Genomic DNA, 53,761 nt, shown 5'->3' on the forward strand with positions numbered 1-53,761 from the left:
CCACCGGCGAGCGCATGGCGCGGCTCTCGAAGCTCGGCACCATCGACCTGCGCATCGACTACCTGCGCCCCGGACGCGGCACGCGGTTCACCGCCACGGCGGTGCCGCTGCGCGCGGGCAACAAGGTGGCGGTGGTGCGTTCGGAACTGCATGCCGACGACGGCACGCTGGTGGCGGTGGGGACGGGTACCTACCTCTGCGGCTGATCAGCCCCGGCTGAGGCGTGTCAGCAGGCGGTCCAGCGCATTGGCGAAGGCCTGGCGCTCGCGCTCGCCATAGGGGGCCTGGCCGCCGCCCATCTGGCCCTGGTCGCGCAGGTCGGTCATCAGGTTGCGCACTGCCAGGCGCTCGCCCATGTTGCGCTCGTCGAACTCGCGGCCCCGAGGGTCGAGGGCCGCCACACCCTTCTTGATCAGCCGGTCGGCCAGCGGCACATCGCTGCAGATCACCAGGTCGCCCGGCTCGGCCTGCTCCACCAGGTGATCGTCCGCCGCATCCGGCCCGCTGGGCACCACCACCAGGCGCACGCAGGCGAAGGCCGGCTTGACCTGGCTCTGGCCGGCCACCAGCACCACCTCGAAGTGGCGCTTGAGGGCGAACTTGATGACCTGGTCCTTGGCTGCCCGGGGGCAGGCATCGGCATCGATCCACACACGCATGGGCGTCTCCTGCAGGGAAATGGGCGCGCAGTATGCCAGCGGACGGGCTCCGACGCCGACGGGAGACGAATCGTACGCCCCTTCATTGCCACCAGGGCGCCATCACCGCCCGGCCTTTTCGCATATACTGCGCCGGCTCGTCCCGGCACCGTGACGAAGCCCCCTCGCGTGGGGATTGGCAGGACGCCGCCGTACAGCCAGTGCACGCCTGGATCAGCCCTCACCGGCTGGCAGTATCAAGGATTGGAAGAGGCCGTCATGCTCCCCCGTGCACTCACCGCCCTCGCGGTCTGCATTCCCCTCGCGCTCAGCGGCTGCACCGCCTTTCGCAGCTACCAGAGCGAACTCACCGAAACCAGCCAGTACCTCGCCAGCGGCAACGTCGACGGCGCCATCGGCCTGCTCGAAGCCAACAACGACGGCGAGGACAAGGACCTGCTGTATTACCTGGAGAAGGGCGAGCTGCTGCGCTCCCGGGGCGACTTCGCCGGCAGCCAGGCCGCCTGGCGCCAGGCCGACCAGCAGGTGTACCGGTGGGAAGAGGCGGTCAAGGCCGACCCGGGCCGCTACCTGGCCGAGTTCAGCGCCTACCTGATCAACGACAAGATGCGCCGCTACGAGGGCTACGACTACGAGAAGGTCATGCTGACCACGCAGATGGCCCTCAACGACCTGGCCCTCAACGACTTCGACAGCGCCCGCACCGAGATCAAGAAGACCCACGAACGCGAGGCGCTGATCGCCGAACTGCGCGACAAGGAATACCTCGAGCGCGAGGAAGAGGCCGAGCGCCAGGGCGTCACCACCGAGCTGAAGGACCTCAACGGCTACCCGGTGGGCGCCCTCAACGCCCCCGAGGTGCTGGGGCTGAAGAACAGCTACCAGAGCGCCTTCAGCCACTACCTCGCCGGCTTCGTCTACGAAGCCCTCGGCGAGCGCGGCCTGGCCGCCCCCGGCTACCGCAAGGCCGCCGAGCTGCGCCCGGAGACGCCGCTGCTGGAACAGGCCCTGCTGGACCTCGATTCACCGCCACCGGAGGCGGACGAAAGCGAGGTGCTGGTGGTGATCCAGAGTGGCTTCGCCCCGGCCCGTGACTCGGTGCGCATCCCCCTGCCGCTGCCCCTGGATTCGGGCCTGGTGGTCAGCACCGTGTCCTTCCCGATACTGCGGGACGACAACACCACCCGCCCGCCTTCCGACCTGCTGATCGACGGCGAGGCCGCCGAGCTCACCGAGCTGGGCAGCATCCGCGCCATGTCCTACCGCGCCCTGCTGGACGACATGCCCGGGATCATCCTGCGCACCACCGTGCGCGCCGTCTCCCGTGGGGTGGCGCAGAAGCAGCTGAACGACAACGGCAACCCCTGGGCGAGCCTCGCCGTGGGCTTGATGTCGACCCTCACCGAAGGCGCCGACGAGCGCACCTGGCGCACCCTGCCCAACAGCATCCGCGTCGCCCGCCTGCGCCTGAGCCGGGGCGAGCACCGCCTCACCCTGCCCACCGCCCACGGGCTCGCCGAGCTGGATCTGAAGGTGGAACGGCCCTACCAGGTCATCCCCGTCCGCGTGGTGGCCGGCCAGGTCTTCGCCCACGGCGCCGCCACCCGAACCCCAACGCCCGGCGTGCCCGCCGTGGCCAGCACCCACATGCCCTGAGGACACACATGCGCACCTTACTGATCGCCGGGCTCACCCTGGCCCTGCTCACCGGCTGCAGCCACGAAACCGCCTCCAGCAAGCTGGCCCCCATGGGCGAGGTGGAGGACATCGAGGTCGACACCATGCGCGTCGCCCGCGAGAACGGTTTCCTCACCGTCAAGGTGAAGCTGGTCAACACCCACAAGCAGAACCGCACCCTCTACTACCGCTTCGCCTGGCTGGACAAGGACGGCTTCCCGGTCGCCGGCGAGGAAGCCTGGAAGGCCCTGCCCCTCTACGGCTCGCAGACCACCTACCTGCCCGCCATCGCGCCGGTGCCCCAGGCCACCGACTTCCGCCTGGAAATGAACACCCCTGACTGACCCTGAACCCGACCGTCAAGCGAGAGCCCCCATGCGCCTTTTCCGCACCACCTGCATCGCCGCCTTCGTCATCGCCGTTTCCGGCTGCGCCTCCAAGCCCTCGCCGGTGCTCGGCGGCGGCAACATCAGCTACGGCGACAGCAAGGCCGTCGAGCTGATCACCAACGAATTCGGCTCCACCGACCTGCAGATGATCGCCGAGTCCATGACCCGTTCCCTGGCCCAGTCCGGCGTGCTGCGCGGCCGCCCGGTGATCCAGGTCTACGACGTGAAGAACAAGACCAGCGAATACATCGACACCCGCGAGATCACCACCAGCATCAAGACCCAGCTGCTGAAGTCCGGCACCGCCCGCTTCGCCAGCGACAACACCGACATGCAGAGCCAGGTGGACCAGCTCAAGCTGCAGAACCAGAGCGGCCTGTACAAGAACTCCACCGTCGCCAAGACCGGCAACATGGTCGCCGCCAAGTACCGTCTCGAAGGCTCCATCAGCTCCATCGTCAAGCGCAGCAGCGACTACAAGGACGTGTTCTACAAGTTCAGCCTGCAGCTGATCGACGTGGAAAGCGGCCTGGCGGAGTGGATGGACGAGAAGGAAATCCGCAAGACCACGGAGCGCTGACCCATGCGAGCACTGATCGGCCTGTTGGCCGCGGCCCTGGCCTTCGCCAGCCAGGCCGCACCCAAGGTGGCGGTGGCGGACCTGGCCTACGAGCAGCAGGTGAGCCAGTACTTCCGCACCGTCGACTCCAAGGACAACGCCCAGTACGGCCCCTACACCGGGCATTCCTCCAGCAGCTACCACGAGGAAGAGGGCAACTACAGCTACGTCGAGCGCGGTGAGCTGCGCAAGTTCTCCGGGGACATCCGTGGCGAGATCATCAAGCGCGGGCGCTTCCAGCTTGTCCAGGCCCGCCCCTTCAGTGGCGACCCGGAAAGCCAGGCGATCTACGACGTGATCCAGCGTATCCGTGACGGGCAGTTCCCCGGTGCCGACTACGTGCTGTTCGGCACCGTGTCGGATGCGGACTTCCGCCAGGACACCAACGCCCTGGACAACACCGACAGCTACTCCAGCGTGCTGGGCCTGACCCTGGTGGCGGACTTCAGCCTGATCGACACCAAGACCTTCCAGGTGTCCTCGGCCTTCACCGCCATGGGCGAAGCCCAGGACGTGAAGCTGGTGAACGGCCGTGATGCACGCATCAGCCACAACCGTGGCCGCGTGGTGCGCGAGGTGTCGCGCTCGCTGGGCGAAGACGTCGCCCGGCAGATGGAAGAGCAGCTGGGCGGTGGCACCACCACCTTCGACGTCCAGCCCATGCAGCCGGCGCTGCCGCCGGACGAGCCGGCGCGCATCCTGCGCTGACCCGGCGTGACGGGCGGCCCACAGGGGTCGCCCGTCCGACCCCCTCAGACCCGGTAGAACGCCTGGCAGCACTCACGCAGGGCGTTGGAGAGGCTGTCGTCCTCCAGTTCGATCAGGTCCAGTTCCAGCTCATCCGGCAGCATCTGCGCCACCAGCGTCGCCAGGCGCCGACGGCCGCCCAGGTCGGAGCCCGTCACGCCCAGCAGCAGGCGCGGCTCGGGGCCGATGGCGGGGTCGCGCAGGGCGGCCAGGTAGGCCTCGGTCAAGCCCATGTCACGGCAGGCGGCATGCAGCGCACGCTCCAGCGGCGGATGGCTGACGGGGGCGATGGCGAGGTCGGGGGAGTCGCCGTAGACCCCGGCGTGGGTATGGGATGGCGGCATGCCGGTGCTCCGCAAAAGAAGACCGGCAGCCTATTGGCCGGGCGCCGCGCTGTCGCGGCGCCGGGTCACGCTTGGGGCATCGACTGCATCACGCCGGGGCGCGGCGCACGGTGGCCAGCAGGGCGGCAGCGCCGACGAACAGCGCAGCGAAGGTGCGGTTCATGGTGCGCTGCTGGGCCGGGGAGCGCAGCAGGCGCAGCACCTTGGCAGCCAGGCCGGTGTAGCCGGCCATGACGATCAGGTCGACGGTGATCATGGTCGCGCCCATCACCAGGTACTGCGGCAGCAGCGGGGCGTGGGGGTCGATGAACTGCGGCAGCACGGCGAGCATGAAGACGATCGCCTTGGGGTTGCTCACGTTCACCAGGAAGCCGCGCAGCACCATGGTCAGCGGTCGGCCCAGAGGACGCTCGCCGGCACCGGCGTCGAGGTCACTGGGCAGCGCGCGCCACTGGCGGTAGGCCAGGTAGGCGAGGTAGGCCACGCCGAACCACTTGATCAGCCCGAAGGCCATGGCCGAGGTGGCGAGGATGGCGCCCACGCCGGCAGCGACGATGGCGATCTGCAGCGCCAGGCCCAGTTGCAGGCCGATGGCGTTCCAGTAGCCACGCAGGAAGCCGTATTGCAGGCCGGAGGACATGGACGCGATGGCGCCCGCGCCAGGGGACAGGCTGATCACCCAGCAGGCGACCAGAAATGCGAGCCAGGTGTGCAGAGCCATGGCAGGACCTCGGGAATTTCAGGGTTGGGGTCAGGCAGCCTACTCCGCAGCGGGTTCGCTGCACAGCCCCCGGCCGGCGCTCAGCGCCAGCGGCGCACGGCCTTCTGGAAGAACAGGCTGTTGGGCACCTGGATCAGCGCGCCAGCGGCCCCTTCGGTGACGTCCTGCAGGGTGGTGTAGAAGAGGTTGATGGCCACCACGCGGCCCTTCACACCGGGCTTGTCGGCGCTCTCCACCACCTCCACCGTGTCGCCCAGGCGGAACGGCCCGAGGGAGAAGATCAGCACCGCGCAGAACATGTTGGAGAGGACGCTCCAGATGGCGAAGAACGCCACCGCTGCCACGGCGGTGAAGCCGGTGATGGCCGTCCACAGCACCTCGGCCGACACCCCCAGGCGCTCCAGCACCAACATGAAGGCGCTGCCCAGGATCATCCAGCGCAGCAGGCCGCGCAGCGGCAGCAGCAACTCCTGGGGCAGCTGCGGGTAGCGATTGCCCAGGCGGGTGATGCCCCGCGTCACCAGGCGCTGGACCAGCCAGGCGAGGAACAGGATGAGCAGCACCTGTGCGCTGCGGATCAGCGGCTCGCTCCAGGCGGCCAGCAGGTCGAGCTCGTCCATCAGTCGGCGGCCTCCAGTTGGGCCTGCAGCGACTCGAGGTGCTCCAGGGCTTCCAGCCACTGTTCTTCCAGCTCGGCCTCGCGGGCCTTCAGGCGGGCCTGTTCGGCCAGGGCCTCACGCAGCTCGTCCTTGCGCGCCGATTCGTAGAGGCCGGCGTCGCCCAGGCGGGTTTCCACCTCGGCCAGTTGCTCGTGGACCTTGCCCAGGTCCTTCTCCAGCTTCTCGGCCTGCTTCTTGAACGGCGCCAGTTGCTGACGCAGGGCGGCGGCGGCCTGGCGCTGGGCGCGCTTGTCGGTGCCGGCGCCATTGGGGGCCGAGGGAGCGCTGCTGGCCGGCGCCTGGCGGGCACGGTAGTCGACGAGCCAGCGGGCGTAGTCGTCGAGGTCGCCATCGAAGGGCTGGATGCGGCCGTCGGCCACCAGCAGGAACTCGTCGGTGGTGCTCTTGAGCAGATGGCGATCGTGGGAGACCACCAGTACCGCGCCGGCGAACTCCTGCAGGGCCATGGTCAGCGCCAGGCGCATCTCCAGGTCCAGGTGGTTGGTGGGTTCGTCGAGCAGCAGCAGGTTGGGTTTCTGCCAGGCGATCAGCGCCAGGGCCAGGCGCGCCTTCTCGCCACCAGAGAAGTTCAGCACCGGCTCGTCGCAGCGGTCGCCGCGGAAGTCGAAGCCGCCGAGGAAATCGCGCAGGGTCTGCTCGCGCTCGGCCGGGGCGATGCGCTGCAGGTGCAGCAGCGGGCTGGCCTTGGGATCGAGGGAGTCCAGCTGGTGCTGGGCGAAGTAGCCGATGGCGAGGTTCTCGCCCCGGGCCAGGCGTCCGGCGACAGGCGCCAGCTCACCGGAAAGGGTCTTGATCAGGGTGGACTTGCCCGCGCCATTGGGGCCGAGCAGGCCGATGCGCGCACCGGGAACGAGCTGCAGCTTGACCTGCTGCAGCACCACCTTGTCGCCGTAGCCGAGCTGGCCTTCGGACACGTCCAGCAGCGGGCTGGAGATCTTGTCTGCCTCGCGGAAGACGAAATCGAAGGGCGAATCGACGTGGGCGGGCGCCAGTTCCTCCAGGCGCTCCAGGGCCTTGATACGGCTCTGCGCCTGGCGGGCCTTGGTGGCCTGGGCCTTGAAGCGGGCGATGTACTTCTCCATGTGCGCACGCTGGGCCTGCTGCTTCTCGTAGGCCTGTTGCTGCTGCGCCAGGCGATCGGCGCGGGTGCGCTCGAAGGCCGAGTAGCCGCCGCGGTAGAGGGTCAGCTTCTGCTGCTCCAGGTGGGCGACGTTGTCCACCACGGCATCGAGGAAGTCGCGGTCGTGGGAGATCAGCAACAGGGTGCCGGGGTAGCCCTTGAGCCATTCCTCCAGCCAGAGGATGGCGTCGAGGTCCAGGTGGTTGGTGGGCTCGTCGAGCAACAGCAGCTCGGACGGGCACATCAGCGCCTGGGCCAGGTTCAGGCGCATCCGCCAGCCACCGGAGAAGTCGCCGACGCGGCGGTCCATCTGCTCGGCAGTGAAGCCCAGGCCGGCCAGCAGCTTGCGGGCGCGGGCATCGGCGGTGTAGCCGTCGGCGCTGTCCAGCTCGACGTGCAGGCGCGCGATGGCGGTGCCGTCATGGCCGGCCTCGGCGGCGGCCAGTTCGGCCTGCACGCGGCGCAGGTGCACGTCGCCGTCGAGGACGTAGTCCACCGCCAGGCGGTCGAGGGTGTCTACCTCCTGGCGCATGTGGGCGATGCGCCAGTCGGCCGGCACGAAGCAGTCGCCGGCGTCTGGGCCGAGCTCGCCGCGCAGCAGGGCAAAGAGGCTGGATTTGCCGGCACCGTTGGCGCCGATGAGGCCGACCTTCTGGCCGGTGTGCAGGGTCAGTTCGGCGCCTTCGAGCAGGCGCTGGGGACCGCGCTGTAGAGTGAGGTTCTGGAGTCGGATCATAATGGCGGCGGAGTTTATCAGCTTCATTCCGCCACCGCCCGGTACACGCCATGCCCCCCGATCTATGGAATTTCGCCCTGCAACTCTACGCCCGGCCCGGCGTCGAGGCGGCCTGCCTGGCGCTTCAGGAAGAGGGCGCGGACGTCTGCCTGTTGCTGGCAGCCCGTTGGCTGGAGGCGCGCGGCGTCACCTGCACGCCCGAGCGCTGCGACACCCTGCGCAATCTGGCAGAACCCTGGCAGCGAGACGTGGTGATGCCCCTGCGTCGCCTGCGCCAGGACTGGCGAGACGGTGCGCAACAGGATGGGGAACGGGCGGCCCTGCGGCAGCGGTTGAAGGACCTGGAGCTGGACGCGGAGCGGGCATTGCTGGCGCGCCTGGAGCAGGCTGCCGCGCATTGGCCGGCGAGCCAGGACGAGCAGGGTTGCTGGTTGGAGGCCTTGGCGGGGGATGCCGGGAAGGCCTGCGACGCGCTGGATCGACTGCGCGCCGCAGGCCGGATGCCTTAGGCGGACGGCGTCGCCGGAGCGGCGGACTCGGGGGTCGCAGCAGGAGCAGCCGGAGCCGCGGCGGGTGCAGCCGGTGTGGCCGGCTTGGCGGCAGGAGCCTTGGCTACAGCCTTGGGCTTGGCAGCGGGTTTGGCGGCCGGCTTGGCGGCGGGTTTCGCAGCAGCAGGCTTGGCCGCAGCGGGCTTGGCAGCAGCCGGTTTCGCGGCGGTTGCCTTGGCCGGGGCCTTGGCGGCCGGTGCTTTGGCTGCCGCTGGTTTGGCGGCAGGCTTGGCAGCTGCAGCAGCCGGCTTGGCCGGGGCGGCCTTGCTGGCAGCCGGTTTGGCGGCCGGTTTGCTCGCGGCCTTGGCCGGCGCCTTCGCGGCAGGCTTGGCAGCGGGTTTCGCGGCGGCCTTGCTGGCGGCGGGTTTGGCCGCAGCCGGCTTCGCGGCCTTGGCGGGCGCGGCCTTGCTCACGGCGGGCTTGGCAGCCGGTTTGGCGGCAGCAGGTTTGGCAGCGGCCTTGGTGGCCGGCTTGGCCTTGGCTTCACGGGCGGCGAGGGCCTTGTTGGCGGCTTCCTTCACCTTGCCGACGCCCTGGGCCAGCTTGAGGCTTTCCTGGGCATCACGCTTGAGCTCGATGATGTAGGCACGGGTCTCGGCCTGGCGGGCCTTGAGGGCTTCGAGCAGCTCCTCCAGCTCGGCGATGGCGTCTTTCGCCTTGGCCTGGGCCTTGGCCTTGCCGGCCTTGGCGGCGTCCTGCAGCTTGGTGCGGGCGCCGTGGAGTTTCTCCTGGGCCTTGCCGCGCTGCTTCTCCAGTTTGGTCAGCAGTTTCTCGGCATCGACCAACGCCTGGCTGCAGGCGTTCTCGAGGTGTTCGATCAGGCTGTGGGACAGTTGCTGGAGCAGGTGCAGCGGGGTGCTAACGGGCTTCTTCTTGGCCGACATGGCGCGCCTCCGGGCGGTCGATGGTGCGGCCCATACTAGACCCCGATTCAACGCGTCGCTAGCTCCCTGCCGCGCACCGGTTCACGGCGCTGGCATAATCGCAGCCCCTGCCTTCCGGAGTGTTTTCCATGCGCCGTCTCGCCCTGTTGCCCCTGTGCCTGCTGCTGGGTGCCGCGCATGCGGCGGACGACCAGAAGGACCTTGCCTACAGCATGGGCGCGAAGATCGGCGAGCGCCTGCGCGCCGAGGCGCCAGGGCTGCCGCTGGACGAGCTGCTGCGCGGGCTTTCGCGGACCTACAAGGGCGAGAAGCCCGAGTTGGACCCGGCGCGCATGGAGAAGCTCCTGGAACACCACGAAGCGAGCCTGGAGCAGGCCGGCTCAAGCACGAAGCGGGCGCAGACGGCAGAGAAGTATGTCCTGGCCCTGGAGCGGGGCAAGTACGGCGTGAAGGAGTTGCCCGGCGGCATCCTGGTGACCGAGCTGCGCCACGGCAGCGGCCCGAAGCCTTCGGCCAACGGCCAGGTGCGGGTGACCTATCGCGGCCAGCTGGCCGATGGCAGCGTGTTCGACGAGAGCAGCACGCCGCAGTGGTTCCGCCTGGACAGCGTCATCACGGGGTGGCGGGAAGCCTTGCAGCAGATGCCGGTGGGCGCACGCTGGCGGCTGGTGATTCCTTCGGAGAAGGCCTATGGAGCGGAGGGCGCCGGGGATGTGATCCCACCCCATGCGCCCCTGGTGTTCGAGCTGGAGCTGCTCGAAACGAAGTGATCAGGCGAGCTGGGTCGCCTGGTCCTGATGGGCGGTGTGCAGCACCTCGATGAGGCAGTCCTCCAGGTCGAAACGCTCGTGCAGCAGTTGCCCCAGGCGTTTCAGCTCGGTCTTGAAGCAGATCTCGCGGTTCTCGCTGCCGTCGCAGCAGTCGTTGAAGCCGAGCGCGGCCTCGGTGATGGCCTCGATGCGCGGGTAGATCTGCTTGGCCAGTTCCAGGCCGCGCTGATCTCCAAAGGCCCGCGCCTCGTTCATCAGTTGCTCGTAGACCTCGAAGTGGCCGGCCGAGACATAGTCCACCAGCACTTCGCAGAAGCCTTGCAGCGCCTCGGGCGATGGCACTTCGGGGCTGTGGTCCAGGCGGGTGAAGACGCCGATGAGTTCCTGGCGTTCCTGCAACCAGCGGTCGATCAACTGGTGTACGCCACCCCAGCGTTCCTGGGCGTTCTTGCAGCTCTCGAGCATGATGACCTCGCGTCCCTAACCATTGATGCTGTCGTCTGCACCGAGACGGTTTTTTGTCGATCGGGGCATGTGAAGGGAGACGGGACATGGAAGCGGCAGCTTTCCGACGTCACGTGCGGGCCAGAGTATGCCGCTGCCAACGGGCCTTCAAGGCACCCGGCGGGAAAATTTCATACAGGCGTTTGATCGTCGAACCGCGCCATCTCTGGCCCGCTGGGGCCAGGCATGGCGGGAGGGGAAGTCAGGCGCGGCGCAGCAGCTGGAACAGCGAGAAGAGGATGCAACCGGCGAAGGCCAGCAGGCTCCATTCGGGGATGCTCATGCCAAACAGCGTCCAGGTGACCTCGGCGCAATCGGCGGTGCCATGGAGCATCAGCTTGACGATCTCCTGAAACGGCAGCGCCTCCATCATGAACTCCAGGCTCGGCAGGCAGGCCGGCAGCTGGTCGGCCGGAACACCCTGCAGCCAGACCTGGCGCCCGGCGGTGGCGGCACCACCGGCGGCAAACAGCAGCGCCAGCACCGAGTAGACGCGACGGCCCTTGACCTGCGGGTTGTGCAGCGCCGCCGCCAGGCAGGCGATGCCGAACAGAATGATGAAGATGCGCTGGACGATGCACAGCGGGCAGGGCTCCAGCCCCTCCACATGCTCCAGGTAGAGGGCACCGGCCATCACGGCGACGCAGGCGAGGAAGGCGGCGAAGAAAAGCGGACGCGGGCTGGCCAGGCTCATGGCGGCTCCCAGGGAAATGAAAGGCCGTTACGGTAGAGGAAGGGCCTTGGCCTTTCAAGACGACGGGCTAGTCTGCAGCGGGTACCCATCCGGAGAAGAACGCCATGCGTCGGTTGATCCCGCTCCTGCTGCTCGCCCCGCTGCTGGCCGAGGCCCGGCTGCCCCTGGAACAGATCCGGCTGCCGCCGGGTTTTCGCATCGAGGTGCTCAGCGACCAGGTGCCCAATGCACGGGAAATGGCCTGGGGCGCGGACGGCACCCTGTTCGTCGGCAGCAACGCCGCCGGTAATGTCTATGCGGTGGACCCGGGCAACGGTCGCGCACGCATCATCGCCAAGGGCCTACAGATGCCCGTGGGCGTCGCCTTCCACCAGGGCGACCTCTATGTGTCGGCGGTCAGCCGCATCCTCCGCCTGCGCGACATCGAGTCGCGGCTGGACGCGCCACCCAGCCCCGAGCAGGTCGGCCCGGACTTCCCCACGGAGACCCACCACGGCTGGAAGTTCATCGCCTTCGGCCCGGACGGCAAGCTGTACGTGCCGGTGGGCGCGCCCTGCAACGTCTGCGAGCGCGACCCGGACCTGTACGCTGCCCTGCACCGCATGAACCCCGACGGCAGCGGGCTGGAGCTGGTGGCCCGGGGCATCCGCAACACCGTCGGCTTCGACTGGCACCCGAAGACCGGGCAACTGTGGTTCAGCGACAACGGCCGCGACCTGATGGGGGACGACGTGCCGGACTGCGAACTCAACCGGATCAGCACCACCAACCCGCATTTCGGTTTCCCCTACTGTCACGCCGGCACGGTGGCCGACCCGCAATTCGGCGGGCGGGCCTGCAGCGAATTCGTGCCGCCAGTGGCCAGGCTCGGACCCCACGTGGCCCCGCTGGGACTGCGCTTCTACACGGGCACGCAGTTCCCGGCGGCGTACCGAGACAACCTGTTCATCGCCGAGCACGGCTCATGGAACCGCAGCCAGAAGATCGGCTACCGCATCAAGCGCGTGGAACTGAATGGGGACGGCAGCCTGAAACGCCAGAGTGTGTTCGCCGAAGGCTGGCTGCAGGGGCAGCAGGCCTGGGGCCGGCCTGCCGATGTGCTGGTGGCCCCGGACGGGTCGCTGCTGGTGAGCGACGACCAGGCCGGGGCGATCTACCGCATTCGCTACGACGCCGATCAGGCGCGCTGATCGGCGGGTTGCGGCAGGCGGGGCAGGCGCTCCGCCAGGCCCTCCTGGAAAAGCTGGTTGCTGCGTTCCAGCTCGCCCATGTGCGCCAGCAGGCGTGCCAGCTCGCCGCACAGTTCCGGCTCGCGGCCGAAGCTCAGGCCCGTCTCGAAGTAGTCGCGGGCCTTGCCCCACAGGCTGTTCTGCAGGCTCAGGCGGCCCAGGGTGAGGAACAGCACCGGATCGCCCGGCTGCTCCTTGAGGAAGCCCTCGGCGGTCTGCAGCTGGCGCGCCGGGTCAGCCCCGCGCAGGCGGCCGTAGAAACGCACCAGCTCGCGGTCGTAGCCGCGCTTGAGGGCGATGCGCACGGCTTCCTCGGCTTCGGGCTCGGCGCCCAGGTGGCGCAACTGCTCGGCAAAGGCCAGCACCAGGCGCGGTTCGGCACGCTGGGCTGCAGACAGGTGCTGCCAGGCCTGGATCAGGGGGTTGAGGGCGTTCTCGCCCTCGTTCAAACCGGCCTGCCCGGCATGCACCAGGCGCTCGCTCCAGGCATTCAGTTCCAGCTGGGCGATCTCCGACTCCGGCAGGGCCTTGTTCTTGCGCAGCTCCGGAACGAGCCCCACCAAGGCCGCCAGGTCGCCGCGCTGGCGCTGCAGCTGGACCAGCTGGCGCAGCACCTGGTGGTGCTTGGGGTGGTGCTCGTGCATGGCCTTGAGGGTGTCGAGCGCGCCATTCAGGTCGCCACGCTCCTGCTGCAACTCGGCATGGGCCAGGGCGATGGCCAGTTCGGCCTGGGGCTGGCGCTCCAGGGCCCGCTCCAGCAGTTGGTCGCTCTCTTCGTACTGGCCGATGCGGTTGGCCGCGCGGGCCGCGCCCAGGTAGAACATCAGCGGCTGCGGATCCGCCTCGGCGGCGCGGCGCAGGTGACGCAGCGCACGGGCCCAGCGGCCTTCGGCCAGGTCGAGCAGCCCCTGCTCCGAGGCCAGGCGCACACGGCGCCGGGCATTGCGTCGCGACCAGGGGTTGATCACCCCGCCGGAGACGAAGATCAGGCTCAGCACCAGGCGCACGCCCCACACCAGCAGCGCAAGCACGGCCACCAGGGCGAGGAAGGCCCAGAGGCTGGATTCATAGCGGAAGCCCTTGTAGGCGAACAGCACGTAGCCGGGGTGCTGGACCACGGCGACGCCCACCAGGGCGACCGCAGCGGCCACCAGCAGGAGGATCAGGACGATGCGTCTCATTGGCCCTGGCCCTCCGCTGCCGGCGTGTCTTCGAGGTCCTGGCCGGCGGCCGGCTCAGCCTGCGCCGGGGCCTTGGCCTGGCCCTTGGGCTCGGCGATGCGCTGGCCACGGGCGAGGTAGGCCTGGACGGCCTCCAGGGCCGGGGCCAGGTCCGGCGTGCTGACTTCGACCGGCTGCTCGGCGAGCTCGCCAAGGCGGGCCATGAGGGCGCGACTCTCGGGGTTCTCGTCGTTGAACTGGGTGTCCAGCACGTCCCGGGCCTGCTTCAGCGACTGCTGGTAGACCTGGGTCTGGCCGTGCAGCGCCGCCCACTGGGCCTGCTCCAGGGCCAGGGAGAGGGCCAGACGGACCTGGGACAGGCCCTGGCCGCTGAGCAGCGGCTTGATGTTCTGGTCGGCATCGAACTGGATGCGGAAGTAGTGGGAGAGCTTCTCCAGCCATTCACCCCACCAGCTGCCGCCGTCGCCTTCGGCGGCCATGTTGCGCAGCACGCCACCCTTGTCCTCGAAGGCCGGGGCCAGGGGCTGCAGGCTGGCCGCCTGCTCGCGCAGGGCGCCGAGCTGGAGGAACAGGCCGGTGCGGTCCGGCTGCGGGGTGGTGCGCAGGGCTTCGAGGCTGCGGGACAGCTGCTCGCGGGCGCCGAAGGCGGCCGGGTCGTCCTGCTCGCGGAGGATGTCGTCGGCGGCTTCCACCAGGGCCTTGGCACTGGTGATGTCCTGCAGGGCGGAGAGGCGCAGGCTGGCCAGGCGCAGCAGGTGCTCGGCCTCGGCCAGGCGCCAGTCCTTGCGGCTGGCGCCGAGGACGCTTTCCACCCGCTGGCTCAGGCGCTGCTGGTCGTTCTGCAGGTTGGCCAGCAGGCGGCGACGCTCGTCCAGCTCCTCGGGGGTCGGCAGGCGGTCGATGCGCTCGGCCAGGCGCTTGTCGCTCTGCTCCAGGCTCTGGGCGCGCCCCTGGGCGTCCTGCACCAGGCTTTGCTGCTGCTGGTCACGGGCCTCGATGGTGTGCAGTTGCCAGAGGCTCCAGCCGCCGACGCCGGCACCGGCGGCGCCGATGAGCAGGGCGAGAAGGGCAAGGCCGTTGCCTCGCGCGGCGGGCTTGCCGGTGGGGGGCACGACGGCCTCGGAAGCCGGGGATTGCTGCTCGGGTTTCACCAGGTCTGCTTCGCTCACGTATCCATCCTTTGCATCAGGGGGCCGGGGCTGGTTGGTTCTCCAGTGCCGCCAAAAGAGCCGCGGCGCTGGCACCGCGGCAATCCACAACATCAAGCGCCCCGGCGTCCCGGGCCGACTGGGCCACTCGGGGGCTGGGAACGAACAAGGGTAGACGGGCCAGGTGCGGCCAGGCGTCGGCCGCCAGCTCCAGCAAGTGCTGGAGGCCCTGCCCACTGCTGACCACCAGGCCGTTCAGGCGTTCCGCCTGGATGAGGCGCGTCAGGGCGCCTTCCGGGTAGGCCGGCAAACGGCGGCGGTAGAGTTCCAGATAGTCCACCGAGGCGCCTTGGCCGCGCAAACGCTCGCCCAGGAATTCTCGGCCACCCTCGCCACGCATGATCAACACACGGGGTGCCGGGCCGGCGAGCACCTCGGTGAAACGGGGCAGGGCCAGCAGGGCTTCGCTGTCGTCGCCGTCGGTTGGCCAATGCACGTCGAGCCCACGCTCGGCCAGCACCTGGCCGGTGGCGGCGCCGACGCTGAACCACACCGGGCCGGCAGGCGGCTGCGGCCAATGGCGGTCCATGCGGGCCAACCCGAAGCGCGCGGCCGGCTTGCTGACCACGACGATGGCGTTGTAGCGGTCGAGATGGAGCAGGGGCTGGCACTGCCCGGGGGCTTCGTCCAGCGGTTCGATCTCCAGCAGCGGGAGGCAGGCGCTGTGCACGCCCCGGTCGGCCAGCAGGGCGGCCAGGGCTTCACTGTCGTCGCGAGGACGGGTGATCAGCAGGCGCCAGCCTGTCACGGATGGCCTGCCTCGCCATAGACCGCCTTGAGGATGGTTTCCGCGCCCTGGCCGAGCAGGTCTTCGGCCACGCGCACGCCCAGTTGCTCGGCCTCATCCGACGGCGCGCGGGACTCGGCATGCAGCAGCTGGCCGCCATCGGGCTGGCCCACCAGGCCGCGCAGCCAGAGCTGGTCGCCCTCGAGCACGGCGTAGCAGGCGATGGGCACCTGGCAACCGCCATTGAGGCGCTTGTTGAGGGCGCGCTCGGCGTTCACCCGTACGGCGGTGTCGCGGTGGTGCAGCGGGGCGAGCAGGGCGTGCACTTCGGCATCGGCAGTGCGGCACTCGATGCCCACGGCACCCTGGCCGCCAGCGGGCAGGCTGTCGTCGACGCTGATGGAGGAGCGGATGCGGTCCTCGAAGCCCAGGCGGATCAGGCCGGCGGCAGCAAGGATGATGGCGTCGTACTCGCCGGCATCCAGCTTGGCCAGGCGGGTGTTGACGTTGCCGCGCAGGAAGTGGATGCGCAGGTCCGGGCGACGGGCCAGCAGCTGGGCCTGGCGGCGCAGGCTGGAGGTGCCGACGATGCTGCCGGCGGGCAGGGCATCGAGGCTGTCGAAACGGTTGGAGACGAAGGCGTCGCGGGGGTCTTCGCGCTCGCAGATGCAGAACAGGCCCAGGCCCTCGGGGAAGTCCATCGGCACGTCCTTCATGGAGTGCACGGCGATGTCGGCCTCGTTCTCCAGCAGGGCGGTTTCCAGTTCCTTCACGAACAGGCCCTTGCCGCCGATCTTCGCCAGCGGCGCATCGAGCAGCTTGTCGCCCCGGCTGACCATGGGCACCAGGCTGACGCGCAGGCCGGGATGGGCCTGTTCCAGGGCGGACTTGACGTATTCGGCCTGCCACAGGGCCAGGGCACTCTTGCGGGTGGCAATGCGGATTTCGCGGGGCATGTAGGAATTCCGGAAGCGAGACTGCCCGGCATGATAACAGGCCACGCACGACCGGCGCGCGAGGCAAGACTCGCGCGCCGGCGGCGGTTGGTCAGAGGTTGTGCATCAGCTTGCGCACACCCGCCACATGGCGACGGCTGACGGTAAGCGCATCGCCATTGAGCCCCTTGAGGTAGAGCTGGAAGTGCCCGAGCGGGGTGCGCTGGAGCCGCTCGATGCGCTCGCGGGCCACCAGGGCGTTGCGGTGGATGCGCACGAAGCGGTCGCCGAACTCGTCCTCCAGCGCCTTGAGCGGCTCGTCCAGCAGCACCTCACCCTGCTCGTGGCGCAGGGTCACGTACTTGTGGTCGGCAATGAAGTAGATCACCTGGTCCAGTGGGATCAGCTCGATGCCCTTGCGAGTCCGCGCGCTGATGTGGGAGCGCGGCCCCACGCCACTTTCCGCAGCCGGGCGGGTGAGGGCAGCCAGTTGCACCCGATTGGGCCGTTCGGCCTTCTTCAGTGCATCGGCCAGGGCCTCGGGCCGGACGGGTTTGACCAGGTAGCCCACGGCGCTGACCTGGAAGGCATCCAGGGCGAACTCGTCATGGGCGGTGCAGAAGATCACGGCCGGCGGTGCCTCTTTCTCGCACAGTCGCGCGGCGACCTGCAGGCCATCGAGCCCGGGCATGCGGATGTCGAGCAACACGACATCCGGCTTCAGGCTGTCGATCAGGGTGAGAGCCTCCTCGCCATTGGTGGCGGCGGGCTCCAGGACTCGGTAGCCATCGAGCTCTCCGACCAGGCGGCTGAGGCGCTCTCGGGCAAGTGGTTCGTCATCGACGATCAGGACATTCATATTGCTCGGGCTTCCTGCGTGAGTCTCGCACAAGGATAGCGTAGACAGGTGAAGTGGCGACCGTCACGGCGCTCCACGCTGAGACTGGCTCCGGGGCCGAAAAGTGCCGTGAGTCGGGCATCAATGTTGGTCAGTGCCTGATGGGTTCCGCGCGAAGGCCGGTTTTCCGCCCCTTCATCGAAGGGATTGCTCACGCGGAGCAGGAACACCCCATCCTGGTACTCGGCTTCGACCCGCACCAGCCCACCCTCGATCCGCGGCTGGATGCCATAGATCAGGGCATTTTCCAGCAGCGGCTGCAGTGTGAGTTGCGGAATCGGCAAATCATCAGGCACATCGTCAACCTGCCACTCCAACTGTAGCCGTTCTCCGAGACGATATTGCTCGATCGAGAGATAGCGCCTGGCCAGTTCCATCTCATCGCTCCAGCGCACCAGGGTGCCGGGCTTGGCCAGGCTGGCACGGAACAGGTCGGAGAGGTCCAGCACCGCCTGTTCCGCCTTCACCGGGTCGATGGCGACCAGGCTGGCGATGCTGTTGAGGCTGTTGAAGAGGAAGTGCGGGCGGATGCGCGCCTGCAGGGATTCGATGCGCGCCTTCAGTTCGGCCTGCTGCTGACGCCGCCACTGGCTCTGCAGGTAGAAGTAGCGCAGCACCAGGGTCGACATGATCAGGCTGATGAGCCCGTGGCGCAGGTAGAGGTTCACTTCCCCGGCCCTTGGCAGCGGCCCGCCGAGTTCGTAGTAGTCCGCCACGGCGGTGCAGGCCAGGGTCAGCCCCACCACGAGGAGCGAGCAGGCGATACCGGCGGTGGCCGGGCTCAGCCGGGCGAGGAATGGCCGCAGGCGGCACAGCAACGCCGCCGACAGCAGGACGATCCACTGCACGAACAACGAGGTCAGCGCCAGGCGGATCCAGTTGAAGTCCGGCACCAGCGGTTCGGCAAGCACCAGCACCAGCACCAGCAGCTCCGCCAGCAGCACCAGGCCGAGCAGGGCCTCCGGCTGGCAGAGCTCCGGCAGGAAGAAGTCGTCGTCGGGGGCGGCTGTGCGGCCCTGGGCAGGGGATCGTGGCATCCGGGCAGTGTTACCGGGCGGCGCATGGCCAGCAAGCCGGCACACACTCGCCGGGCGAAATCGATCACCGAAACGCCGACACGACTGCAAATCTGTGAAGCACCCGACACTCCCCGGCCGGTCGGCCGCGCCATCGGGGCACGCCGGTTTTGCCGGCAAGGCTGCTATCATCGCCCCCCATCACGGCCCTCGGCCTTCCTTCACCGCCAGCTATCGAGCCCAGTCATGAGCACCGACAAGACCAACCAGTCCTGGGGCGGCCGCTTCAGCGAGCCCGTCGACGCCTTCGTCGCCCGCTTCACCGCCTCCGTCGACTTCGACAAGCGCCTCTACCGCCACGACATCATGGGCTCCATCGCCCACGCCACCATGCTGGCCGAGGCCGGCGTGCTGACCGTCGAAGAGCGCGATGCCATCGAGCAGGGCCTGAAGGAAATCCAGGCCGAGATCGAAGCCGGCACCTTCGAGTGGCGCGTCGACCTGGAAGACGTGCACATGAACATCGAGGCCCGGCTGACCGACCGCATCGGCATCACCGGCAAGAAGCTGCACACCGGCCGCTCGCGCAACGACCAGGTGGCTACCGACATCCGCCTGTGGCTGCGTGACGAGATCGACCTGATCCTCGCCGAACTGACCCGCCTGCAAGAGGGCCTGCTGGGCCTGGCGGAAGCCGAGGCGGACACCATCATGCCCGGCTTCACCCACCTGCAGACCGCCCAGCCGGTTACCTTCGGCCACCACCTGCTGGCCTGGTTCGAGATGCTCAGCCGCGACCACGAGCGCCTGGTGGACTGCCGCAAGCGGGTCAACCGCATGCCCCTCGGCAGCGCCGCCCTGGCTGGCACCACCTACCCGATCCAGCGCGAAGTCACCTGCCGCCTGCTGGGCTTCGAAGCCATCTCCGGCAACTCCCTGGACGGCGTCTCCGACCGTGACTTCGCCATCGAATTCTGCGCCGCCGCCTCCCTGGCGATGATGCACCTGTCGCGCTTCTCCGAAGAGCTGGTGCTCTGGACCAGCGCCCAGTTCCAGTTCATCGACCTGCCCGACCGCTTCTGCACCGGCTCCTCGATCATGCCGCAGAAGAAGAACCCCGACGTGCCCGAACTGGTGCGCGGCAAGTCCGGTCGCGTGTTCGGCCACCTGGCCGGCCTGCTGACCCTGATGAAGGGCCAGCCGCTGGCCTACAACAAGGACAACCAGGAGGACAAGGAGCCGCTGTTCGACGCCGCCGACACCCTGCGCGACTCGCTCCGCGCCTTCGCCGACATGGTCCCGGCCATCAAGCCCAAGCGTGAGGTCATGCGCGAAGCGGCCCGTCGCGGTTTCTCCACCGCCACCGACCTGGCCGACTACCTGGTGCGCAAGGGCCTGCCCTTCCGTGACTGCCACGAGATCGTCGGCCATGCCGTGAAGTACGGCGTCGAGTCCGGCAAGGACCTGGCCGAGATGAGCCTCGACGAACTGCGCCGCTTCAGTGACCAGATCGGCGACGACGTGTTCGCCGTGCTGACCCTGGAAGGCTCGGTCAACGCCCGCGACCACATCGGCGGCACCGCCCCGAACCAGGTCCGCGCCGCCGTTGCCCGTGGCCGCCAGCTGCTGGCCAGCCGCTGAGGCAACGGGACACGAAAACGCCGGCATCAGCCGGCGTTTTCATTTCCAGCCCAGAACACTCAGCCCTGGGTCCGCGCCTTGATCATTGCCAGGAACGCCGGCATGTCCTGCGCCTTGTCCTCGGCGATGCGCTGCACGTGGGGGTTCTGCGCCAGTTGCTGAAGCAGCGCGCGGGCGGCGGGCAGTTCGGCCAGGAAGTCGACGCCCATCACCTTGCGGCCCACCTCGTAAGCGAGGTCGACGCTGTAGAGGAAATACAGGTCCGCCAGGGTCAGCGTTTCGCCCGCCACGAAGGGCGCGAAGCGAGCATGACGCCCCAGCGTCGCGAAACCGGCGGTCAGCTCGACACGGGCCTTCTCGCGAATGGCCTCGGGCACCGCAACACCGAAGAACGCCTGCATGTGGCAGGTGCGTGCCGGCAGCTCGATGTACAGCTCGATTTCCCGGCACAGGGCGCGGACCACCGCACGGGCATACAGGTCGCCAGGCAGCAGCGGGTGCTCGGGGAAGCGTTCTTCCAGGTAGTCGAGGATGGCGCTGGTCTCGTTGATGAAACCGTGCTCGGTCTCCAGTACCGGCACCTTGCCGCGTGGGCTGCAGGCGAGGAAGGCCGGCTCCTGGCTGGCGTGAACCTTCACTTCCTCGAAGGGCAGGCCTTTTTCCAGCAGGGCCAGCTTGACCATGTTGTAGTAGTTGCTGACGCAGAATCCGTGGAGCTTGAGCATGGGGCCTCCTGGGCCAGTGCGTGGACCGGCCAGTTATAGCCGTGGCATCGGTGGCCTGCCAGTTGCATCGATCCGGTGAATGGACGGCGGCGACCTGCCGGCCGCCGTGGCACACTGCGCATCCGAACCGAACAGGAACCCGCCATGAGCGAACACGACGACAGCGAAGAAGCCTTCGCCGAGGAAACCCTGATCCAGGCCGTGGAGAACCAGATCGAGGCCGGCGAGCCCGCTGCAGCAAAGGCCACCTTCAACAAGCTGACCCTGGTGGGCTACGAGCGCGAGGAATGCCTGCAGATGATGGCTCTGGTGCTGGCCTGCGCCATCCAGCGCCTGGAGGCCGACCAGCCTTTCGACATGGCCTGGTATGAAAGCGCATTGCGGGCCCTGCCGGACCTGCCGGAAGAAGCACAGGATTGATCCAGGCCACGGCTTGCGCGGGCTGCCGCCGCTAGCATCACGCCCTCATCCCCCACAGGAGCCCCTGCATGGCCAAGCGTTCGGCGTGCCCGTTCCGGGGTCTTCTTCGCCTGGGCCTGCTCCTGTTGCTTGTGGCTGGCGGCCACGTGGCAAAGGCAGAGCCGCTGCAAGTGGGCGCCGAGGATGACTGGTACCCCTACACCGCCTGGCGGGACGGGCGCATCCAGGGCATGTCCGCCGACATCGTGCGGGCTGCATTCGCCGCCGTGGGCGAGGACGTGGAGCTGGTGCCCTATCCCTACGCACGCTGCATGCAACTGGCCCAGTCCGGACGCCTGGCCGCGTGCTTCAACACCGCGCCCAATGCCGAGATCGAGCGTGACTACCTGCTGCCCCGGCACCCGCTGTTCCGCGACGACATCCTCCTCTGGGCCCCCAGCTACCGCGCCACGCCGGTGACCGACCTCGGCCAGCTCGCCGGTCGGCGGGTCGCCGTGACGGTGGGCTACGAGTACGGCGAAACCTTCGACCGCCTGGCCGACGTGGTGCGCGTGACGGTGCGCAAGGACATCAGCGGTTTCCTGATGCTGCAGCACGACCGCGTCGACTACGTAGCCGCCTACCGCGGCACCACCGAGGCGCTGGTACGCGACAATCCCGAGCTGCGCGGGTTGTTCACCGCTGTCGCCACCCTGCACCAACCCGAGCTTTATCTGTCCTTCTCGCGCCAGCATCCAGGGGCGCCGGCCCTGTTGCAGCGCTTCGACGAGGGCATGGCGATCATCCAGGGCAACGGCCGCTACCGCGCGATTCTGTCGCAGTGGGGCGTGGGCGGCTGAATCCGCATCTACACTCTCTGGGAGCCGGCCCGTCCGAAGGCCGGTACAGGACGACCAGGAGCCCCACATGACGTCGTACACCCCCGAATTGATCGCCGAGCTGGAACTGCTGACCCTGTTCAACCTGGACAACACCCAGGAAGGCCTCAAGGTCCACAACAACGCCGCCCCCAGTCTGATCGAAGCCGCCTTGCGCCTGCACCACAAGGGCCTGCTGACCCAGCCCGACGGCGGCTACCTCACCAGCCTCGGCCTGGACGCAGCCGAACACGCACAAGGCCTGCTGACCATCCTCACGACCGCACCCGCCCTTTCGAACTGACCCCGCGACGTCTCGCCCCGCACCGCCCCTGCCCGCCGGCATCGCCGGCTGGTAGGCTGTGCGCATTCTTCCGGCAGACGCTTCGATGACCCGCACCCAGGAAATCCGCCCCGACATCGACGACGGCATCGACCGCAAGGTCCTGACCCAGCTGCGCGCGCGCTTCCTGAAGGTCAACGCCGGTCGGCTCGAACGCGCCCTGCTCGGTCTTTCCAGCCGCCAGCAGATGGTGCTGCGCCTGCTGCCCCTGCTGTTCCACGTCAACCACCCGCTGTTGCCGGGCTACGTCTCGGGGCAGACCCCTGCCGGGGTCTGCGGCTACGAGCCGGACGACGACGTGCTCGCCGAAGCCCAGCGCCTGACCCGCTCGTTCGCCTACAAGGGCCGCCGCGGTTCGGCGCCGACACCGATCCAGGGCCTGTTCCTGATGGGCAGCCTGGGCACCGTGGCCCAGGCCGAGCAGAGCGACATGGACCTGTGGGTGTGCCACGACCCGGAACTGCCGGCACCGGCCATCGCCGAGCTGCGCCGCAAGTGCGACCTGCTTGAAGCCTGGGCCGCGACCCTGGGCGCCGAGGCACACTTCTTCCTGATCGACCCCCAGCGCTTCGTGGTGGGCGACCGCGAGACCCACCTCACCTCCGACGACTGCGGCACCACCCAGCACTACCTGCTGCTGGACGAGTTCTACCGCACCGCCATCTGGCTCGGCGGGCGCACGCCGCTGTGGTGGCTGGTGCCGGTGTACGAGGAAGGGCGCTACGCCGACTACACCGCCAAGCTGCTGTCGCGCCGCTTCATCCGTGCCGAGGAAGTGCTGGACCTGGGGCACCTGTCGCACATCCCCGTGGGCGAGTTCGTCGGCGCCGGTATGTGGCAGCTGTTCAAGGGCATCGAGTCGCCCTACAAGTCGGTGCTCAAGCTGCTGCTGACCGAGGTCTACGCCAGCGAGCACCCGAAAGTGCAGTGCCTGTCGCTGCGCTTCAAGCAGGCGGTGTACGCCAACCACCTGGACCTGGACGAGCTCGACCCGTACATCGTGATCTACCGCCGGCTGGAGGAATACCTGCTGGCCCGGGGCGAGCGCGAGCGCCTGGAGCTGATCCGCCGCTGCCTCTACCTGAAGATCGACAAGAAGCTCAGCCGCCCGCCACGCAACCGCGCCAAGAGCTGGCAACGCCTGCTGTTCGAGCGCCTGACCCGTGAGTGGCGGTGGGATGACCGTCAACTGGCGCTGCTCGACAGCCGCAGCCAATGGAAAGTGCGCCAGGTGGGCACCGAGCGCCGGGCGCTGGTCAACGAGCTGACCTACAGCTACCGCTTCCTCTCCGAATTCGCCCGCGCCCAGCACGCCATCAGCTCGCTCAACAGCCGCGACCTGGGCGTGCTCGGCCGTCGCCTGTACGCCGCCTTCGAACGCAAGGCGGGCAAGGTGGAGTTCATCAACCCCGGCATCGCCCCGGATCTGGCCGAGGACACCCTCACCCTGGCCCAGAGCCCGAGCCCCGAGCGCGAAGGCGAGACCCTCTGGGCGCTCTACCCGGGCAGCCTCAACGCCCTCGAATGGCGCGACTTCGCCCCGATCAAGCGGGCCCGTGAACTGGTTGAGCTGCTGGCCTGGTGTCACCGCAACGGAGTGATCGACGCCTCAACGCGCCTATCCCTGCACCCGGGCGACAGCGACCTCACCGAGTACGAGCTGTCCAACCTTGTCAGCAGCCTGCAACAGGGCTTCCCGCTGCCGCTGCCGATGGTGGACGAGGCCGCGCTGCTGCGGCCGAGCGTGCCGCGCCAGGTGCTGCTGCTGGTGAACGTGGGCATCGATCCGCTGAAGCAGCACAGCCAGATGAACCTGCACATGACCACCGAGCGCACCGATTCGCTCGGCTACGCCGGCTCGCGGGAGAACCTGGTGCTGACCCTCGACCAGGTGACCCTGAACAGCTGGAACGAGCTGCTGGTGACCCGCTACGACGGGCCCTACGCCCCGCTGGACTGCCTGCGCGAATTCCTCAACAGCGTGGACCCCGCTGCGCCACCGGACCTGCGGGTGCGCTGCTTCTGCCGCAACCGCGCGCAACCCATCGCCCAGCGGGTGGAGGATCTGTTCCTCGACACCCTCGCCCTGCTCGGCAACGGCCAGGTGACCCGCTACCTGCTGCAGGTGCAGCAGCAGTACCACGTGCTGGAACTGCTGCCGGGCCAAGTAGCCCACACCGCGCTGCCGGACATGCCGGCGCTGCTGGAACACCTGGGCGAGGACCTGCCGGCCTACAGCCCGTTGCAGCTGGATCGCTACGCCCTGGAGAACGAGGACCTGGCGCTGATCCTGCCGCTGGGGCGCCCGGGCTGCATCCAGGTGTTCTACCGCCAGGACGGCGAGACGGCGGAGCTCACGGTGCTCGACGAGCACAACGCCGTGTGGCGCCAGCGCCTGCCCTTCCGCGATCCGCAAAGTCTGCTGACGCCGCTGCAGCGCTTCCTGCAGTCGGTGCTCTACCGGCGCAACGCGCTGCTGCCGCTGGACCAACCGGCCCCGCAGAGCGGTCTTGAGGTTCTTTATTACGAGGTGCTGCCGTCGCCGCCCTTGCGCGCGCAGCAGGTGGAACGGCGGGTTGCGCCGCAGTCACCGGTGAGCCACCCGTTCTACGACGTGCAGGCGATCGTCGAGCCGCTGGACACGAACCGCGTCCACATCACGCTCTACTGCAACCACCGGGAGTTTTCCGAACTGGAATACGGCGGCGAGCTGTTCGCCGCCGTGGCGCGCCACATCCTCGCCCAGCGCAGCACCGCCGAGCGCTACCCCTGCTACATCACCGACCTGGACCTGTCGCGGGTCCTCGGCGAGGGGCATGCGCAGACGGTGCACTACCTGCGCTACAAGGCGGAGCTGGAACGGGAACTGAATCGGGCGCTGGGCCTGGCCTGACGCCAGGCCCGGAAGGGCTCAACGGTCGTATTCGCCCGCAGCCTCGGGCTGGTACTCCACAGCCAGGAGCGTCAGCTTGAGGGTCTTGCCGCCGGGCACCGGCCAGTCGATGTCCTGCCCCACGGAGAGGCCGAGCAGCGCACTGCCCACCGGCGCCAGCACCGACACCTTGCCTTCGCCACCGGCGTCCTGGGGGTAGACCAGGGTCAGGTGGTAGTCCTTGCCACTGGCATCCTCGCGGCAATGCACGCGGGAATTCATGGTCACCACGCCCGGCGGCACCTCGTCGTGGCCCACCACCTGGGCGCGGGCGAGCTCCCGCTCCAGCGCCTCGGCGCCGGGGCCGAACTCCTCCAGTTCATCGAGCAGACGCTCCAGTCGCTGAAGGTCGAGGCGGGTGATGATGATCGAGGGTTGAGTGGTCATGGCAAATCCGATACTCCGGTTCCTAGGCTCGAAAAAGCGAAAACCCCGCCCGAAGGCGGGGTTTCCAGATGCTGTTCAGGCCGTACGCCATGGCGACGGCCCGACCGACACTACGTCACCACGGAGGCTCTTGGCAAGACCATCCGGTCATGGCCGTCGCGCCGCGAGGCGCTGGGCAGCGTCGCGGCAAATCTGCCGGCGACGGTCGTCGCTGGCTTCCCCCCACTGCAGAATCTCACTCAGGCTGCGCCCGCATCCGATGCAGATATCGGCGTCGTCCAGGCAGCAACGGCGCACGCAGGGTGACGCGGGCCGAGGCTCGGGCGGCGGCTCAGAGCTCGTCGAACTCAAGGTCTTCGCCCGCCTGCTCGCGGGTCACGCGGGCGAGCAGTTCGCCCAGCGGCTCGTCGCTGGTGTCGCAGATCCAGCGTTGCGACTCCGCGTCGTAGTCGAAGTGGAAGCCGCCGGAGCGGGCCGCTACCCACAGCTGGCGCAGGGGCTCCTGGCGGCTGAGGATGACCTGGCTGCCGTTCTCGAAACGGATGGTGAGGACGCCCGCGCTGTTCTCCAGGTCCACGTCCAGGTCGCTGCCATCGAAGAGGTCCTCGACGGCCTCCTGGACTTCGTCGACCAGATCGTGGAAACGCGCTTCGCTCAAACTCATCGGATGTACCTCAGGAAAAATGGAAACGTGGGCGACCTTTCAGCGCCCGAGGTGGCGACGGTACTCGCCTGGGCTCTGCCCGGTCCAGCGGCGGAAGGCCCGCGCCAGGGAGCCGGCCTCGCTGAAGCCGACCAGGAAGGCGATGTCGGCCAGCTCCAGGGCCGGATCGCGCAGATAATGCAGCACCAGTTGCTGCCGCGTCTCGTCCACCAGCTGGCTGAAGGTCAGGCCTGCGTCACGCAGGCGCCGCTGCAGGGTACGCGGGCTCAGGCCCAGGTCGGTGGCCAGGTGTTCCAGGTCGGCGCCGTCCTCGGCCAGGCGCCCGGCCAGAGCCAGGCGCGCCCGGTCGAGCACGCTCTGGCCCTGGCGCAATTCCCCCAGCAAGCGGTCGGCGTAGGCATCGAGCATCTGCCGGACGTGCGAGTCGGCCTGGCCCAGGGGCGTGGCCAGCAGACGGCGGGGGAACACCAGGGCGTTGTCGGGTTGGCCGAACAGCACCGGGCAGCGGAATACCCGACGGTGCTCGGCGTCGTCGGCAGGCGCGGGGTGCTGGAAGCGCACCTCGGTGGGCGGGATGTCGAGCCCGCTGATCCAGCGCCCGAAGGTGACCCAACCGGCCAGGGACTCCTCCGCCACCTGGTCGCGCAGCAGCGGCAGCGACGGCTCCCAGGCCAGCCGCACCAGGGGTTCCTGGCCGGCGCGCGGAGGCTCGTCGTCCAGCTCCACCTGGCCGAGGTTGCCCACCAGGGCGGCATAGCGCGCCTGGCGGTGGAGGGCGTCGGAAAGGGTCGGGCAACTCATCAGCAGGTAGCCGAGCACGCCGTAGTAACCGGGGCGCACCGCCTCACCCAGGTGCAGCCCCAGGCGCGGATCCTCCAGCCGCGCCATGGCCTGGCCCAGGAGTTCGAGATAGGCACTGGCGGCGATGCGCTGTTCGCGCTGGGCGAGGATGGAGGGGGTCAGCTGGATGCCGGCAAGGAAGGCCGCCGGCTCGATGCCGTGGCGCGCCACGTGGTCCACCAGGCCCTGGAGGTAGGCAACCGAAACCGAGCCGGCAAGGGGGGAAGAGGGGTCCATTCGGCCTCCGTTTTTGCCGCCCATCCTAGTGGCGCGAAAGCCCGTTTGGCTAGGCGCAGCGCCCGCCCGGCGGGTGTTTCGGCGCATAGGCAAGGCGATGGGTGGTCGGTATACTCCCGACCCAATTACGCATTGTTCAAGGATCTCGCCATGAAGCGGCTGCTCACCCCCATCGTTGCGCTCCTCGCTGTTGCCTGCCTGCTGGGCGGCTGTGGCCAGAAAGGCCCGCTGTACCTGCCTGACGACACCAAGTCCTCCTCCGAACACGCGCACTGAGGGGCCTAGATGGACGCTTTCACTTACCGCGACGGTGAGCTGTTCGCGGAAGGCGTGGCCTTGTCCGCCATCGCCTCGCGCTTCGGCACCCCCACCTACGTCTATTCCCGCGCACACATCGAGGCGCAGTACCGCTCCTATGCCGATGCCCTGCAGGGCGTGCCGCACCTGGTCTGCTACGCGGTCAAGGCCAACTCCAACCTGGCGGTGCTGAACCTGCTGGCGCGCCTGGGCTCGGGCTTCGACATCGTCTCCAGCGGCGAGCTGGAGCGCGTGCTGGCCGCCGGTGGCTCGGCTGACCGCATCGTCTTCTCCGGCGTCGGCAAGAGCCGCGACGACATGCGCCGCGCACTGGAAGTGGGCGTGCACTGCTTCAACGTGGAGTCGGTGGACGAGCTGGAGCGCCTGCAGGTGGTCGCCGCCGAGATGGACGTGAAAGCGCCGATCTCCCTGCGGGTGAACCCCGACGTGGACGCTGGCACCCACCCGTACATCTCCACCGGCCTGAAGGAAAACAAGTTCGGCATCGCCATCGAACAGGCGGAGGCCGTCTACCTGCGCGCCGCCTCGCTGTCGAACCTGGACGTGATCGGCGTGGACTGCCACATCGGCTCCCAGCTGACCAGTCTGCCGCCCTTCCTCGACGCCCTCGACCGCCTGCTGGCACTGGTCGACCGCCTCGCCACCCAGGGCGTGCACATCCGCCACCTGGACCTCGGCGGTGGCCTCGGTGTGCGCTACAAGGACGAGCAGCCGCCCGTTGCCGGTGACTACATCAAGGCCGTGCGCGAGCGCATCGCCGGGCGTGACCTGGCGCTGGTGTTCGAGCCGGGCCGCTACATCGTCGCCAATGCCGGCGTGCTGCTGACCCAGGTGGAATACCTCAAGCACACCGAGCACAAGAACTTCGCCGTGATCGACGCGGCCATGAACGACCTGATCCGCCCAGCCCTGTACCAGGCCTGGATGGACGTGGTGCCGGTGCAGCCGCGCGACGGCGAGGCCCAGCGCTACGACCTGGTCGGCCCGATCTGCGAGACCGGCGACTTCCTCGCCAAGGACCGCGACCTGGCCCTGGCCGAGGGCGACCTGCTGGCCGTGCGCTCGGCCGGTGCCTACGGCTTCGTCATGAGCTCCAACTACAACACCCGCGGCCGTGCCGCCGAGGTGATGGTGGATGGGGAACAGGCCTACGAAGTGCGTCGCCGCGAAACCCTCGAGGAACTCTACGCCGGCGAAAGCCTGCTTCCGGAGTAAGTCCATGCTGCTGCGTTTCACCAAGATGCACGGCCTGGGCAACGACTTCATGGTGCTCGACCTGGTCAGCCAGCACGCGCACATCCAGCCCAAGCACGCCAAGCAGTGGGGCGACCGCCACACTGGCATCGGCTTCGACCAGTTGCTGATCGTCGAGGCCCCCACCAATCCGGACGTGGATTTCCGCTACCGCATCTTCAACTCGGACGGCTCCGAGGTGGAGCAGTGCGGCAACGGCGCCCGCTGCTTCGCACGCTTCGTGCTGGACAAGCGCCTGACCGTGAAGAAGCAGATCCGCGTCGAGACCAAGGCCGGCATCATCGAGCTGGATGTCCGCGCCGACGGCCAGGTCCGGGTCGACATGGGCCCGCCGCGCCTCGTGCCCCAGCAGATCCCCTTCGTCGCCGAGGCCGAGGCCCTGAGCTACCCGGTCGACGTGGACGGCCAGACCGTCCAGCTCGCCGCCGTGTCCATGGGCAACCCCCATGCCGTGCTGCGCGTCGAGGATGTGGACCGCGCGCCGGTCCACGAGCTGGGCCCGAAACTCGAACACCACCCGCGCTTCCCGCAGCGGGTCAACGTCGGCTTCCTGCAGGTCCAGGATCGCCACCAGGCCCGCCTGCGGGTCTGGGAGCGTGGCGCTGGGGAAACCCGTGCCTGTGGCACAGGCGCCTGTGCCGCGGCCGTCGCGGCCATTCGCCAGGGCTGGATGGACTCCCCCGTGCAGCTGGAGCTGCCGGGCGGCAAGCTGACCATCGAATGGGCCGGCCCCGGCCAGCCCGTGATGATGACCGGCCCGGCCGTACGCGTGTACGAAGGCCAGGTCCGCCTATGAACGAGCCGAGAGCATGAGCGAGAAGCACCCCGACGCGCCGCGCGCCCTCGATTCCGAGTCGGTCGCGGCCTACCTGCGCCAGCACCCGGAGTTCTTCGTCGACCACCAGGAGCTGATCCCTGAACTGCGCATCCCCCACCAGCCTGGCGAGGCCGTCTCGCTGGTGGAGCGCCAGGTGAAGCTGCTGCGCGAGCGCAACATCGAGATGCGCCACCGCCTGTCCCAGCTGATGGACGTGGCCCGCGACAACGACCGCCTGTTCGACAAGACCCGCCGCCTGGTGCTCGACCTGCTGGACGCCAATACGCTGGAGGAAGTGGTCGGTGCCATCGAGGACAGCCTGCGCCATGAGTTCCAGGTGCCCTTCGTCAGCCTGATCCTGTTCAGCGACAGCACCCTGCCGGTGGGCCGCAGCGTCTCCAGCGCCGAAGCGCACCAGGCCATCGGTGGCCTGCTGGTGGCGGGCAAGACCATCTGCGGCGTGCTGCGGGCCCACGAGCTGGAGTTCCTGTTCGGCGCGGAAGAGGGCGCCAAGGTCGGCTCGGCCGCCGTCGTCTCCCTCAACCACCAGGGCCAGCACGGCCTGCTGGCCATCGGCAGCCCGGACCCACAGCACTACAAGAGCTCCCTCGGCACCCTGTTCCTCAGCTACATCGCCGAAGTCCTGGCCCGGGTGCTGCCGCGCCACGCCACTCCGCTGCGCTCGGTGCGCTGAGCGCAGCGCGCCGGGAGGACCGATGAAGGCCGATCTGGAGCGCTACCTCGAACACCTGCGCAGTGAGCGCCAGGTTTCCCCGCACACGCTGGAAGGCTACCGGCGCGACCTGGAGAAGGTCGTGGCCCTGGCCGAAGGCTTCGGCCTCGATGACTGGACCACACTGCAACCCCGCCCGCTGCGCAGCATGGTGGCGCGCCTGCACCAGCAGGGGCAGTCTGCCCGCAGCCTCGCCCGCCTGCTCTCCGCCGTACGCGGCCTGTACCGCTACCTGATCCGCGAGGGCCGCTGCCGTCACGACCCGGCCAGCGGCATCAGCGCGCCCAAGGGCGAACGACGCCTGCCCCGCACCCTGGATGCCGACCGCACCCAGCAGTTGCTGGATGGCGCAGTGGAAGACGAGTTCATGGCCCGCCGCGACCAGGCCATCCTCGAGCTGTTCTATTCCTCCGGCCTGCGCCTGTCGGAACTGGTGGGCCTGGACCTGGACCGCCTGGACCTGGCCGACGGCAGCGTGCGGGTGATCGGCAAGGGCAACAAGATCCGCGAGCTGCCCCTCGGGCGCATGGCGCGCCAGGCTCTGGAGCGCTGGCTGCCCCACCGCGCCAGCGTGTCCCCGGTGGACGGTGCCGTCTTCGTCACCCGCCAGGGGCGGCGCATCGGCCCCCGCGCCGTGCGCGAAAGGGTGCGGGTGGCCGGGGTGCGCGAGCTGGGCCAGCACGTCCATCCGCACATGCTGCGGCACTCCTTCGCCAGCCACATGCTGGAGTCCTCCCAGGACCTGCGGGCGGTGCAGGAACTGCTCGGCCACGCCGACATCTCCACCACGCAGATCTACACCCATCTGGACTTCCAGCACCTGGCGGCGGTCTACGACAAGGCCCACCCCCGGGCACGACGCAACGGAGCCAAGGACGAGGAATGAGCATCCAACTGGTGACCTTCGACCTGGACGACACCCTGTGGGACGTCTCGGTGGTGATGCAGGGCGCCGAAGCCGCCCTGCGCGAATGGCTGGGCAACGAGGCGCCGCGCCTGGGCCCCGTGCCGATCGAGCACCTGTGGGCGATCCGCGCCCGCCTGGTGGACGCCACCCCCGGGCTCAGGCACCGCCTGAGCGAGCTGCGCCGGCGCATCCTCTTCCATGCCCTGGAAGAGGCCGGTTATCCACAGGCCGAGGCTGCGGAGCTGGCGGAGACCGGCTTCCAGGTGTTCCTGGCTGCGCGGCACCGCATCGACCTGTTCCCCGAGGTGCACCCGACCCTGGAGCGCCTGGCCAACCACTACCGGCTGGCGGTGATCACCAACGGCAACGCCGACGTCCGCCGCCTGGGCCTGGCGGACTACTTCCAGTTCGCCCTCTGCGCCGAGGAACTGGGCATCGGCAAGCCGGACCCACATCCCTTCGAAGAAGCGCTGCGCCGGGCCGGCGTCCCCGCTGCCCAGGCGGTGCACATCGGCGATCACCCCAGCGACGACATCCAGGGCGCCCGCAATGCCGGCATGCGCGCGGTGTGGTTCAACCCCCAGGGCAAACCCTGGGACGGCGACGACCACCCCGACGCGGAGATTCGTACCCTGGACCAGCTACCCGCGCTGCTGGAGCGCTGGCACCGGGGCGCCTGACCCCGAATCGCAGGCATGAAAAAGCCCGCATCAAGCGGGCTCTTCCAGGCGACTCACTCAGATGGGGCGGCTGCCGTACTTGCTGTCCGGCTTCTTGGGCGGGTCGGCGACCACGTTGGGCTCCACCTCCTGCACCTTGCCGCCACGGGCCAGGAATTCCTCCATGGCACGGGCCAGCGCATCGCGCTCCTTCTGCTTGGCTTCGACGCTGGGCAGCTCCTCGACCTCGACGGCAGCGGCTTTCTTGCCCTTGCCGGCAGGGGCGGGGGATTCGCCGTCATCGCTGTCGTCGCCACTGTCCTCGGCGGCAGCCAGCTCCTCGCCTTCGTCCTCGTCGCCCGCTTCGAGCTCGTCTTGTTCCAGTTCTTCGTCGCTCATTCTTCTACCTCGTGTCTTGCAAGAGCAGGTTAGTTATAGCCCAGTCGCGCCAGGTTTCTACGCGCCCGGAAAAAATCACGATGCCTCGCCGTAGAGGGTCGCCAGCACCCGGCGCGCACCGCCCTGATCGCGGTGTTCGCCGAGGTAGATCCCCTGCCAGGTACCCAGGGCGAGCGCCCCGTCACGCACCGGCAAGGTCAGCTGGCAGCCCAGCAGGCTCGACTTGAAGTGCGCCGGCAGGTCGTCCGGGCCTTCGTAGTCATGTTCGTAGCCACCCTCGCCCTGGGGCACGAGGCGGTTGAAGAACCGTTCGAAATCGCGCCTCACGGAGGGGTCGGCATTCTCGTTGACGCTCAGTGAAGCCGATGTGTGTTGCAGCAGCAGGTGCAACAGACCGATACGGCAGCGACCCAGTTCCGGCAATCCGGCCAGCAGCTCGTCGGTGACCAGGTGGAAGCCTCGTGCACGCGGCTTCAAGGTGATCAGCGTCTGGTGCCACATGGGCGCCACTCCCTCGGATTTCGCTCGGCGCGCATTCTAGCGCGGCCTCTGAAAAAGCAAAGGGCGCCTTTCGGCGCCCTTGGCAGCGGTTCGCACGCCCCGGAGGGGCCGGCGGGCTTACAGGTTGTAGCCGCGCTCGTTGTGCTGCGCCAGGTCGAGGCCGACGGTCTCTTCCTCTTCGTTGACCCGCAGGCCGATCACCAGGTCCAGCACCTTGAGGATCACGAAGGTGACCACAGCGGTATAGACGACCGTGAAGGCCACGCCCTTGAACTGGATGAACAGTTGGGCCGCGATGTTCTCGACGGTGCCGAAGCCACCCAGGGCCGGTGCTGCGAACACGCCGGTCAGCAGGGCGCCGACGATGCCGCCGATGCCGTGCACGCCGAAGGCGTCCAGGGAGTCGTCGTAGCCCAGCTTGCGCTTGAGGCTGGTGGCGCTGAAGAAGCAGATCACGCCAGCGGCCAGGCCGATGACCAGGGCGCCCATGGGGCCGACGGTGCCAGCGGCCGGGGTCACGGCGACCAGGCCGGCGACCACACCGGAGGCGATGCCCAGGGCACTCGGCTTACCGTGGGTCAGCCACTCGGCGAACATCCAGCCCAGGGCAGCGGCCGCGGTAGCGATCTGGGTGACCAGCAGGGCCATGCCCGCAGTGCCGTTGGCAGCCACGGCGGAGCCGGCGTTGAAGCCGAACCAGCCCACCCACAGCATGGCCGCGCCGATCAGGGTGTAGCCCAGGTTGTGCGGGGCCATCGGGGTGGTCGGGTAGCCCTTGCGCTTGCCCAGCACGATGCAGGCCACCAGGCCGGCGATACCGGCGTTGATGTGCACCACGGTGCCACCGGCGAAGTCCAGCACGCCCCAGTCCCACATCAGGCCGCCGTTGCCGCTCCACACCATGTGGGCAATCGGCGCGTAGACCAGGGTGAACCACACGGCCATGAAGATCAGCATCGCGGAGAACTTCATGCGCTCGGCGAAGGCACCGACGATCAGGGCCGGGGTGATGATGGCGAAGGTCATCTGGAAGGTGATGAACACGCTTTCCGGCACGGCGTACACCAGGCTGCTGGTGTTCAGGCCGCTGAGGAAGGCCTTGGACAGGCCGCCGATGAAGGAATTGAAGTTGACGACGCCCTGCTCCATGCCGGTGGTGTCGAAGGCCAGGCTGTAGCCGTAGACGACCCAGAGCACGCTGATCAGGCCGGTGATGGCGAAGCATTGCATCATCACCGAGAGGACGTTCTTGGAGCGGACCATGCCGCCGTAGAACAGCGCCAGGCCGGGGATGGTCATGAACAGCACCAGTGCCGTGGCGACGATCATCCATGCGGTGTCGCCACTGTTCAGCACGACCTCGTCGGCGGCCATGGCCAGGCCGGGGGTAACGAGGGACAAAAGGGCTCCTAGCCCTGCGGCTTTACGCAGAGTCATGTGGTTTTCTCCTGGGGCGTTGGGGTTCGGAGGCTTAGATCGCGTCGGTGCCGGTTTCGCCGGTACGGATGCGGATGGCCTGTTCCAGATTCACGACGAAGATCTTGCCGTCACCGATCTTCCCGGTGTTGGCCGCCTTGGTGATGGCCTCGATGACACGGTCGAGCTGGTCATCGGCGATGGCGACGTCGATCTTCACCTTGGGCAGGAAGTCGACGACGTACTCGGCGCCACGGTACAGCTCGGTGTGGCCTTTCTGGCGCCCGAAGCCCTTGACCTCGGTAACGGTGATGCCCTGCACGCCGATCTCGGACAGCGACTCGCGCACGTCATCGAGTTTGAACGGCTTGATGATGGCAGTGACTAGCTTCATGAAACTTCTCCCGTATTTGGTGGACTTGCCCCAGGAAAACGAACCCGGCTCAAGTCTAAGCGCAGTGCCTGGCTTTGTAACGCGTCGAACCGCCCTGGCCCGGCCCGCTTCGACGCCAACCAACCGCTCCTGGCGAAACACTCCCCCGCCTCGCCTGACGCACCGGTACTGCATCGGTGCACCCTTCACCAGCGCTAAAGCAGAAAGCTTGCCAGCTCGCCCAAAAGCCCCGTTTTTCAAGCAGATAGTGGCCCTTGGCCGTGGCGCCGGGCGGCACTGCCCCAAAACGATGCACGGAAAAGGTGCACGCGCACTTCAGCCATTGCTCGGAAATCGTGCGTCGGCCTGTCGCCCGACTCGGCCGGGACCCCGTGGTAAACTCCGGCCCGCCCTGTCAACGGATGCCCACCATGCTGCCGCCCAAAGCCCTGCTCGATGCCCTCGGCTCCCACGCCTCCCGCCTGTTCAATGGCGACACCCCGCTGCCCCGCGCCGAATTCGAGGCCCAGTTCAAGGCCCTGATGCAGAGCGCCTTCAGCAAGCTGGACCTGGTCAGCCGCGAGGAATTCGACAGCCAGATGGTGGTGCTCGCCCGAACCCGCGCGCGCCTGGAAGCCCTGGAGGCGAAGGTCGCGGAGCTGGAAGCCCAGCTGAACCCGCCGCCCACGGAGTAAGCCACTCCGGCCGGGCGGACCGATCAAGGAGCGATCCATGTCCCTGGCCCTCGTCCACAGCCGCGCCCAGGTCGGCGTGGAAGCCCCCGCCGTCACGGTGGAGGCGCACCTGGCCAACGGCCTGCCGTCCCTGGCCCTGGTCGGCCTCCCGGAAACCGCCGTCAAGGAGAGCAAGGACCGCGTCCGCAGCGCCCTGCTCACCAGCGGTTTCGAATTCCCCCTGCGGCGCATCACCCTCAGCCTTGCACCGGCCGATCTTCCCAAGGAAGGCGGACGCTTCGACCTGGCCGTCGCCCTCGGCATCCTCGCGGCCAGCGGCCAGGTGCCCGCCGCAGCCCTGGAGCAGTTGGAGTGCCTCGGCGAGCTGGCCCTGTCCGGTGCCCTGCGTCCGGTGCAGGGCGCGTTGCCCGCTGCGCTGGCGGCTCGCGCTGCCGGACGGGCGCTGGTGGTGCCCCGGGAAAACGCCGAGGAGGCCAGCCTGGCCAGCGGCCTGACGGTGTTCGCCGTGGGTCACCTGCTGGAGCTGGCCGCCCACCTCAACGGCCAGTCGCCGCTGGCACCGTTCCAGAGCCAGGGCCTGCCGCTGCAGGCCGCGCCCTATCCCGATCTCGCCGATGTCCAGGGCCAACTGGCAGCCAAGCGTGCGCTGCTGGTGGCCGCCGCAGGAGCCCACAACCTGTTGCTGTCCGGCCCGCCCGGCACCGGCAAGACACTGCTGGCCAGCCGCCTGCCAGGCCTGCTGCCACCGCTGGAGGAACACGAGGCCCTGGAAGTGGCCGCCATCCATTCGGTGGCCAGCCAATCGCCGCTGGCGTGCTGGCCCCAGCGTCCCTTCAGGCAGCCTCACCACAGCGCGTCCGGCCCGGCCCTGGTAGGTGGGGGCAGTCGTCCGAAACCCGGCGAGATCACCCTGGCGCACCAGGGCGTGCTGTTCCTCGACGAGCTGCCGGAGTTCGACCGCAAGGTGCTGGAGGTCCTCCGAGAGCCCCTGGAAAGCGGCGAGATCATCATCGCCCGGGCCAACGACCGGGTGCGCTTCCCGGCGCGCTTCCAGCTGGTGGCGGCCATGAACCCCTGCCCCTGCGGCTACCTGGGCGACGACACCCATCGCTGCCGCTGCACACCGGAGCAGATCCAGCGCTACCGGGCCCGGCTCTCCGGCCCGCTGCTGGACCGCATCGACCTGCACCTGACGGTCGCCCGCGAAGCCACACACCTGGGCGCGCCCGTCAGCGGCGGGCTCGACAGTGCCACCGCTGCCGGGGAAGTCGGACGAGCCCGGCGTCGGCAACTGGCTCGCCAGGGCTGCGCCAACGCCTTCCTCGACCTGTCCCGGCTGCACCAGCACTGTCCGCTGACGCCCGACGACCAGCATTGGCTGGAGCAGGCCTGCGAGCGCCTCGGGTTGTCCCTGCGTGCCGCGCACCGGCTGATCAAGGTGGCCCGCACTCTCGCCGACCTGGCGGACGCGCCCGACATCCAGCGCCACCACCTGGCCGAGGCCCTGCAGTACCGGCCGACCAGCAGCTGAAAAAACTATGAGGAACAAGGCGCCGAAAGAGCCGATCTATCGACTCTGTTAGACTGCGCCGCCTTCCGCCCTTGGCGGCCATCCGATCGAAAGGAGAGCTAGCTCAATGGAGGCACGTTCGTCTTCCCCATCCACCCTCAACCCACCGGTGTTCTACGGCTCTGCCGTCCTCGTCATCGCCCTGGTGCTCTACAGCACCCTGGCCCGCGACCAGGCCCAGTGGTTGTTCGGCCAGATCCAGCAGTGGATCGTCCTGAACGCCAGCTGGTTCTACGTCCTCAGCGTCGCCCTGATCCTCATCACCGTCGTCTTCCTCGCCGTCAGCCGCTTCGGCGACATCCGTCTCGGCCCCGACCACAGCCGCCCCGACTACGGCAACGGCACCTGGTTCGCCATGCTCTTTGCCGCCGGCATGGGCATCGGCCTGATGTTCTTCGGCGTCGCCGAACCCCTGATGCACTACGTCAACCCGCCGGTAGGCGACCCCCACACCGTGGCCGCCGCGAAGGAGGCCATGAAGCTGACCTTCTTCCACTGGGGCCTCCACGCCTGGTCGATCTACGCCATCGTCGCGCTGATCCTGGCCTTTTTCTGCTTCCGCCATGACCTGCCGCTGACCCTGCGCTCGGCGCTCTACCCGCTGATCGGTGATCGCATCTACGGCCCCATCGGCCATGCGGTGGACATCTTCGCCATCCTCGGCACCGTGTTCGGCATTGCCACCTCCCTGGGCTACGGCGTGCTGCAGATCAACGGCGGCCTGCACCACCTCTTCGGCGTACCGGTCAGCACTCCGGTGCAGCTGGCACTGATCGCCGGCACCTGCGGCCTGGCCACCCTCTCGGCAGCCAGTGGGCTGAACAAGGGCATCAAGGTCCTGTCGGAGCTGAACCTGGCGCTGGCGACCCTGCTGATGCTGCTGGTGCTGGTCCTCGGCCCCACGGTGTTCCTGCTGCAGACCTTCGTGCAGAACACCGGCGGCTACCTGTCGGAGATCGTCAGCAAGACCTTCAACCTCTATGCCTACGAACCCACCGACTGGATCGGCGGCTGGACGCTGCTCTACTGGGGCTGGTGGTTGTCCTGGTCGCCCTTCGTCGGGCTGTTCTTCGCCCGCATCTCACGCGGCCGCACCATCCGTGAGTTCGTCTGCGGCGTGCTGTTCGTCCCGGCCGGCTTCACCCTGCTGTGGATGACCATCTTCGGCGACACCGCCATCCACATGGTGCTCAACCAGGGCTACCTCGACCTGGTGGAAACGGTGCAGCAGGACAGCTCGCTGGCACTGTTCGCCTTCCTCGACCACTTCCCCCTGTCCACCCTGTTGTCGCTGCTGGCAGTGGCGATGGTGGTGGTGTTCTTCGTCACCTCGGCCGACTCCGGTGCCCTGGTGCTGGACATGCTGGCCTCGGGAGGGAAGGAGAACACCCCGCTGTGGCAGCGCTTGTTCTGGTCGATCCTCACCGGCGTGGTGGCCATGGCGCTGCTGCTGGCCGACGGCCTCAAGGCCCTGCAGACCGCCACCATCGCCAGCGCGCTGCCCTTCGCAGCGGTGTTGCTGGCCGCCACCTGGGGCCTGCTCAAGGCCCTGCGGCTGGACGCCACCAAGCGCGGCATCCGCTACCAGGCGCTCGCCCTGTCGCGCCCGGCGCAGCAGCAACTGGGTGGTTGGCAAAGGCGGCTGCGCAACATCCTCATGTTCCCCCGGCGCAGCCATGTGACCCGCTTCATCGACGAAGTGGTGCGCCCGGCCTGCCTGGAGGTGGCCGAGGAGCTGCGCAAGCAGGGCTGCGCGGTGGAAGTGCTGAACGGCGAGGACGGCCGCTGCAAGCTCAACGTCGGCCATGGCGAGGAGGTGGACTTCAGCTACGAGGTGCGCCCGCGCTCGCTGCTGCTGCCGCGCTTCATGGCCCGCGAAGGGGGCGAGGAGAACGGAGACGCCCGCAAGTACTTCCGCGCCGAGGTGTACCTGCGCGAGGGCGGCCAGGACTATGACGTGATGGGCTGGAGCCGGGAGGAAGTGATCGGCGACCTGCTCGACCAGTACGAGAAGCACCTGCACTTCCTCCACGTGGTGCGCTGAGCACCCGCGGCAGGGCCCGGCTGGCCGGGCCCCGGTGGGTCAGCGGAAGCGGCCCACTTCCTGGCGCAACTCCTCGGCCAGGCGGTCCAGCTCCCGGGCCGTCTGCGCCAGGTTCGCCACCACCTCACGCTGCTCGCTGTTGGCCAGGGCGATGCTCTGCAGGTTGCTGCTGAGCAGGGTCGCGGTGCTGCTCTGCTCCTGGGTGGCGGTGGTGATGGCGGTGACCTGCTCGCCGGCGGCGGCGCTCTGCTGGGCGATCCGTGCCAGCGCATCGGCCACCTTGGCGTTGCGCGCCAGGCCTTCCTGCATCAGCGCCTTGCCGTGTTCCATGGTGCTGATGGCGCTGGCGGTCTCCTGCTGGATGCTGCCGATCATGCTGGATATCTCGGTGGTCGCCTCGCGGGTGCGGCCAGCCAGGCTGCGCACCTCGTCGGCCACCACGGCGAAGCCACGGCCCTGCTCGCCGGCCCGGGCGGCCTCGATGGCGGCATTGAGGGCCAGCAGGTTGGTCTGGTCGGCGATGGCGGTGATGACGCCGACGATGCCGCCGATCTCCTGGGAGCGCTGGCCCAGGGTGTTGATCACCTCGGCGGTGCCGTTGAGGGCGTTGGCGATCTGTTCCAGGGCCGTGGATGCCTCGTCCATCGCCACCTGGCCGATGCGCGTCTGCTGGGCGTTGTCGCTGGCCAGGCGTTCGGTGGCACGCATGTTGTCGGCGATGTTCAGCGAGGTGGCGCTGAACTCCTCCACCGCGCCGGCCATGCTGCTGATCTCGCCGGACTGCTGCTCCATGCCCTCGTGGGCGCCGCTGGCCAGGCCCGAGAGCACCTGGGAGCGGCTGCTGACCTGCTGAGCGGAACTGCGGATGTGCGCCACCATGGTCGACAGCGCCTCGCCCATCTGGTTGAAGCTGCCGGCCAGCTCGCCGATCTCGTCACGGCTGGACACGTCCAGGCGCACCCCGAGGTTGCCGGCGCCCAGGGCGCGGGCCTGGTCCACCAGGTCGCCCAGGGGCTTGAGGCGCAGGCGCAGCAGGCCGATCACCGCAGCCACCGCCAGCACCATCGCCAGCAGGCTGCCAAGGGCCAGCTGGCTGCCGACTCGCCAGGTGACCTCGCCGATCTCCTCCTCGGGCATGCTCGCCACCACCTGCCAGGGCCCGTCGGCGAAGGGCACGGCGATGCTGAAGAAGTCCTCGGTGCCGTCGCTCCAGAACAGCCCCTTGCCGGGGTTGGCCTGCAGGCTCTTGAGGGCATCGCCGATGGCTTCCGGGCGGCGCACGCCGGCGGGGGCCACCAGCCATTTGCCGGTTTCGTCCAGCAACGCCAGGGAGCCGGTGCGCCCGATGCGGAAGCGCTCCAGGTTCCTGAACTGGGCGTTCTGCGCGTCGGTGTAGTCGAAGCCGACGAAGAGCACGGCGATCACCGCACCGGTGTCGTCGCGCACCGGGGTGTACTGGGTCATGTAGTAGCGGTCGAACAGCAGGGCTCGGCCCACGTAGTTCTGCCCGGCCAGCAGGCGCTGGTAGGCCGGGTGGGCGTGGTCGAGCACGGTGCCGATGGCGCGGGTGCCGTCCTGCTTGTTCAGCGAGGTGGTGATGCGCACGAAGTCGGCGCCATCGCGGACGAACACCGTGGCGACGCCAGCGGTGAGCTGGCGGAATTCGTCCACCAGGGTGAAGTCGTTGTTCAGCACCTGGCCGTTGAGGTACAGCGCCGGCGGGGTCAGGGCCGCCACCGGTACGCGCTCGCCGCTGTGCAGGGTGAGGCCCTGGGCGAAGCGCTGCTCGAACAGGCTGGCCAGGCGCTGGGTGCTCTCGCGCAGGCTGCCATGGAAGGTGGTGAGCTGGTCGGCCAGCAGGCGGGCCTCGCTGGCCAGGTGCTCCTCGCGGGTGGCCAGGTTGGCCTTGTCCAGCGAGCGCAGGGCGAAGAGGGTGCTGCCGCTGATCAACAACACGAGGATCAGGGCGAGGGCGGCGGCGAGCTGCCAGGCAATGCGTGACCTGGGCTGGTTCATGGGGGGAATCTCCGGAAATAGGGCAAGGCGACACGCGAGGAGGTCTCTGCCCCCTTCGCGGGGCGGCGAGAATACTTGAGTGCCCTACTGAGGTATAGGACGGCTGTGCTTCGCTGCGAGCTGTTCTTTCCGATGTTGCCGTCAGGCCGACGAACGGCCGCTCAGTCCAGCAATTCCACGGCCGGCAGGTCCATGGCGGCCACTTCGGCGAGGAGGAAATCCCGCAGCCGCTGCAGGCGTTCCTGGTCCCGGCGACCGCGTGGCCAGACCAGGTAATAGCTCTCGCCGCTGGCCACCGCAGCCGGCCAGGGCAGGCCGATGCGGCCGCTGGTGGCGTCCTCGGCGATCATCACCAGGTCGCCGATGGACACCCCATAGCCCCGGGTGGCGGCGACGATGCCCAGCTCCAGGGTGTCGAACACCTGGCCACCCTTCAGCGAGACCTGCTCCTCCAACCCCATGCGCTGCAGCCAGCGCCGCCAGTCGCGGCGGTCCGGCGTGGGGTGCAGCAGCTCGGCCTGGCGCAGCTGCTGTACCGTCCAGGGCTGCCGGGCCTGGGCGGGCTCGCAGACCGGGATCAGCCACTCCGGGAACAGCCGCGTCACCTCCCAGTCCTGGGTGAAGTGGCCGTCGGAGAGCAGCACCGCGCAGTCGAACGGCTCGTGCTGGAAGTCCACCTTGTCCACGTCCATCCAGGCGCTGGTGAGCTGCACCTCGTTCTCCGGGCTGAGGTGGCGGAAGCGCGACAGCCGCGCCAGCAGCCAGCGCATGGTGAGGGTGGAGGGGGCCTTGAGGCAGAGGTTGCCGTCGTCCACCCGCAGGATGGAACAGGCGCGCTCCAGGGCGTCGAAGCCCTCGCGCAGCCCGGGGAGGATGACCCGCGCGGCCTCGGTCAGTTGCAGGTGGCGACCCCGGCGCTCGAACAAGCGACAGGCGAAGTGCTCCTCCAGGGTGCGGATGTGCCGGCTCACCGCGCTCTGGGTGATGGCCAGTTCCTCGGCCGCGCGGGTGAAGGACGCGTTGCGCGCCGCTGCCTCGAAGGCACGCAGGGCATAGAGCGGGGGCAGGCGGCGGGACATGGCGACACTCTCGCATGAGTCAGAGTCATGGAAGGGATCATTTTTTTCCTTTTGTGGCGGGGCTTCAAGGCCTGGGAGAATTCGCCGCATCAGGGCCGCCCGCCTGGCGTCTCTCCCCTCCGTGGTGATCATTACTCATGCCTGCATCCCTCCGGCCGGAACTCCTGGCCATCCTCCGCCTTGCCGGCCCGCTGATCGCCGCGCAACTGGCCAACGTGCTGATGGTGTTCACCGACACGGTGATGATGGGCCTGCTGGGCCCGGCCGAACTGGCTGCCGGCGGCCTGGGCGCGGCGAGCTATTCCTTCGTCTCGATCTTCTGCGTGGGGGTGATCGCCGCCGTGGGCAACCTGGTGGCGATCCGCCACGGCGCCGGGGACGTGGCCGGTGCCGCGCGGCTGACCCAGGCCGGCATGTGGCTGGGCTGGGGCCTGGCCCTGGCGGCCGGGCTGCTGCTGTGGAACCTGGCGCCGCTGCTGCGGGTGTTCGGCCAGGAGGCGCACAATATCGAGGGCGCCATGCAGTTCCTCTCCACCCTGGTGTTCGCGCTGCCCGGCTACATGACCTTCATGGCCCTGCGCGGCTTCACCAGCGCCATCGGCCGGCCCGGCCCGGTGATGGCCATCAGCATCGGCGGGGCGCTGGCCAACTTCGCCCTCAACTATGTGCTGATCCACGGCTGGTTCGGCCTGCCCCGGCTGGGCCTGGCGGGCATCGGCCTGATCACCGCGCTGGTGATGACCGCTATGGCACTGCTGCTGGCCTGGCACGTGACGCGTCACCCGGCCTATGCCGCCTACTCGCTGCGCCACGGCCTGCTGCAGCCGCGCCTGGACGACCTGCGCGAGCTGCTGCGCCTGGGCCTGCCCATCGGCGGCACCTATGCGGTGGAGTCCGGCCTGTTCGCCTTCGCTGCGCTGTGCATGGGAGCCCTGGGCAGCCAGGCGCTGGCCGCGCACCAGGTGGCGATCATGTCGGTGTACGTGGCCTTCATGGTGCCGGTGGGCATCTCCTATGCGGTGACCTTCCGCATCGGCCAGCACTTCGGCGCCGGCCGCCTGGAGGACGCACGCCGCGCCGGGCGGCTGGGCATCGGCCTGGGCGCCGGTTGCATGCTGAGCTTCGCCGCGCTGTTCTGGCTGGCGCCGGAGTGGGTGGTGGGGCTGTTCCTGGAGCGTGGCAACGCCGAGTTCGAAGCGGTGGTGCAGATGGCCGTGGGCCTGCTGGCGATCGCCGCCTGGTTCGAGCTGTTCGACGGCATCCAGACCATCGCCATGGGCGCCATCCGGGGGCTGAAGGATGCCAAGACCACCTTCCTGGTCGGCCTCGGCTGCTACTGGCTGGTGGGCGCCCCGGCGGCCTGGCTGCTGGCCTTCCACTTCGGCTGGGGCCCGCAGGGCGTGTGGTGGGGGCTGGCCTCGGGCCTGGCCTGCGCGGCGCTGGGGCTGACCCTGGGCTTCGAGTTCAAGACCCGCCGCCTGCTGCGCGGCGAGCCGGCGGTTGCCGCCCGGGCTTCGGTGGCGGCCTGAGGCTCAGCCCTCGGGCTGGCCGAGGGCCGGCTGGCGCACGCCGAACACCAGGAAGCGCGCCAGCTCCACCAGCGGCAGGGGCTTGCTGATCCAGTAGCCCTGCACCTGGTCGCAACCGAACTGGCGCAGCAGGGCGAGCTGGTCGGTGTTCTCGACGCCTTCGGCCACCACTTCGAGCTTGAGGTTGTGCGCCAGGTTGATCATGGCCCGCACCAGTTGCTGGTTCTCCGGGCGCGCCTGCATGCCGCCGACGAAGCTCTTGTCGATCTTCAGCAGGGTGATGGGCAGGCTGTTGAGGTGGACGAAGGAGGAGAAGCCGGTGCCGAAGTCGTCCAGGGAGAAACGCACGCCCACCTTGCCCAGTGCCTGCATGGTGGTGAGCACCTGCTCGCTGCGGCGCATGACGGCGGTCTCGGTCAGCTCGAACTCCAGCCAGCGGGCATCCACGCCGCGCTCGTCGATGAGGCGGGTGAGGGTGGGCAGCAGCTGGCTGTCCTGGAACTGGCGGAACGACAGGTTCACCGCCATGTGCAAGGCCGGCAGGCCGCGCCCGCGCAGCCACTGCATGTCGCGCAGGGCCCGGGCGATGACCCAGTAGCCCAGCGGCACGATCAGCCCGCTCTGCTCGGCCAGGGGCACGAACTCGCTGGGCGCCAGCAGGCCGCGCTCGGCGTGGCGCCAGCGCACCAGGGCTTCGAGGCCGACGATGCGGCCGGTCTTCAGGCACAGGCGCGGCTGGTAGTGCAGCTCCAGTTCGTCCCGGCGCAGCGCCCGGCGCAGCTCGCCTTCCAGGTCGGCGAGGCTGCGGGCGCCCCGGTTGAGGTGCGCGTCGAAGAGGTGGAAGGTGCAGCCCTGGGCACCCTTGGCCTGCTGCATGGCGATGTGGGCGTGCCACATCAGCGGGTCGGCGCCTTCGTCCGGGCGGGCATGGGCAAGGCCCAGGCTGCAGCCGATCAGCAGGCTCTCGCCATCGACCCAGAAGGGCTCGCCGAGGGCCTCCATCAGGCGCGAGGCCAGGCGCTCGGCGCGTTGCGGGTCGCGGCGGGTGTCCAGCAGCAGGGCGAATTCGTCGCTGCCCAGGCGGGCGACCTGGTCACCGGGGGACAGCTCGGCCTTGAGCCGCGCCACCACCTGCAGGATCAGCCGGTCGCCGGCCTGGTAGCCGAGGGCATCGTTGGCGTGGCGGAAATTGTCCAGGTCGAGGTGGCCGAGGGTCAGGCCGTTGCCGCCGTATTCCACCAGCCGCGCGGCCAGGAGGGTCTGGAAGCCCTGGCGGTTGGCGATACCGGTGAGCGGGTCCTGCTCGGCCAGGCCCTGCAGGGTGCCCTGCATCCGCTGGCGTTCGCCGAGGTAGCGCAGGCAGCGGCGCAGCAGGTCCAGGTCAAGGCGCTCGCGCGGCAGCCAGTCATGGACGCCGGCGGGCAGCTCGCCCGGGTCCTGCTCCAGCAGCAGCACGGTGGGCAGGTGGCAGCGGCCGGGCATGGGCAACAGCTCGGCGGTGCAGAAGAGGATGCCTTCGGTGCCGTCGTCGAACAGGCTCGAGGCGGCTTCCCAGGTGGGGGCGGTGATCAGGAGGTAATCGGGCCCGAGGGCCTCGAACAGCGGGCGAACCCCTTCCGCCCAGCCAGGCGTGTCCGCCAGCAGCAACAGGTGCAGGGGCTTCGCGAGCGCAGACAATCGGACCTCCCCAGGTCACAAGAAGCAGTGGCGCCAGGCGCCTGTTCGCGTCGTAGTCGACGTCGTCTTATTCGTGCACTACCGGCACGTTGTTGGCTCACCGGGCTCGAATGAGATCGCCTCTCAGACCCAGGTGCCGGAACAATCGTACTGGAAGTGTGGAAATAGCCAAGTCGCAACCTGCCCCAAAGGGGGGCTGGATCACACTGTGGAACGGACTTCGGCATGCCCGGCGGGGTTTGGTAGAATGCGCGGCCATTCCCTTCCCCCGTACAGCCCGCATGTCCCGACTCAACCCCCGGCAGCAGGAAGCCGTGAACTACGTCGGCGGCCCGCTCCTGGTGCTCGCCGGTGCCGGTTCCGGCAAGACCAGCGTGATCACCCGCAAGATCGCCTACCTCGTCCAGCAGTGCGGCATCCGCGCCCAGCACATCGTCGCCGTGACCTTCACCAACAAGGCCGCCCGCGAGATGAAGGAGCGCGTCAGCAGCCTGCTGCGCGGGGCCGAAGGCCGTGGGCTGACGGTGTCCACCTTCCACAACCTGGGCCTGAACATCATCCGCAAGGAGCACGCGCGGCTGGGCTACAAGCCGGGGTTCTCGATCTTCGACGAGACGGACATCAAGGCGCTGCTGTCGGACATCATGCAGAAGGAGTACTCGGGCGACGACGGCGTCGACGAGATCAAGAACTGCATCGGCAACTGGAAGAACGACCTGGTGCTGCCCGAGGAGGCCCTGGCCAACGCGCGCAACCCCAAGGAGCAGACCGCGGCCATCGTCTACCTGCACTACCAGCGCACGCTGAAGGCCTACAACGCGGTGGACTTCGACGACCTGATCCTGCTGCCGGTGAAGCTCTTCCAGGACAACCCGGACATCCTCGAAAAGTGGCAGTACCGGGTGCGCTACATGCTGGTGGACGAGTACCAGGACACCAACGCCAGCCAGTACCTGCTGGTGAAGCTGCTGGTGCAGCACCGCGCGCAGTTCACCGTGGTGGGCGACGACGACCAGTCGATCTACGCCTGGCGCGGCGCGCGGCCGGAGAACCTGATGCAGCTGAAGGAGGATTTCCCCTCCCTCAAGGTGGTGATGCTGGAGCAGAACTACCGCTCCACCAGCCGCATCCTCAAGTGCGCCAACGTGCTGATCGCCAACAACCCCCACGTGTTCGAGAAGCAGCTGTGGAGCGAGATGGGCGTGGGCGACCCGATCCGGGTGATCCGCTGCCGCAACGAGGACGCCGAGGCCGAGCGCATCGCCATGGAGATCCTCACCCTGCACCTGCGCACCCAGCGGCCCTACAGCGACTTCGCCATCCTCTACCGGGGCAACCACCAGGCCAAGCTGATGGAGCTGAAGCTGCAGCACCACCAGATTCCCTACCGGCTCTCGGGCGGCACCAGCTTCTTCGGGCGCCAGGAAGTGAAGGACCTGATGTCCTACTTCCGCCTGCTGGTGAACCCGGACGACGACAACGCCTTCCTGCGGGTGATCAACGTGCCGCGCCGGGAGATCGGCTCCACCACCCTGGAGAAGCTCGGCAACTACGCCACCGAGCGGAAGATCTCGATGTACGCCGCCGCCGATGAGATCGGCCTGGCCGAGCACCTGGACAGCCGCTACACCGAGCGCCTGCAGCGCTTCAAGCGCTTCATGGACAAGGTCCGCCAGCAGTGCGCCGAGAGCGACCCGATCGCCGCCCTGCGCAGCATGGTGATGGACATCGACTACGAGAACTGGATCCGCCAGAACGCCTCCAGCGACAAGGTCGCTGACTTCCGCATGGGCAACGTGTGGTTCCTCGTGGATGCGCTGAAGAACACCCTCGAGCGCGACGAGGAAGGCGGCATGACCATCGAGGAAGCCATCGCCAAGCTGGTGCTGCGCGACATGCTCGAACGCCAGCAGGAGGAGGAAGAGGGCGCCGAGGGGGTGCAGATGATGACCCTGCACGCGTCCAAGGGCCTGGAGTTCCCCTACGTGTTCATCATGGGCGTGGAGGAGGACATCCTTCCGCACCGCTCCAGCATCGAGGCCGACACCATCGAGGAAGAGCGCCGCCTGGCCTACGTGGGCATCACCCGCGCCCGGCAGAACCTGGCGATGACCTTCGCCGCCAAGCGCAAGCAGTACGGCGAGATCATCGACTGCTCACCCAGCCGCTTCCTCGACGAGCTGCCGCCGGAAGACCTGGAGTGGGAAGGCATGGACGACACGCCGACCGAGGTGAAGGCGGTGCGTGGCAACACGGCGCTGGCGGACATCCGGGCGATGCTGAAGAAGCCCTGACCGGGCCTGCGGAGAAGTCTGACCGAACGGCCAGAAGGGCATCGCGCGATGGCCCCTGGCCAAGGTAGAATGCGCCGCTTCATCAGCGACAGCCGCTTCGCAGGAAGCCCCTCCCGTGGACATTCTCAAAGAAAAGATCCTTTCCGAAGGCATCGTGCTTTCCGACCAGGTGCTCAAGGTCGACGCCTTCCTCAATCACCAGATCGACCCCAGGCTCATGCAGTTCATCGGCCATGAGTTCGCCGAGCGCTTCCGCGGCCAGGGCATCACCAAGATCGTCACCATCGAGGCCTCGGGCATTGCCCCGGCCGTGATGGCCGGCCTCGAGCTGGGCGTACCGGTGATCTTCGCGCGCAAGTTCCAGTCGCTGACGCTGAAGAACGACCTGCTGATCTCCAAGGTGTTCTCCTTCACCAAGCAGACCGAGAGCACCATCGCCATCTCCGCCAAGCACCTGACGGCCGCCGACCATGTGCTGGTGATCGATGACTTCCTCGCCAACGGCCACGCGGCCAAGGCGCTGATCGACCTGATCGGCCAGGCGGGCGCGAGCATCGCCGGCCTCGGCATCGTCATCGAGAAGTCCTTTCAGGACGGGCGCCGCCTGCTGGAGGAAGAGGGTTACCGTATCGAGTCGCTGGCTCGTGTGGCCTCCCTCGCGGACGGCAAGGTCAGCTTCATCGACTGACCCGTTGCCGGGCCCGAACACCTCGGGCCCGGCGGCGCTGCGACAACGAGTCGCACCGCGCAGGCACAAAAAAGCCGCCCTCGGGCGGCTTTTTCGATGCTTCGCGACGCTTACAGGCCGGACATCTTCTTGATGGTGGCTTTCAGCTCGTCGTCGGTGCAGTCGGCGCAGGTGCCCTTCGGCGGCATGGCGTTGATGCCGGTGATGGCCTTGGCCAGGATGCCGTCGAGGCCGCCCTGGTGGTCTGCACGCTCTTTCCAGGCTGCGGTGTCACCGATCTTCGGTGCACCCAGCACGCCAGCGGTGTGGCAGGCGCCACAGTGCTTGGCGATGATGTCGTCCGGCGTACGTGCGCCGCCGCCTGCAGCCGCTGCCACGGCGCCGACACCCTTGCATTCCTGACCCTGCACGCAGACCTCGCCCACCGGCTTGATGCGCTCGGCGATGGCGTCGTCGGTCGCGGCCTGGGCGCTAACTGCCCACAGGGCCAATACGGCAACATGCGCTGCCAGCATCTTATTTATCAGGTTCACCCTTTCACCCTCATCGTGGCTAGATACGCCCGCGGCCACGGTTTCGCGAGCGGGCGCAAGTATAACGTCATGGCCGTCTGGCCGAAACAACCCAACGCGTCGCAGGGATATCGGCGGCAGCGGTCTTTCAGAAGTTTGCCGGAGTGGTCGCGCTGATCAGGCGAGCCGGCAGGTCGAACGGATTGCGGAAGCGGTGCGGACGGCTGCTTTCGAAGTAGTAGCTGTCGCCCGGTTCGAGGATGTACACGTCGTTGCCGACGGTCAGTTCGAGACGCCCTTCGACCAGCATGCCGGCCTCTTCGCCCTCGTGGGCGTACATCTCGTCACCGGTGTCGGTGCCCGGCGGGTAGGTCTCGTCTAGGAAGGCGATGGCGCGGCTGGGATGGGCCTTGCCCACCAGCTTCATGGTGATGGCGCCACTGCAGATGTCGGTGAGTTCGGAGGCCCGATAGACCACCTGGGTCTGGTTGTCCTGCTCCAGGTCGAGGGAAAAGAACTCCACCAGCGACATGGGGATGCCCCCGAGCACCTTCTTCAGCGAACTGATGGAGGGGCTGACGCTGTTCTTCTCGATCATGGAAATCGTGCTGTTGGTAACGCCTGCACGTTTGGCGAGTTCACGCTGGGAAAGGCCTTTGAGCTTGCGGATAGCTTGCAGTCGAACACCGACGTCCAATGCTGGGATCCTCCTCTGGATTCTTGTTAGGGGGGCTTGGTGCGCGCAATCATGCGGCTAGCGTTCAGTATTTACAACACTTCGGCCGTCAATACTGCGCAAAAAAACAACCCCCCTGAGAAATCCCAGGAAAATCATGAAGTTGGCAAGCAACCAATGGTCCGCAGGCCCCGCTGGGCGAGGCTCAGCGCTCGCTCAAAGGGACCCGGCGCAGGTTGCAGAAGATCTGGTAGGGGATGGTCCCGGCATGCATCGCCACCTCGGCGGCAGACACCTGGTTGCCCCACAGTTCGACACGGCTGCCGAGGCCGGCCTGGGGCAGGTCGGTGAGGTCGACGGTGAGCATGTCCATGGAGACCCGGCCGATCAGCCGCGAGGGCTGGCCGTCGATGGCCACCGGCGTGCCGGTGGGCGCATGGCGCGGATAGCCATCGGCATACCCCATGGCCACCACGCCGACCCGGGTCGGCCGTTCGGTGACGAAGCGCGCGCCATAGCCCACCGGTTGCCCGGCCGGGAGTTCACGCACGCTGATGACCTTGGACTCCAGGGTCATCACCGGTTTGAGGCGGTCAGCCAGTGGATGCGCCTGCTCGAAGGGGGTGGCGCCGTAGAGCATGATGCCGGGGCGCACCCAGTCACTGGGAACCTGGGGCCAGCCCAGCAGGGCCGGCGAGTTGCGCAGGCTGACTTCCGCCGCGATGCCGGCGCGGGCCTGCTGGAACACGGCGACCTGCTGGGCGCAGCTGTCGCTGTCCAGCTCGTCGGCACGGGCGAAGTGGCTCATCAGCACCACCTTGGCCGCCTTGCCACTGGCCAGCAGGCGCTGGTGGGCATCGCGGAACTCGGCGGGGTGGAAGCCCACCCGGTGCATCCCGGAATCCATCTTCAGCCAGAAGGTCAGCGGCCGGGCGAGGGTCGCTCGCTCCACCGCCTCCAGCTGCCAGGGGGCATGCAGGACGCACCAGAAATCATGCTGTTCGATCTGCGGCAGCTCGTCGGCCTCGAAGAAGCCTTCGAGCAGCAGGATCGGCGCGCGGATGCCCGCTTCACGCAGGGCCAGCGCTTCTTCGATGCACGCCACGGCGAACCCGTCGGCCTCGGCCTCCAGGGCACGGGCGCAGCGGACGGCGCCATGTCCGTAGGCATCGGCCTTGACCACCGCCAGTGCGCGGGCACCGGAGGCTTCACGGGCGAGGCGGTAGTTGTGGCGCAGCGCTTCGAGGTCGATGAGGGCACGGGCGGGACGCATGGCGGGCACTTCTTCTGGTTATGGAAAAAACCCGGCTCGGGCGCCGGGCTGAGGAAGGGGTCAGGGCAGGGCGGCGACGACGGTCATCTCCACCAGCACCTCGGGGGAATACATCCGGGCCTCGACACAGGCGCGGGCCGGGGCGGCGCCCTTCGGCAGCCAGGCGTCCCAGATCGCGTTCATGGCAGCGTAGTCGGCCGCCATGTCCTTGAGGTAGATGGTCACCGAGAGCAGGTGGCTCTTGTCGGTACCGGCCTCGGCCAGCAGCTTGTCGATGCTGGCGAGGGTCTCGCGGGTCTGCTGGCCGATTCCGGCGCTGAGCTTCTCGTCAAGCTGGCCGGCCAGGTAGACCGTGCCGTTGTGGATGACGATTTCGCTGTAGCGGGTTTCAGTGTGCAGTCGCTGGATTGGCATTGCTCGAGGTCTCCTTGGAATTGCCGTAGCGGAAGATGTCCAGGCCTTCGGCGCTGATCTGCGGGCGCTTGCGCGCCATCAGGTCCGCCAGCAGGCGGCCGGAACCGCAGGCCATGGTCCAGCCAAGGGTACCGTGTCCGGTATTGAGGAACAGGTTGCGGTACGGCGTGGCCCCGACGATGGGGGTGCCGTCCGGGGTCGCCGGACGCAGGCCGGTCCAGAACTCGGCCTTGGCCACATCGCCACCTTCCGGGTAGAGGTCGGTGGTGATCATTTCCAGGGTCTCGCGACGGCGTGGGTTCAGCGACAGGTCGAAGCCGGCGATCTCCGCCATGCCGCCGACGCGGATGCGGTCGTCGAAACGGGTGATGGCGACCTTGTAGGTCTCGTCCAGGATGGTCGAGGTCGGGGCCATGGCGCCGTTGGTGATCGGCACGGTCAGCGAGTAGCCCTTGAGCGGGTACACCGGGGCCTTGATGCCCAGCGGCTTGAGCAGTTGCGGGCTGTAGCTGCCGAGGGCGAGCACGTAGCGGTCGGCGGTTTCCAGCTTGCCGTCGATCCACACGCCGTTGATGCGGTCGCCGGCGAAGTCCAGGCGCTGGATGTCCTGGCCGAAGCGGAACTCGACCCCCAGCTGCACGGCCATCTCGGCCAGGCGGGTGGTGAACATCTGGCAGTCGCCGGTCTGGTCGTTGGGCAGGCGCAGGGCGCCGGCGAGCTTGTGCTTGACGCTGGCCAGGGCCGGCTCGACGCGGGCGATGCCGTCGCGGTCGAGGATCTCGTAGGGCACGCCGGAACGCTCGAGGACGGCGATGTCCTTGGCGGCGGCGTCGACCTGGGCCTGGGTGCGGAACAGCTGGGTGGTGCCGAGCTGGCGGCCTTCATAGGCGATGCCGGTTTCGGCGCGCAGCTCATCGAGGCAGTCGCGGCTGTACTCGGACAGGCGCACCATGCGCTCCTTGTTCACCGCATAGCGGGACGCGGTACAGTTGCGCAGCATCTGCGCCATCCAGAGGTACTGGTCCAGGCTGCCGGTGGCCTTGATGGCCAGGGGCGCGTGGCGCTGCATCAGCCACTTGATGGCCTTGAGCGGCACGCCGGGGGCGGCCCAGGGGGATGCGTAGCCAGGTGAGACCTGGCCTGCGTTGGCGAAGGAGGTTTCCATGGCGACGGCCGGCTGACGGTCCACCACCACCACCTCGAAGCCTTCCCGGGCCAGATAGTAGGCACTCGCGGTACCAATCACGCCGCTGCCCAGCACCATTACTCGCATGTCTGCCTCCACCGCGACGGCCTTGCCGGCGCGTTTGTTATTTTGAGCGTAGATGTCGGCAGTATAAGAAGGCGTGACCAGTGATATTCACTATATAGCCAGCTATATTTGGCGATAATTCTTGGCAATATCGGCTTTTGCGGAGGGGCATCCACCATGAGAACCCAGCATCAATCGCGTCGTGAGCTGGACAAGATAGACCGGAATATTTTACGCATCCTCCAGGAGGACGGCCGCATCTCCTTCACCGAGCTGGGCGAGCGGGTGGGGCTGTCGACCACGCCCTGCACCGAGCGCGTCCGCCGCCTGGAGCGCGAGGGGATCATCATGGGCTACAACGCCCGCCTGAACCCGCAGCACCTCAAGGCCAGCCTGCTGGTGTTCGTCGAGATCAGCCTGGACTACAAGTCCGGCGACACCTTCGAGGAGTTCCGCCGCGCCGTGCTCAAGCTGCCCCACGTGCTCGAATGCCACCTGGTGTCCGGCGACTTCGACTACCTGGTGAAGGCCCGCATCAACGAGATGGCCTCCTACCGCAAGCTGCTGGGGGACATCCTCCTCAAGCTGCCCCACGTCCGCGAATCCAAGTCCTACATCGTGATGGAAGAGGTGAAGGAAACCCTCAGCCTGCCCATTCCCGACTGAGCCGATCCTTGCCCCGGGGGCACAGGGATTTTTCCCGAAGCCCCCTTGGCGCATGGAGAGGGGCCTGCCTATCCTGCGTCGCTTTTTTCAAACACAAGAATCAGGATTGCGCCCATGAACGCCAGCGTTCGCCAACCGGTCCACAGTGACCGCCACGCCCCCTCCTACTACGCCGCCACCGCCAACCGCCAACTGGCCTACCCGCCCCTGCAGGGCGAGGTCCGGGCCGACGTGTGCATCGTCGGCGGGGGATTCTCCGGCCTCAACACCGCCATCGAACTGGCCCGCCGCGGCATTTCGGTGGTCCTGCTGGAGGCCCGCCAGGTGGGCTGGGGCGCCAGCGGGCGCAACGGCGGCCAGCTGATCCGTGGGGTCGGCCATGACGTCGACCACTTCTCGCCGGTGATCGGCGTCGAAGGCGTGCGTGCCCTCAAACTGATGGGCCTGGAGGCCGTGGAACTGGTGCGCCAGCGGGTGGACGAGTTCGCCATCGACTGCGACCTGACCTGGGGTTACTGCGACCTGGCCAACACGGCCCGTGACTTCGCCGGCTTCGCCGAGGACATGGAGGAGCTGCGCGGGCTCGGCTATCGCCACGAAATGAAGCTGGTGCAACCCGGTGACATGCGCAGCGTAGTGGGGTCCGACCGCTATGCCGGCGGGCTCA

58 protein-coding genes and 1 pseudogene (2 of these 59 only partly in view) are annotated in these 53,761 nt (G+C 68.2%); 27 read left to right on the top strand and 32 right to left on the bottom strand.

The window, feature by feature from the left end; genetic code table 11:
• Window positions 1-206: the 3' portion of a thioesterase family protein gene (locus FBY21_RS19250; protein WP_142013004.1), read on the top strand. The gene continues 265 nt to the left of window position 1, outside the view; only the last 206 of its 471 coding nucleotides appear in the window; its start codon lies off the left edge, out of view; the stop codon is at window positions 204-206.
• Here FBY21_RS19250 and FBY21_RS19255 read toward each other — a convergent pair whose 3' ends face one another.
• On the bottom strand, window positions 207-659 hold the full coding sequence (locus FBY21_RS19255; protein WP_044400895.1) for a YaiI/YqxD family protein: 453 nt from the start codon (window positions 657-659) through the stop codon (window positions 207-209).
• A gap of 258 nt (window positions 660-917) precedes the next feature.
• Here FBY21_RS19255 and FBY21_RS19260 point away from each other — a divergent pair, with 258 nt between their 5' ends.
• From FBY21_RS19260 to FBY21_RS19275, 4 genes are read left to right on the top strand one after another with little or no spacing between them, the layout of a single operon-like run.
• On the top strand, window positions 918-2,315 hold the full coding sequence (locus FBY21_RS19260) for a COG3014 family protein (protein ID WP_142013007.1): 1,398 nt from the start codon (window positions 918-920) through the stop codon (window positions 2,313-2,315).
• An 8-nt stretch (window positions 2,316-2,323) separates the two neighbouring features.
• Window positions 2,324-2,680 (top strand): YcfL family protein, encoded by a 357-nt coding sequence (locus tag FBY21_RS19265; RefSeq protein WP_069559515.1) that lies wholly within the window; start codon window positions 2,324-2,326, stop codon window positions 2,678-2,680.
• A 31-nt stretch (window positions 2,681-2,711) separates the two neighbouring features.
• Window positions 2,712-3,305 carry a penicillin-binding protein activator LpoB gene (gene lpoB, locus FBY21_RS19270; RefSeq protein ID WP_044400886.1) on the top strand — a complete coding sequence of 198 codons (594 nt, stop codon included), beginning with the start codon at window positions 2,712-2,714 and terminating at the stop codon, window positions 3,303-3,305.
• A 3-nt stretch (window positions 3,306-3,308) separates the two neighbouring features.
• Complete coding sequence (locus FBY21_RS19275) at window positions 3,309-4,052, top strand: hypothetical protein (RefSeq protein ID WP_044400883.1); 744 nt, start codon at window positions 3,309-3,311, stop codon at window positions 4,050-4,052.
• Between the two features lie 44 nt (window positions 4,053-4,096).
• Here the strand turns inward: FBY21_RS19275 and FBY21_RS19280 are convergent, their stop codons facing one another.
• The 4 genes from FBY21_RS19280 to FBY21_RS19295 form a co-directional block, all read right to left on the bottom strand.
• Entirely contained in the window at window positions 4,097-4,435 is a 339-nt protein-coding gene (locus FBY21_RS19280; protein WP_044400880.1) for a hypothetical protein, read from the bottom strand.
• An 88-nt stretch (window positions 4,436-4,523) separates the two neighbouring features.
• Window positions 4,524-5,156: a LysE family transporter gene (locus FBY21_RS19285; protein ID WP_044400877.1), complete on the bottom strand. Its 633-nt coding sequence runs from the start codon at window positions 5,154-5,156 to the stop codon at window positions 4,524-4,526.
• An 80-nt stretch (window positions 5,157-5,236) separates the two neighbouring features.
• A complete protein-coding gene (locus FBY21_RS19290; protein WP_074967019.1) occupies window positions 5,237-5,776 on the bottom strand; it encodes a mechanosensitive ion channel family protein in 540 nt (179 codons plus the stop codon).
• Window positions 5,776-7,692: an ATP-binding cassette domain-containing protein gene (locus tag FBY21_RS19295; RefSeq protein WP_142016518.1), complete on the bottom strand. Its 1,917-nt coding sequence runs from the start codon at window positions 7,690-7,692 to the stop codon at window positions 5,776-5,778. The genes FBY21_RS19290 and FBY21_RS19295 overlap by 1 nt, the downstream gene beginning before the upstream one ends.
• Before the next feature lie 50 nt (window positions 7,693-7,742).
• On the opposite strand from FBY21_RS19295, the gene FBY21_RS19300 reads away from it, so the two are divergent.
• Entirely contained in the window at window positions 7,743-8,201 is a 459-nt protein-coding gene (locus FBY21_RS19300; RefSeq protein ID WP_142013009.1) for a TIGR02444 family protein, read from the top strand.
• On the opposite strand, the gene FBY21_RS19305 is transcribed toward FBY21_RS19300, so the two are convergent.
• Complete coding sequence (locus FBY21_RS19305; protein WP_142013011.1) at window positions 8,198-9,124, bottom strand: AlgP family protein; 927 nt, start codon at window positions 9,122-9,124, stop codon at window positions 8,198-8,200. The genes FBY21_RS19300 and FBY21_RS19305 overlap by 4 nt on opposite strands.
• Before the next feature lie 128 nt (window positions 9,125-9,252).
• Between FBY21_RS19305 and FBY21_RS19310 the strand changes: the two genes are divergently transcribed.
• Complete coding sequence (locus FBY21_RS19310) at window positions 9,253-9,894, top strand: FKBP-type peptidyl-prolyl cis-trans isomerase (protein WP_142013014.1); 642 nt, start codon at window positions 9,253-9,255, stop codon at window positions 9,892-9,894.
• On the opposite strand, the gene FBY21_RS19315 is transcribed toward FBY21_RS19310, so the two are convergent.
• Both FBY21_RS19315 and FBY21_RS19320 read right to left on the bottom strand, forming a co-directional pair.
• A complete protein-coding gene (locus FBY21_RS19315; protein ID WP_044400860.1) occupies window positions 9,895-10,359 on the bottom strand; it encodes an Rsd/AlgQ family anti-sigma factor in 465 nt (154 codons plus the stop codon).
• A gap of 241 nt (window positions 10,360-10,600) precedes the next feature.
• Window positions 10,601-11,092 (bottom strand): disulfide bond formation protein B, encoded by a 492-nt coding sequence (locus tag FBY21_RS19320; protein WP_107328750.1) that lies wholly within the window; start codon window positions 11,090-11,092, stop codon window positions 10,601-10,603.
• Window positions 11,093-11,196: 104 nt separating this feature from the next.
• On the opposite strand from FBY21_RS19320, the gene FBY21_RS19325 reads away from it, so the two are divergent.
• Window positions 11,197-12,282, top strand: coding sequence for a PQQ-dependent sugar dehydrogenase (locus tag FBY21_RS19325; protein WP_142013017.1), 1,086 nt, complete (start codon window positions 11,197-11,199; stop codon window positions 12,280-12,282).
• Here the strand turns inward: FBY21_RS19325 and FBY21_RS19330 are convergent.
• The 6 genes from FBY21_RS19330 to FBY21_RS19355 all read right to left on the bottom strand — a co-directional run bounded on the left by FBY21_RS19330 (window position 12,270) and on the right by FBY21_RS19355 (window position 18,307).
• Window positions 12,270-13,502, bottom strand: coding sequence for a heme biosynthesis HemY N-terminal domain-containing protein (locus tag FBY21_RS19330; RefSeq protein ID WP_107328748.1), 1,233 nt, complete (start codon window positions 13,500-13,502; stop codon window positions 12,270-12,272). The two genes, FBY21_RS19325 and FBY21_RS19330, sit on opposite strands and share 13 nt — an antisense overlap.
• Entirely contained in the window at window positions 13,499-14,671 is a 1,173-nt protein-coding gene (locus FBY21_RS19335) for a uroporphyrinogen-III C-methyltransferase (RefSeq protein WP_142013020.1), read from the bottom strand. The genes FBY21_RS19330 and FBY21_RS19335 overlap by 4 nt, the downstream gene beginning before the upstream one ends.
• A gap of 16 nt (window positions 14,672-14,687) precedes the next feature.
• Window positions 14,688-15,458, bottom strand: a complete 771-nt coding sequence (locus tag FBY21_RS19340) for a uroporphyrinogen-III synthase (protein WP_142013022.1) — start codon at window positions 15,456-15,458, stop codon at window positions 14,688-14,690.
• Window positions 15,455-16,393: a hydroxymethylbilane synthase gene (gene hemC / locus FBY21_RS19345; protein ID WP_142013024.1), complete on the bottom strand. Its 939-nt coding sequence runs from the start codon at window positions 16,391-16,393 to the stop codon at window positions 15,455-15,457. Before hemC ends, FBY21_RS19340 begins: the two co-directional genes overlap by 4 nt.
• Before the next feature lie 91 nt (window positions 16,394-16,484).
• Entirely contained in the window at window positions 16,485-17,231 is a 747-nt protein-coding gene (locus FBY21_RS19350) for a LytR/AlgR family response regulator transcription factor (RefSeq protein WP_044400839.1), read from the bottom strand.
• On the bottom strand, window positions 17,228-18,307 hold the full coding sequence (locus tag FBY21_RS19355; RefSeq protein WP_142013027.1) for a sensor histidine kinase: 1,080 nt from the start codon (window positions 18,305-18,307) through the stop codon (window positions 17,228-17,230). The genes FBY21_RS19350 and FBY21_RS19355 overlap by 4 nt, the downstream gene beginning before the upstream one ends.
• 225 nt (window positions 18,308-18,532) lie before the next feature.
• On the opposite strand from FBY21_RS19355, the gene argH reads away from it, so the two are divergent.
• Window positions 18,533-19,927, top strand: a complete 1,395-nt coding sequence (gene argH, locus FBY21_RS19360; protein WP_044400833.1) for an argininosuccinate lyase — start codon at window positions 18,533-18,535, stop codon at window positions 19,925-19,927.
• Between the two features lie 59 nt (window positions 19,928-19,986).
• On the opposite strand, the gene FBY21_RS19365 is transcribed toward argH, so the two are convergent.
• Window positions 19,987-20,652, bottom strand: coding sequence for a glutathione S-transferase family protein (locus tag FBY21_RS19365; RefSeq protein ID WP_142013029.1), 666 nt, complete (start codon window positions 20,650-20,652; stop codon window positions 19,987-19,989).
• Between the two features lie 144 nt (window positions 20,653-20,796).
• Here FBY21_RS19365 and FBY21_RS19370 point away from each other — a divergent pair, with 144 nt between their 5' ends.
• The 4 genes from FBY21_RS19370 to FBY21_RS19385 all read left to right on the top strand — a co-directional run bounded on the left by FBY21_RS19370 (window position 20,797) and on the right by FBY21_RS19385 (window position 25,165).
• Window positions 20,797-21,072 carry a hypothetical protein gene (locus FBY21_RS19370; RefSeq protein WP_044400827.1) on the top strand — a complete coding sequence of 92 codons (276 nt, stop codon included), beginning with the start codon at window positions 20,797-20,799 and terminating at the stop codon, window positions 21,070-21,072.
• A 68-nt stretch (window positions 21,073-21,140) separates the two neighbouring features.
• Window positions 21,141-21,911 carry a substrate-binding periplasmic protein gene (locus FBY21_RS19375; protein ID WP_074966991.1) on the top strand — a complete coding sequence of 257 codons (771 nt, stop codon included), beginning with the start codon at window positions 21,141-21,143 and terminating at the stop codon, window positions 21,909-21,911.
• Between the two features lie 67 nt (window positions 21,912-21,978).
• Window positions 21,979-22,233: a TIGR02647 family protein gene (locus tag FBY21_RS19380; RefSeq protein WP_044400821.1), complete on the top strand. Its 255-nt coding sequence runs from the start codon at window positions 21,979-21,981 to the stop codon at window positions 22,231-22,233.
• Between the two features lie 85 nt (window positions 22,234-22,318).
• On the top strand, window positions 22,319-25,165 hold the full coding sequence (locus tag FBY21_RS19385) for a class I adenylate cyclase (protein WP_142013031.1): 2,847 nt from the start codon (window positions 22,319-22,321) through the stop codon (window positions 25,163-25,165).
• Between the two features lie 18 nt (window positions 25,166-25,183).
• Here the strand turns inward: FBY21_RS19385 and rnk are convergent, their stop codons facing one another.
• From rnk to FBY21_RS19405, 4 genes are all read right to left on the bottom strand, one after another.
• Window positions 25,184-25,591, bottom strand: coding sequence for a nucleoside diphosphate kinase regulator (rnk, locus tag FBY21_RS19390; RefSeq protein ID WP_074966986.1), 408 nt, complete (start codon window positions 25,589-25,591; stop codon window positions 25,184-25,186).
• Between the two features lie 147 nt (window positions 25,592-25,738).
• The gene (locus FBY21_RS19395; RefSeq protein ID WP_044400811.1) at window positions 25,739-25,942 is read right to left on the bottom strand and encodes a DUF1289 domain-containing protein; all 204 of its coding nucleotides are present in this window, start codon (window positions 25,940-25,942) and stop codon (window positions 25,739-25,741) included.
• Window positions 25,923-26,255 (bottom strand): iron donor protein CyaY, encoded by a 333-nt coding sequence (gene cyaY / locus FBY21_RS19400; protein ID WP_044400810.1) that lies wholly within the window; start codon window positions 26,253-26,255, stop codon window positions 25,923-25,925. Before cyaY ends, FBY21_RS19395 begins: the two co-directional genes overlap by 20 nt.
• A gap of 39 nt (window positions 26,256-26,294) precedes the next feature.
• Window positions 26,295-27,332 (bottom strand): AraC family transcriptional regulator, encoded by a 1,038-nt coding sequence (locus FBY21_RS19405; protein ID WP_142013033.1) that lies wholly within the window; start codon window positions 27,330-27,332, stop codon window positions 26,295-26,297.
• 150 nt (window positions 27,333-27,482) lie between these two features.
• Here FBY21_RS19405 and lptM point away from each other — a divergent pair, with 150 nt between their 5' ends.
• Genes lptM through FBY21_RS19435 form a run of 6 tightly spaced genes read left to right on the top strand, consistent with a single transcriptional unit; the run spans window position 27,483 to window position 32,041 of the window.
• The gene (gene lptM, locus FBY21_RS19410) at window positions 27,483-27,608 is read left to right on the top strand and encodes an LPS translocon maturation chaperone LptM (RefSeq protein WP_074966982.1); all 126 of its coding nucleotides are present in this window, start codon (window positions 27,483-27,485) and stop codon (window positions 27,606-27,608) included.
• A 9-nt stretch (window positions 27,609-27,617) separates the two neighbouring features.
• Window positions 27,618-28,865, top strand: coding sequence for a diaminopimelate decarboxylase (gene lysA / locus FBY21_RS19415; protein ID WP_044400800.1), 1,248 nt, complete (start codon window positions 27,618-27,620; stop codon window positions 28,863-28,865).
• A 4-nt stretch (window positions 28,866-28,869) separates the two neighbouring features.
• A complete protein-coding gene (dapF, locus tag FBY21_RS19420) occupies window positions 28,870-29,700 on the top strand; it encodes a diaminopimelate epimerase (protein WP_044400797.1) in 831 nt (276 codons plus the stop codon).
• Window positions 29,701-29,713: 13 nt separating this feature from the next.
• Window positions 29,714-30,415, top strand: coding sequence for a DUF484 family protein (locus FBY21_RS19425; protein ID WP_142013035.1), 702 nt, complete (start codon window positions 29,714-29,716; stop codon window positions 30,413-30,415).
• Window positions 30,416-30,437: 22 nt separating this feature from the next.
• Complete coding sequence (xerC, locus tag FBY21_RS19430; protein ID WP_044400790.1) at window positions 30,438-31,340, top strand: tyrosine recombinase XerC; 903 nt, start codon at window positions 30,438-30,440, stop codon at window positions 31,338-31,340.
• Window positions 31,337-32,041, top strand: a complete 705-nt coding sequence (locus FBY21_RS19435; protein ID WP_142013037.1) for an HAD family hydrolase — start codon at window positions 31,337-31,339, stop codon at window positions 32,039-32,041. Before xerC ends, FBY21_RS19435 begins: the two co-directional genes overlap by 4 nt.
• Window positions 32,042-32,098: 57 nt before the next feature.
• On the opposite strand, the gene sutA is transcribed toward FBY21_RS19435, so the two are convergent.
• The 4 genes from sutA to glnK form a co-directional block, all read right to left on the bottom strand.
• Complete coding sequence (sutA, locus tag FBY21_RS19440) at window positions 32,099-32,419, bottom strand: transcriptional regulator SutA (RefSeq protein WP_044400784.1); 321 nt, start codon at window positions 32,417-32,419, stop codon at window positions 32,099-32,101.
• A 75-nt stretch (window positions 32,420-32,494) separates the two neighbouring features.
• Window positions 32,495-32,920, bottom strand: coding sequence for a secondary thiamine-phosphate synthase enzyme YjbQ (locus tag FBY21_RS19445; protein WP_044400781.1), 426 nt, complete (start codon window positions 32,918-32,920; stop codon window positions 32,495-32,497).
• Window positions 32,921-33,037: 117 nt separating this feature from the next.
• Complete coding sequence (locus FBY21_RS19450) at window positions 33,038-34,357, bottom strand: ammonium transporter (protein WP_044400778.1); 1,320 nt, start codon at window positions 34,355-34,357, stop codon at window positions 33,038-33,040.
• A 34-nt stretch (window positions 34,358-34,391) separates the two neighbouring features.
• Window positions 34,392-34,730, bottom strand: coding sequence for a P-II family nitrogen regulator (glnK, locus tag FBY21_RS19455; protein ID WP_003457590.1), 339 nt, complete (start codon window positions 34,728-34,730; stop codon window positions 34,392-34,394).
• Between the two features lie 410 nt (window positions 34,731-35,140).
• On the opposite strand from glnK, the gene FBY21_RS19460 reads away from it, so the two are divergent.
• The 3 genes from FBY21_RS19460 to betT all read left to right on the top strand — a co-directional run bounded on the left by FBY21_RS19460 (window position 35,141) and on the right by betT (window position 39,018).
• On the top strand, window positions 35,141-35,404 hold the full coding sequence (locus tag FBY21_RS19460; RefSeq protein ID WP_044400771.1) for an accessory factor UbiK family protein: 264 nt from the start codon (window positions 35,141-35,143) through the stop codon (window positions 35,402-35,404).
• Between the two features lie 37 nt (window positions 35,405-35,441).
• Window positions 35,442-36,935 carry a YifB family Mg chelatase-like AAA ATPase gene (locus tag FBY21_RS19465; RefSeq protein WP_142013039.1) on the top strand — a complete coding sequence of 498 codons (1,494 nt, stop codon included), beginning with the start codon at window positions 35,442-35,444 and terminating at the stop codon, window positions 36,933-36,935.
• Between the two features lie 106 nt (window positions 36,936-37,041).
• Window positions 37,042-39,018 (top strand): choline BCCT transporter BetT, encoded by a 1,977-nt coding sequence (betT, locus tag FBY21_RS19470; protein ID WP_107328730.1) that lies wholly within the window; start codon window positions 37,042-37,044, stop codon window positions 39,016-39,018.
• 39 nt (window positions 39,019-39,057) lie between these two features.
• On the opposite strand, the gene FBY21_RS30330 is transcribed toward betT, so the two are convergent.
• The 3 genes and pseudogenes from FBY21_RS30330 to FBY21_RS19480 all read right to left on the bottom strand — a co-directional run bounded on the left by FBY21_RS30330 (window position 39,058) and on the right by FBY21_RS19480 (window position 42,113).
• Complete coding sequence (locus FBY21_RS30330) at window positions 39,058-39,918, bottom strand: methyl-accepting chemotaxis protein (protein ID WP_371321009.1); 861 nt, start codon at window positions 39,916-39,918, stop codon at window positions 39,058-39,060.
• Window positions 39,913-41,034 (bottom strand): annotated as a pseudogene (locus FBY21_RS30335) (Cache 3/Cache 2 fusion domain-containing protein); the annotation flags it as partial. The pseudogene FBY21_RS30335 and the gene FBY21_RS30330, both read right to left, overlap by 6 nt.
• 161 nt (window positions 41,035-41,195) lie before the next feature.
• Window positions 41,196-42,113, bottom strand: coding sequence for a LysR substrate-binding domain-containing protein (locus tag FBY21_RS19480; RefSeq protein ID WP_044400758.1), 918 nt, complete (start codon window positions 42,111-42,113; stop codon window positions 41,196-41,198).
• Between the two features lie 137 nt (window positions 42,114-42,250).
• Here FBY21_RS19480 and FBY21_RS19485 point away from each other — a divergent pair, with 137 nt between their 5' ends.
• Window positions 42,251-43,642, top strand: coding sequence for a NorM family multidrug efflux MATE transporter (locus tag FBY21_RS19485; protein WP_142013042.1), 1,392 nt, complete (start codon window positions 42,251-42,253; stop codon window positions 43,640-43,642).
• Between the two features lie 3 nt (window positions 43,643-43,645).
• Here the strand turns inward: FBY21_RS19485 and FBY21_RS19490 are convergent, their stop codons facing one another.
• On the bottom strand, window positions 43,646-45,319 hold the full coding sequence (locus FBY21_RS19490) for a putative bifunctional diguanylate cyclase/phosphodiesterase (protein WP_142013044.1): 1,674 nt from the start codon (window positions 45,317-45,319) through the stop codon (window positions 43,646-43,648).
• A 281-nt stretch (window positions 45,320-45,600) separates the two neighbouring features.
• Between FBY21_RS19490 and rep the strand changes: the two genes are divergently transcribed.
• Together rep and FBY21_RS19500 are read left to right on the top strand one after the other, a co-directional pair.
• Entirely contained in the window at window positions 45,601-47,613 is a 2,013-nt protein-coding gene (rep, locus tag FBY21_RS19495; RefSeq protein WP_044400749.1) for a DNA helicase Rep, read from the top strand.
• A 115-nt stretch (window positions 47,614-47,728) separates the two neighbouring features.
• Window positions 47,729-48,301, top strand: coding sequence for a xanthine phosphoribosyltransferase (locus FBY21_RS19500; RefSeq protein ID WP_142013047.1), 573 nt, complete (start codon window positions 47,729-47,731; stop codon window positions 48,299-48,301).
• Between the two features lie 110 nt (window positions 48,302-48,411).
• On the opposite strand, the gene FBY21_RS19505 is transcribed toward FBY21_RS19500, so the two are convergent.
• The 5 genes from FBY21_RS19505 to dadA form a co-directional block, all read right to left on the bottom strand.
• On the bottom strand, window positions 48,412-48,834 hold the full coding sequence (locus FBY21_RS19505; protein WP_044400744.1) for a c-type cytochrome: 423 nt from the start codon (window positions 48,832-48,834) through the stop codon (window positions 48,412-48,414).
• A gap of 127 nt (window positions 48,835-48,961) precedes the next feature.
• The gene (locus tag FBY21_RS19510) at window positions 48,962-49,510 is read right to left on the bottom strand and encodes a cupin domain-containing protein (RefSeq protein WP_044400741.1); all 549 of its coding nucleotides are present in this window, start codon (window positions 49,508-49,510) and stop codon (window positions 48,962-48,964) included.
• A gap of 184 nt (window positions 49,511-49,694) precedes the next feature.
• A complete protein-coding gene (gene alr / locus FBY21_RS19515; RefSeq protein WP_142013050.1) occupies window positions 49,695-50,762 on the bottom strand; it encodes an alanine racemase in 1,068 nt (355 codons plus the stop codon).
• Window positions 50,763-50,822: 60 nt separating this feature from the next.
• Window positions 50,823-51,176 carry a RidA family protein gene (locus FBY21_RS19520; RefSeq protein ID WP_044400736.1) on the bottom strand — a complete coding sequence of 118 codons (354 nt, stop codon included), beginning with the start codon at window positions 51,174-51,176 and terminating at the stop codon, window positions 50,823-50,825.
• Window positions 51,151-52,449: a D-amino acid dehydrogenase gene (dadA, locus tag FBY21_RS19525; RefSeq protein WP_044400733.1), complete on the bottom strand. Its 1,299-nt coding sequence runs from the start codon at window positions 52,447-52,449 to the stop codon at window positions 51,151-51,153. The genes FBY21_RS19520 and dadA overlap by 26 nt, the downstream gene beginning before the upstream one ends.
• A 156-nt stretch (window positions 52,450-52,605) precedes the next feature.
• On the opposite strand from dadA, the gene dadR reads away from it, so the two are divergent.
• Window positions 52,606-53,094 (top strand): transcriptional regulator DadR, encoded by a 489-nt coding sequence (gene dadR / locus FBY21_RS19530; RefSeq protein ID WP_044400730.1) that lies wholly within the window; start codon window positions 52,606-52,608, stop codon window positions 53,092-53,094.
• 114 nt (window positions 53,095-53,208) lie between these two features.
• Window positions 53,209-53,761 carry the start of an NAD(P)/FAD-dependent oxidoreductase gene (locus tag FBY21_RS19535; RefSeq protein WP_142013053.1) on the top strand. It continues 779 nt past the right edge of the window, so 553 of the gene's 1,332 nt are visible here — the first part of the coding sequence; the start codon lies at window positions 53,209-53,211; its stop codon lies off the right edge, out of view.

The sequence above is a fragment of the Pseudomonas sp. SLBN-26 genome, from assembly GCF_006715895.1.
In the GTDB taxonomy this organism is placed as follows: Bacteria; Pseudomonadota; Gammaproteobacteria; order Pseudomonadales; family Pseudomonadaceae; genus Metapseudomonas; species Metapseudomonas otitidis.

Excerpts from the sequence above, each read along its gene's own strand:
- FBY21_RS19315 (WP_044400860.1), bottom strand. The coding sequence starts at position 10,359 with ATGCTCGAGAGCTGCAAGAACGCCCAGGAACGCTGGGGTGGCGTACAC.
- lysA (WP_044400800.1), top strand. The coding sequence starts at position 27,618 with ATGGACGCTTTCACTTACCGCGACGGTGAGCTGTTCGCGGAAGGCGTG.
- FBY21_RS30330 (WP_371321009.1), bottom strand. The coding sequence starts at position 39,918 with ATGGGCGAGGCGCTGTCGACCATGGTGGCGCACATCCGCAGTTCCGCT.
- FBY21_RS19290 (WP_074967019.1), bottom strand. The coding sequence starts at position 5,776 with ATGGACGAGCTCGACCTGCTGGCCGCCTGGAGCGAGCCGCTGATCCGC.
- FBY21_RS19480 (WP_044400758.1), bottom strand. The coding sequence starts at position 42,113 with ATGTCCCGCCGCCTGCCCCCGCTCTATGCCCTGCGTGCCTTCGAGGCA.
- FBY21_RS19330 (WP_107328748.1), bottom strand. The coding sequence starts at position 13,502 with ATGAGACGCATCGTCCTGATCCTCCTGCTGGTGGCCGCTGCGGTCGCC.
- FBY21_RS19425 (WP_142013035.1), top strand. The coding sequence starts at position 29,714 with ATGAGCGAGAAGCACCCCGACGCGCCGCGCGCCCTCGATTCCGAGTCG.
- dadR (WP_044400730.1), top strand. The coding sequence starts at position 52,606 with ATGAGAACCCAGCATCAATCGCGTCGTGAGCTGGACAAGATAGACCGG.
- FBY21_RS19300 (WP_142013009.1), top strand. The coding sequence starts at position 7,743 with ATGCCCCCCGATCTATGGAATTTCGCCCTGCAACTCTACGCCCGGCCC.
- FBY21_RS19305 (WP_142013011.1), bottom strand. The coding sequence starts at position 9,124 with ATGTCGGCCAAGAAGAAGCCCGTTAGCACCCCGCTGCACCTGCTCCAG.
- rnk (WP_074966986.1), bottom strand. The coding sequence starts at position 25,591 with ATGACCACTCAACCCTCGATCATCATCACCCGCCTCGACCTTCAGCGA.
- dadA (WP_044400733.1), bottom strand. The coding sequence starts at position 52,449 with ATGCGAGTAATGGTGCTGGGCAGCGGCGTGATTGGTACCGCGAGTGCC.
- FBY21_RS19380 (WP_044400821.1), top strand. The coding sequence starts at position 21,979 with ATGACGTCGTACACCCCCGAATTGATCGCCGAGCTGGAACTGCTGACC.
- dapF (WP_044400797.1), top strand. The coding sequence starts at position 28,870 with ATGCTGCTGCGTTTCACCAAGATGCACGGCCTGGGCAACGACTTCATG.
- FBY21_RS19310 (WP_142013014.1), top strand. The coding sequence starts at position 9,253 with ATGCGCCGTCTCGCCCTGTTGCCCCTGTGCCTGCTGCTGGGTGCCGCG.
- FBY21_RS19435 (WP_142013037.1), top strand. The coding sequence starts at position 31,337 with ATGAGCATCCAACTGGTGACCTTCGACCTGGACGACACCCTGTGGGAC.
- FBY21_RS19365 (WP_142013029.1), bottom strand. The coding sequence starts at position 20,652 with ATGCTCAAGCTCCACGGATTCTGCGTCAGCAACTACTACAACATGGTC.
- FBY21_RS19265 (WP_069559515.1), top strand. The coding sequence starts at position 2,324 with ATGCGCACCTTACTGATCGCCGGGCTCACCCTGGCCCTGCTCACCGGC.
- FBY21_RS19385 (WP_142013031.1), top strand. The coding sequence starts at position 22,319 with ATGACCCGCACCCAGGAAATCCGCCCCGACATCGACGACGGCATCGAC.
- FBY21_RS19295 (WP_142016518.1), bottom strand. The coding sequence starts at position 7,692 with ATGATCCGACTCCAGAACCTCACTCTACAGCGCGGTCCCCAGCGCCTG.
- xerC (WP_044400790.1), top strand. The coding sequence starts at position 30,438 with ATGAAGGCCGATCTGGAGCGCTACCTCGAACACCTGCGCAGTGAGCGC.
- FBY21_RS19255 (WP_044400895.1), bottom strand. The coding sequence starts at position 659 with ATGCGTGTGTGGATCGATGCCGATGCCTGCCCCCGGGCAGCCAAGGAC.
- FBY21_RS19460 (WP_044400771.1), top strand. The coding sequence starts at position 35,141 with ATGCTGCCGCCCAAAGCCCTGCTCGATGCCCTCGGCTCCCACGCCTCC.
- betT (WP_107328730.1), top strand. The coding sequence starts at position 37,042 with ATGGAGGCACGTTCGTCTTCCCCATCCACCCTCAACCCACCGGTGTTC.
- cyaY (WP_044400810.1), bottom strand. The coding sequence starts at position 26,255 with ATGAGTTTGAGCGAAGCGCGTTTCCACGATCTGGTCGACGAAGTCCAG.
- FBY21_RS19405 (WP_142013033.1), bottom strand. The coding sequence starts at position 27,332 with ATGGACCCCTCTTCCCCCCTTGCCGGCTCGGTTTCGGTTGCCTACCTC.
- FBY21_RS19320 (WP_107328750.1), bottom strand. The coding sequence starts at position 11,092 with ATGAGCCTGGCCAGCCCGCGTCCGCTTTTCTTCGCCGCCTTCCTCGCC.
- FBY21_RS19285 (WP_044400877.1), bottom strand. The coding sequence starts at position 5,156 with ATGGCTCTGCACACCTGGCTCGCATTTCTGGTCGCCTGCTGGGTGATC.
- FBY21_RS19445 (WP_044400781.1), bottom strand. The coding sequence starts at position 32,920 with ATGTGGCACCAGACGCTGATCACCTTGAAGCCGCGTGCACGAGGCTTC.
- hemC (WP_142013024.1), bottom strand. The coding sequence starts at position 16,393 with ATGCCCCGCGAAATCCGCATTGCCACCCGCAAGAGTGCCCTGGCCCTG.
- FBY21_RS19260 (WP_142013007.1), top strand. The coding sequence starts at position 918 with ATGCTCCCCCGTGCACTCACCGCCCTCGCGGTCTGCATTCCCCTCGCG.
- glnK (WP_003457590.1), bottom strand. The coding sequence starts at position 34,730 with ATGAAGCTAGTCACTGCCATCATCAAGCCGTTCAAACTCGATGACGTG.
- FBY21_RS19355 (WP_142013027.1), bottom strand. The coding sequence starts at position 18,307 with ATGCCACGATCCCCTGCCCAGGGCCGCACAGCCGCCCCCGACGACGAC.
- FBY21_RS19350 (WP_044400839.1), bottom strand. The coding sequence starts at position 17,231 with ATGAATGTCCTGATCGTCGATGACGAACCACTTGCCCGAGAGCGCCTC.
- argH (WP_044400833.1), top strand. The coding sequence starts at position 18,533 with ATGAGCACCGACAAGACCAACCAGTCCTGGGGCGGCCGCTTCAGCGAG.
- FBY21_RS19370 (WP_044400827.1), top strand. The coding sequence starts at position 20,797 with ATGAGCGAACACGACGACAGCGAAGAAGCCTTCGCCGAGGAAACCCTG.
- FBY21_RS19275 (WP_044400883.1), top strand. The coding sequence starts at position 3,309 with ATGCGAGCACTGATCGGCCTGTTGGCCGCGGCCCTGGCCTTCGCCAGC.
- FBY21_RS19280 (WP_044400880.1), bottom strand. The coding sequence starts at position 4,435 with ATGCCGCCATCCCATACCCACGCCGGGGTCTACGGCGACTCCCCCGAC.
- lptM (WP_074966982.1), top strand. The coding sequence starts at position 27,483 with ATGAAGCGGCTGCTCACCCCCATCGTTGCGCTCCTCGCTGTTGCCTGC.
- FBY21_RS19465 (WP_142013039.1), top strand. The coding sequence starts at position 35,442 with ATGTCCCTGGCCCTCGTCCACAGCCGCGCCCAGGTCGGCGTGGAAGCC.
- FBY21_RS19520 (WP_044400736.1), bottom strand. The coding sequence starts at position 51,176 with ATGCCAATCCAGCGACTGCACACTGAAACCCGCTACAGCGAAATCGTC.
- rep (WP_044400749.1), top strand. The coding sequence starts at position 45,601 with ATGTCCCGACTCAACCCCCGGCAGCAGGAAGCCGTGAACTACGTCGGC.
- FBY21_RS19375 (WP_074966991.1), top strand. The coding sequence starts at position 21,141 with ATGGCCAAGCGTTCGGCGTGCCCGTTCCGGGGTCTTCTTCGCCTGGGC.
- alr (WP_142013050.1), bottom strand. The coding sequence starts at position 50,762 with ATGCGTCCCGCCCGTGCCCTCATCGACCTCGAAGCGCTGCGCCACAAC.
- FBY21_RS19450 (WP_044400778.1), bottom strand. The coding sequence starts at position 34,357 with ATGACTCTGCGTAAAGCCGCAGGGCTAGGAGCCCTTTTGTCCCTCGTT.
- sutA (WP_044400784.1), bottom strand. The coding sequence starts at position 32,419 with ATGAGCGACGAAGAACTGGAACAAGACGAGCTCGAAGCGGGCGACGAG.
- FBY21_RS19485 (WP_142013042.1), top strand. The coding sequence starts at position 42,251 with ATGCCTGCATCCCTCCGGCCGGAACTCCTGGCCATCCTCCGCCTTGCC.
- FBY21_RS19325 (WP_142013017.1), top strand. The coding sequence starts at position 11,197 with ATGCGTCGGTTGATCCCGCTCCTGCTGCTCGCCCCGCTGCTGGCCGAG.
- lpoB (WP_044400886.1), top strand. The coding sequence starts at position 2,712 with ATGCGCCTTTTCCGCACCACCTGCATCGCCGCCTTCGTCATCGCCGTT.